This is a genomic window from Mycoplasma enhydrae (genome assembly GCF_017116825.1).
In the GTDB taxonomy this organism is placed as follows: Bacteria; Bacillota_I; Bacilli_A; order Mycoplasmatales; family Metamycoplasmataceae; genus Metamycoplasma; species Metamycoplasma enhydrae.
Window position 1 is genome coordinate 1 of record NZ_JAFIRD010000001.1, and the last position, 57,671, is coordinate 57,671.

The following is a 57,671-nucleotide window of genomic DNA, read 5'->3' on the forward strand; positions in this document are numbered from 1 at the left end:
CTGGCTGTTGCTCCTACAATAATAGCTGTTTTCTTTTTCTTAATTGAGTTATTCATAAAACCTCTTTTTTGTTGTGTTTAAAATAATGCCTAATTATACCCAATTTCATATATATATATATATATATTGGTGTTTTTAGAGGTTTTTTGGTGATTTTAGGGCACTTTTGGGGAATTTTATCCCAAAAACTTTGAATTTTAAACAAACGTATTAAATATATTTATATTTAAAATTTTGGCCTTAAATAGCCAAAAAGGTAATAAAAATACGTTACTTTATGTAACGTTTATACTGTTTATCTAACGTAATTATATAATTTTTGAAATCATATATATTAGTGCTGTTTCAGCTCTTAAAATTGTTCTAGTTAATCCTACTATCGCCACTTTTTTGGTGTTAGTTAGTGCAATTTCATCTTTCGCAAATCCACCTTCAGGGCCTACTATTAATAAAATATCTCCTGTTGGTTTAATTAAACCATTTTTGGTTTCGTTTTCATAGGCCAAAATTTTATTTTCAATTGAATAATTTAGCACTTGTTCAAAACTAAGTGTATTTTCAAGAGTTGGAATTATATTTCTAAAAGATTGTTGAGCTGCTTCTTTGATTATTTTGCCAAAGCGAGTGATTTTATTTTCGACATTAATATTAGATTTATCACAATATTTTGAAACAAAAGGAATAATCTTAGTAGCTCCTAATTCAACAGCTTTTTGTATAGCAATTTCAAAGTGATTTTGCTTAATCAAAGGTATAGCTACAACTAAGTCAAAATCTAGCTCATTATTAATTTCTAATTTTTGATTAATTATTGCTTTATTAGGTGTTTCATAATTACATAAATAAAATTCCTTATTATAATTAACTAAGAATTTTTCATTCTTAATTCTAATTACTTTTAAGTGTTTTTGTTGTTCTAAATCCAGTTCAAAATAATTATCTTTTTTAGTGTGGCAAAAAAATTTATACATAATAAGCAATTATATTGTTTTATAACTAAAATTGAAAAAAAAGAGGAATAACCCTCTTTTTGAATCTAATGATAATTTTCAAAAGAAACTAAAACTTCTTACATCGCCTTATTTTCTATCTGTTTTGAAAATTAAATCATTATCATCTGAATTGTATTCATTTTCTTTTAAATAAGAATTTGAATTTCTTGAAGCTGAAAGAGTTAAAAACTCTTGAGTCGCCTCAGTGTTATTTGTTTCAATATTATCCATATTGAAATCAGTTTTTGGTTGTTTTTTTATACCTGTAGCTATTACAGATACATAAACTTCACCTAATTTTTCTGAATCTTCATTTGGTATATCAGTAACTCCAAAAATTACATTGACATCATTACCTGCTAGTTCATTAAATTCACTAACAGCTTTATTAAAGTCATTTAAAGTGGTTTTGGCTGAAGCTGAAAAATACAGTATTGCATTTGAAGCGCCTACAATGTTTGATTCCATTATTGGACTGCTAATTGCACTTTTAAGTGCTTTAGAAGCAGCATTTTCACCATTAGCACTTCCGATTCCAACTAGTGTTTCACCACAGTTTTTGATCACTGTTTCTAAATCAGCTAGATCTAAATTAATTCTTCCGGGAATAGCAATTATATCCACAATTGTTCTAATAAATTGTTTTACAACATTATCAGAAACTTTAAAAGCATCATTAATTGAAGAATCACCATATGCTTCCAATAATTTATCATTAGATAAAATTATGTATGAATCCACATGTTTTTTAAGTTCTTCAATACCTTCTAGGGCAATTTTTTTTCGTTTATTTCCCTCAAATGAAAAAGGAGTAGTCACAATAGCAATTACTAATGCATTTTTTTCTTTGGCAGCTTTAGCTATAACTGGAGAAGCTCCGGTTCCGGTTCCTCCACCCATACCTGCTGTTATAACAACTAAATTAGCTCCATCTAATTTTTCCTTAATTTCTTGTAAAGAGTGTTCAGCTGCTTTTTTTCCAACTTCTGGATTAGCACCTGCACCTATTCCTCTTTTATCACCAAGAGCTAAAGTAAATGATGGATCAAATTTGTCTAGTATTTGTTTGTCAGTGTTAGCGACAATAAATTCTAGACCATCAATATTTTTTTCTAAAAGTGTTTTTATACTATTGTTTCCACCGCCACCAACACCTATTACTTTGATATTGGCAACTGAATTATAATTATCGTTGTGTGACATATATATTCTCCTAATTTAAATAACAAAAATTAATTCTTTAATTATAAGTTAATTAAGGGTTTATTTTTTGTAATTAAAAGAATAATTACTAAATTGTTCGGTGTCTACTACGAATAATTCGGAGGTGATAGTCATTTCTTTAATTGTGTTAGTGTATTGATTATCAATTAGATTTAGTAATCCCAACATTTCATAGCTAATGAAACTTTTTTTAGCTTCAATTAGCTTTCCATAAAACATTTTTAAATCTTCATCATTTAGCAAGACTTTTTTAAACATATTAAATTCTTGCGAAATGTTTAATTGAATATTATCTTTATTAATATTAAGTTTATTTGCATTTTCAATAATTACATTTGAAATTAAACTTAAATAATCTTTAACTATACTTTCAATTTCAAGCTCGTTGTCTGCATGCAGATTGTTTGCTCACAAATTAAGTTTAATTTTAGCTTCAGATTCGCTTAAATTTAGTTTATTTTGTAAATTATTGATTAAATAATTTAATCCAAAATCTAATTTAAGTTCTAAGAAATTAACATAATTTTTTGAGATTTCTATTTTTAAGTGTTGGTTAGTTAATTTTAAAAAGGTAGCTACTCCATTTTTAAAATTATTACCATTAGAAATATTTTCTAAAAAATCATTGTCGTACATTCTTATAACGTTAAGATTGTTTTGTTTCATGAGGCTAAAAATCATTTTAGCTTCTTTTCAGTTTAATAAACTTAAACTAATTAATTTACGGTCATCAATTTTTGAAAAAATTTCATAACCGAATAGATAATAGCCATTTTCTTTTTCTAAATAATAAAGTTTTTTGGCTAAGTCTTCATTTGATAATTTATTTATAACATCATTTTCTTTCGAAATAATTTTTTTAGATATTTGATAGTTAATAGAATTTTTAATTACTATTACTACATTAGTTATTTTTGCTTTGATTAGTTCTTGAATTTCATTTTTAGTTCGATAAATAAAGTTATTTAAATAAGAAGGGTTAGAATACAAATTTATTGCAGAATATTGATAGATAGGTAAATATCCAAGGTTAGTTTGTTTAACCACCTCTACAGATATATATTCACTATCAAATTTATATGCTACAATAATTTGTTCTTTCATGCCTAACCTATCTTTGTAATAACTCTTAATTTTGCACTATGTGCTCTTTTGTTGATTTCCAATTCTTTTTTTGAAGGAAAAATGATTTTTTGTTTTCATTTTTTTTCAATTTGAATAGGAATTTTGTTTAAAGCAGGATCGTGATAGCTTAAATTTTGAAAAAATTTCTTAACTCTCACGTCTTCTTTACTATGGAAACTTATAATTGCGATTTTTCCATTTAAATTAATCAAATCACTTAGTTGATTTAATAGTTCATCGAGTGCACCTAATTCATCATTAACTGCAATTCTTATGGCTTGGAATATGGCTTTTGAAGGGTTTTTTTGTCTGACTATTTTGGCAGGTAATGCACTTTTAATAATTTCATTTAATTCAAATGAAGTAGAAATTGGACGATTCTTTATTATTGATTTCGCAACTAGTTTGGCTAGTTTTACATCACCATATTCATAAAGAATACGACTTAATTCTTCTTCACTAAATTCATTAATTATTGTGTGAGCACTAATTTTAGCCTCTTGGTCCATTCTCATATCCAGTTTTGTGTTCTGAGAGTATGAAAAGCCTCGTTCAATATCATCTAATTGAGGACTTGAAACTCCTAAATCAGCTAATATTCCATCAACACTTGTAATTCCTAGTTCACCTAGTTTTGATTTTAAGTATCTAAAATCGCTTTTAACTATGCGATATAAATTACTAATTTCTTTAAGCTTTGGTTCAGATTCAATAATTGCTTGATTATCTTTATCAAAACATATTAATAACCCTGAGTTGTTAGCTTTTATTTTTTTTAGTATTTCAATACTATGACCTGCTCTACCCAAAGTTAAATCTACATAAATTCCACCTGGTTTTACATCAAGAGATTCAATAACCTCATTCAATAAAACCGGAATATGCGTTTTTATAATTTAACTCCTTGTTCAAATAATTTTTGAGCTAGATCGTCAATGTTGGTTTCATCTTCAAAATACTTTTCTTTTGCTTCATAAACTTCTTTAGCAAATATTTCACAGGTGTTACCTGTACCTATGAAGATTACATCTTTTTTGATAGCGGCTTTTGAAGCTAAATGTTTTGAAATGGTTATACGATTTGATTTATCTGGACTAACCATTTCTGTATTAGCGAATATAAATCTACTTAATTCTCTTAAGTCTTTATTAAGTGAATTGTTATCTTCTAACTTAGATTTTAGTTTTTCGAATTCAGTTTTGTCTCTTAAAACAAGCTGTTTATCAAAACCAATGGTAACAAAAAAGTCTTTGCCTAGTTCTGCCAAAATCTTTGGTGGAACGACAATTCGGTTTTTGTCATCTAAGCTTCTTTCGTACTTGCCATACATTTCCACTTCCTCCCACTATCACCCATATTTTAGCATTTTTTATTTTGGTTGTTTGAAAATTTATTATTTTTTTTCGATTTTTTATTTTTATTTAATTTAAAGAGTGATTTTTTGGCGTTTTTGCAAATTAGGGATTAAAAAATTAACATTTCAAATTCAATTTTGTTAAAATAATATTTATGCTGGTTTAGCTCAGTTGGCAGAGCAATTGATTCGTAATCAGTGGGTCAGGGGTTCGATCCCTCTAACCAGCACCATAAGCTGATAAATAACGACTTTTTTAGGCATTTATTTATATTTTTAAAAATCTTAATTTTTTCATTAATAAAAAGTTTTTTTAGATTATAATAATTAAGCATTTCAAACAATAAATGCCGACTTAGCTCAGCGGTAGAGCAGCTGGCTGTTAACCAGTTGGTCGTTGGTTCAATCCCAATAGTCGGCGCCAGTTTGGCCCTATGGTGAAGTGGTTAACACATATGGTTTTCATCCATACATGCGTGGGTTCGAGTCCCGCTAGGGTCACCATTTTGGAGAATTAGCTCAGTTGGGAGAGCATTGCCCTTACAAGGCAAGGGTCGTGGGTTCGAGCCCCTCATTCTCCACCATTTGTTAAATACGCCTAATGCCTAAAGTGGCATTTTTTTATTATTTTTTTAGTCAATTTTAAAATAAAAAAAGGAGACAAAAATGTCTCCACAAATAAATGATATGGTACGCGAGGAGGGACTTGAACCCTCACGCCGTAAAGCATTAGTGCCTAAAACTAACGTGTCTGCCAATTTCACCACTCGCGCATAATAATGGTGCCGTTTATAGGACTTGAACCTACGACCTACTGATTACAAGTCAGTTGCTCTGCCAACTGAGCTAAAACGGCTTGTGCACTATAATGCTTTATTATTATATATGAAAAAAAATATTTATTTTTAAAAAAATTAGCGCCTAAATTAATGCAAATTTTAGTTTAATTTATTAATAAATTATTATATTAATATTGGTATAATAAACCGTAACCAAAAGCCAAAGGAGAATTAAAAGTGTTTTATAAAATAAATAAACCTCGTGGAATATCAAGTTTTTTAGCAATTAAAAAATTTGCTAAAGAAAATAATATTAAAAAAATTGGGCACAGCGGTACTTTAGATCCTTTGGCTGAAGGTTTATTAATTGTGGCTAGTGATGATGATACTAAAGTTTTAAGTCATTTAATCGCTGATACAAAAGTATATTATGTTGAAGCTTCTTTACATTACATTTCAGCTAGTTATGATGAAGGTCAAGAAGTTTTTTATTTAGATAATAAACCAAAAATTAAAAAGCAAGAACTTTTAGAAGTTTTAAATAAAATAAAAAATACTAAATCGCAAATACCACCTGCTTTTTCAGCTAAGAAAATAAATGGCAAACGAAGTTATGAATTAGCAAGAGAAAATATATTTAAAGATCTTTTACCTTGTCAAATTGAAATATATAGTTTAGATTTAATTGATTTTGATTATGAAAATCAAAAATTTATAATTGAAACAAAAGTTTCTAAAGGAACATATATTAGAAGTTTAGTTCACGATATTGGTCTAGTTTTAAATACTGATGCAATAGTTAATGTCTTAAAAAGAAAAGCAATAGGAAATATAAAACTAGACTTCCAAAATTTTTATGAGCCAATCGCAAATTTAGAAGACCTTTTTAGTGTAAAATTATATACGCTTAATAAAGATGAAATTGAACATATTAAAAACAAGCAATTGTTTTTGAATAGATTAATTGATGTAAATGATTGATGCATGTTTACATATAATAATGAAATTATAGGTTGAGGTAAAATAAAAAACGGTGAAATAGTCTTTGATAAGATTATTGGTAACCGTGTATTTTCTAACCCCAATACCCTAAAAGGAGTAAGTAATGAATAATAAATATAAAATGGTAGTATTTGATATCGATGGTACGTTGTTACCTTTTGGAATTGATGAACTTAGCCCTAGAATGAAAGAAATGTTTAGAAAATTAAAAGATGCTGGATATATTACAGTGCTTTGTTCTGGAAGAGATATTTTTACAGTTGGAAAACAAATTGATAATCCATATGTAGATTATTTTGTAGGAGCTAATGGAACTTTTATTCTTGATTTAAAAACTAAGGAATATATTTTTGAAGAAACAATAGAATATTCTGATTTCACTAAATTTAGAAATTTTGCAGAAGAAAATAAATTACCTTTTTCTTTTGTTGGTGATAAATGAGGTTATTATAATGATCTATTTAATATTAACCATTGATTTTACTTACCTTATAAAGAAAAATTTATTTCTGAAAAAGAATTTGAATCTAAAAATGATAAGAATTATTTAATTACTGTAAGTACTAATGAACCAGAAAAATTATCAAAAAAATTGAATCAGTTTTTTGAAAAAAATAACATGAATATGTGAGTTCTAGCCATTTGAAGTGGAGGTGTGTTTTTATCTTCAAAGGGTATTACTAAAGCAACCGGTTTAAGCATTTTAGGTCAACTTCTAGGAATTAAAATGGATGAAATGGTAGCATTCGGAGATTCTGAAAATGATATTGAGATGCTACAACACGTAGGTTTAGGTGTAGCTATGGGTAATGGTGGCGATAGTACTAAAAATGTGGCTAATGAAATTTGTTTACCAGTAACAGAAGATGGACCTTATTTCAAATTAAGAGAGAAAAAATTTTACGACTAGGTCGTATTTTTTTATTTAATTAAAGTAAAATTATTTAATATGACAGTTTTTGATTGAAATTTTAAAGATGTTTTCGATATAAAAGAAAACATCATCATGATTCTAGGTTCATTTGAAACTTTACATTTAGGTCATTATGAACTAATAAAAGCAGCAAAAGCTAAAAAAGAAATTTTGGCAGATGCTAAAATTGGCATAATGCTTTTTAGTGCACCTTATAAAAATAATAAACAGCTTCAAAAAAAAGCATTTCAAACTAAAGTCAGATTATTTAGTTTATATAATCTTGGCATTGATTATGTTTTTTTAGTTCAAAGTACACAAGATAATTTAAATACTAGTCATAAAGACTTTATTAATAATTTAAAACAAAATAAAGTTATTGAAGTAATTTGTGGACCTGATTTTAGATTTGGTTTTAGAAAACTAGGAGATATCAATTACTTAAAAAAACACTTTGAGCTCAATTTAATAAATGAAAGAAAAGTACAAAAGAAAAAAATATCTTCTTCATTAATTAATGAATTAATTGAAGAAGGTAATATTAGTGCTGCTAATAGTTTATTAATAGATAAATATGCATTTGTTTGTAGTATGGAAAATTTCAAATATGAATATCCAAAACAACTAAATAAATTAAAGTGCGGAATATATATTGTTAATGTAGTTATTAATGATATTGAATATCATGGCTTAACTAAAATTTCACTTGAAACTACCGAAGAAGACCAAAAAAATAATGAATTATACTTTTTTGATCTTAGTGTAATTCCTTCTAAATATCAAGATATTTATATTGAATTTGAATTACCAATTCGTTTTATTGGCACTAATCATGAAAATAACATTAATGAAAATGATATTGATACAGCTAGACAATGATTTTTAAATAAATAAGCATCCAATTTTTAAAAAAGGATGCTTTTATTTTAATTTTTTGGCTAGTTCTATAAATTCCAGAGCATTTAAAGAGGTTTTACCAACTAAATAACCTGATAAACCTAAAACCCTTTCCAGGTCGTTAACACTATTTAAATTAACTGATCCACCATATAAAATTGGAATATTTTTTGGCACAATAGTATGAATAAAATCAATAACTTTTTGAATATGACTAATTTCAGGAATAATTCCATTACCAATACAATAAACTGGTTCATATGAAATTATGATATTTTTATAATCTTTTATTTCCGCTAAGGCTTCAGTGATTTGTGTTTTTATTACTGATAGTGTTTGATTATTATCAAATTCTTCTTTAGATTCGCCCACACATAAAATCGGGCGCACATTCATGTCTAGTAGGTGTTTAATTTTTTTGTTAATAAAAGTATTAGTTTCATTAAACATTTGTCTTCTTTCTGAATGACCTATGATAACAAAATCGATATTCGCTTCTTTAGCTAATTTTAAAGACACTTCTCCTGTATATGCACCTGTTAGTTCGTAAAATATATTTTGTAATCCAAATAAATATGAACGTTCAGGGTTTTGATAAGCTAAATAAGCGCTATCAAAAGAAGGAGTAATTCCTATTTTTATGTTACTTAATTCTTTCTTTGATTGGTTTAATAGATACTCTAAAGCATCAATGTAAGCTTCAGTGTCTAAAAACGTTTTATTCATTTTAAAATTTCCAATTAAATATTTCATAAAACACTCCTTAATTATATTTATCCTAAATGAATGGCTAATAATCCTGAAATTAAAATAACACTTGAAATTAATATTAACAAATATGAAGATAAATTAGTAGTTTCTTCCAAGTTTTTTTTCAATAGTTTCTTAGTTTTTTCATTATTATATGCTTGTCTTTCTTTATTTAAAACACGATCCTTTTCATGTTGAGTCATATAAGGTGTATATTTCTTTTTAGCTCGTGAAGAAATTTTGGCATTGTGTACATAAGTTGAAAATGTTTTTATTATTCCTTTTCCTAAACCTTTTCTAAAAGCTATAACCATTAAAGAAACTGCTAAAACTAAAACTGTGCCCACAGTAATTCCATTAGACCAATTCATTTTTTTTAGAGTTTCTTTACCAAAAAAGCCGATTAATAAAATAAAAAGCAACATGATAAATAAAGATACAAAAAAATAAATAATTGTTGTTTTTGTTCAACTATTGTTTCAATATGCTCTAGCTTTTGATGTTGCAAAATTCTTATTCATTTTTTTATACTTTCTATAATATAAAAGAATTATACTTTAATCAATTTGTTTATTTAGGATTAAATTTAAAACTAGACAAAAAAATACTAGCCATTTATTATTGATTGACTAGTATTCTTAATTAATTAAATATAGCTTGTTATTTTTTTGTATATTTATTGTCAGTTCACAATTTAACTTGCGCTTCTGTACCATAAATATAATGATTATCGTCAATTTTAAATGTTTCGGGCACATTTGGGAATTGTTGTTCATAAATATAATCAAGAGCAAAAGAAACATTTTGAAATTTTTCATTTGCATTTGAAATTTTTGGTATAGCTTTGAATAAATTAATAGTATAAGGGTGTAAAGGTTTTGAATAAATGGCTTCTGTGTTACCACTTTCAACAATTTTTCCTAAGTGCATTATTTGAACATTGTCTGCCACATATTCAATCATACTTAAATCATGAGCTATAAAAATTAAACCAATATTTTTCTTAACACATAATTCTTTTAGTAAATTAACAACTTGCGCTTGAATTGAAATATCAAGAGAAGCAATCGGCTCATCGGCTACAATTACTTTAGGTTCGGTAATTAAAGCACGAGCAATAACAATTCTTTGCAATTGTCCACCACTAAATTCGTGTGGATAACGGTATGCAAATTGTTTTAAAAGCCCAACGTCTTCTAATGAACGATAAATAATAGTTTTATATAAAAGTTCTGAAATTAAGTATTTAGCAATAAAAAATGATATTTTATAATCAAATATGTTAAATCTTTTAACTCATTTAGAGCTAATGTCATTGTCAGGATGATTTTGTTTAGTTAAGTTTAGTTCAACTCATTTATTATCTATTCCTAATAATATATAAATGTTTTTAATATCGCGGTTTAAATATTTCTTTTCAATATGGAATGATTTTAAGGTATCTTCTTTTAAAGAAACATCAGAGTGATACATTTTTAAAGTTGTATCTAAATCTTTTTTAATTTGAGCAATTTTGGCTTCTAGTTTCTTTATAGCTTTTTTATCTGTTTTTGAAATGGTTTGAAGTTGAATTTTTAGTGTATCAATCTTGGCATTATAATGTTTTTTAACAAATTCAAAGAACTCTAATTTGAATTTTTCATACATTTCGTTGCAATAATCTTGCAGTGCAACTAAATTATTATATTCATCTTTTTGTTCTTTAATTTGGTTATATAACTCTTCGATTGTTTGTTTATAACTTACTAAAAAGTCTGCTCTACCTTTTTCATATATTTTTTTAGCTTTTTCTAAGTCTTTTTGAGCTTCTTGTAATTGTTCTTGTGAGTATTCTGGACTATCTTTAATTGCTAATTTAGCATTTACTTTTTGAATTTTGTCATTTATATCTGCAAATTTTTTAGCTCATTCTTGAGTGTTTTTATCTGATATTTTTTTATAAGAATCAAACTTAAAATTAAATTCTTTTTCTAGCATTTGAACAATATCTAATTTTGAAGTCTTAGTATATTCAATTTTGATTAGTTTATTTTCATAAAAATCTTTAACATAATCTTCTAATTCTCTAACTAGTTTTTTAATATCTTCAAAATCTAGCAGTTTTAAAGATTTTTGCAATTCTTTTAAAATTTCAATACGCTTTTTAAATAAGTATTCATTTTTTAGGTTATATAAATAGAACTCTAAATTGGTAGACATTAGTTTTGCTATATTAACAAGTGTTTTTTCATGTTTATTTTCAACACGATAGTTATAAAAAGTATTTTTTGATTCTCTTAATTTATCTTTATATGAATGTTCAAGTTCTTTTTTAGTTTTAAGAAGTTCATGTTTTTGTTTTAATAAATCAAATCTATTTTTTGAAATAGTATTTAGTATTTTAATTAACGCGTATTTTTTCTTAGCTTTATCATAATCTAATTCTTCTTTACTTAAGTCTTGATTACGATACTTTGCTTGCATTTGGTAATAGTATTCAATCAATGTTGAAGAGTTCGAATACATATTATTAATAATAGCGCTTTCCATTTGTTGTTTTTCTTCTAAATAAGCATAAAATGATGAAAAATTATCTTCGATACTTATTTCTTCTTCAAATCCAAAGTCCTTAAAAATATTTTGTCATTTTGAAAAGAAAGGTCTAGCTAATTTATTAATTTCTTTGTAATTTTGTAATTCAAGTTTCATTGCTTGAATTTGGAAAGTATACTTAAAATTCTTTTTTACATCCAACCAGTCAGCAAAAATATCATCAATTCTACTTTTCATAATGCCATTAACTAATAAAGGCTCTTTTAGAATGGTATAAATATTTTGTTGACTATTTAATGAAGCATGTGGATCTTGGAAAATCATTTGCACATTTTTACGTAAATATTTTTTTAGAGAATAACTAATATTTTTTCCTGAAATTATTTTATCTTCTAATCTAACAAAGCCGTTATATTCATCATATAACCTTAATATTGTTCGACCTACTGTGGTTTTTCCCGAACCTGATTCGCCAATTAAACCAACAATTTCGCCTTCGTGAACATCAAAAGATACACCATCAACTGCTTTGTTGATGACACCTTGATTAACGAAGTATTTTTTTAAATTATCAATTGATAATATTACTTTACGGTCATTATTGTTTTTCATTGTTAAATGCTTTCTTAAATAAATCTAAACGTTTTTTTAGGTCATTAGATAATTCAATTTTAGGAGCTTCTGGACTTAAAAGTCAAGTAGCTGCTGAATGTGTTTCAGTAATTGGTATTAATGGTGGTTCTTTAATGTAATCAATTTCTAAGGCATAATCATTACGTGGAGCAAAAGGATCACCGACTGGTAAATTGGCCATATCAGGAGGAGTACCTTTGATATTAAATAATTTTTCATCTTTTGATTCAGGTATAGCTGAAATCAGTGCTCATGTATAAGGGTGTGCAGGATTTGTAAAAATTTCTTGCTTAGTTCCTTTTTCAACTATTCTTCCAGCATACATAACATAAATGTAATCGCAGAATTTAGCAATAACTGATATATTATGGCTGATTAGAATAATTGAAATACCCATTTCTTGTCTAATGTTTTCAAATAAAGCTAAAACACTAGCTTGAACAGTAGGATCTAAAGCAGTAGTAGGCTCATCCGCTATTATCAAATCAGGTTTTAGTGCAACTACCATTGTAATTACAATTCTTTGTTTCATTCCACCTGATAAGGTATGAGGATAAGCACTAAAAATCTTTTCAACATCTCTTAGACCAAAAGTTTTAAGTAATCCTAATAAATATTCTTTCTTTTGAGTATAAGTTGCATCAAGTCAATCTGCATTGTTGTTTAGTGCATCTAATAGTTGTTTACCAATTGTTCTAGTTGGATTAAGTGAAGTTAAGGGGTCTTGAGGAATATATCCTATTTTTTGACCTCTAACTAGTTGTCAATATTTTTCTTTTTTTAGAATTCCACTTAATTCTAAGTTTCCTATTTGGATCTTATCGGCACTTACCAAACCATTTTCATTAACGTTAATTAAAGTTTTTGAAGTAACTGATTTTCCAGAACCAGATTCACCTACTAAACCAACTATTTGACCTCTATTTACATCAAGATCAACACCTCTAACAATATGAATGGTTTTTTTTCTGCCAACAGGGAAACTCACATGTAAGTTTCTTACTTCTAAAAGTTTATTAGTTTCTAGAGTATCAGAAGCTTTAATTTTTTCAAATAATTTTGAGCTTTTATTAAAGAATTTTTCTTTTTTTGTAACTTGATTAGCTTTTGAGGCTTTGGTTGTTGTCTTATTATTGCTTTTTTTATTGTTATTAATTATTTTTTTTGGCTTTTGGTTTGTTTCATTGGTAGTTTTCATGATTATTTTCTCTTTCCTTTAGACATAACTCTTGGATCAAGAGCATCATGAATTCCAAGTGCCATAAAGTTTAATGATAATGATAATAACAATAGTATTAGTGTTGGTAATAAGATAATTCAAATGTTTGCGCCAGCTTCGGATGCATTTTCAATTAATATTTGACCTAAGTTAGTTTCACTTGGATCTTTAAAAAATCCTAAAAATGCTAATGAAGCTACTCATAAAATAACTGCAGGAACGTTTTTAACAAATGCATTTGCAATTTTTCCGATTATTGCTGGTAAAGCGTGAACAAATATTTGTCTTGCATTCGAAGCACCAATAGCTTTGGCTGCAATAATGTATTCTTCATTTTTAACTGTAATTACATACATTCTTGTTATTCCAACAAACACAGGTCATCCAGCAATTGACATAGCTAAAATTAATGAAACTTGTTTTGTACCAAATAAAGCTACAAATATTAAAATTCAAATAATAGTTGGAGGTGAATTAAATATATCAATAATTCTCATTATTATGGTATCAATCATTCTTCCAGCATAGAAACCTAAGATGGCTCCTAATGTAATACCGAATGCAGCTTGAATGATGGTTGTAATAATTGCTATTTCAATACCTCTTCAAGTAGCATATCAAGTAGTTATTCAAATATCATATCCTGCTGATGTAGTTCCTAAATAAGTTTTTAAAACAGGAATACTAGCGTTTATTTTGCTAAATTCAACTGCTGCATCTTTACCTTCATTAACAGCTTTGACTAGTTCTTGATTTAAGATTGCTGCTCTAAATAAATGATAGGCATCATAAGTTAAAATTTGATTGATATCACCGTTTGGAAGAGAAATATATTCTAGTTTAGTTGAATTAAGAAAGAAAGCAAACCACTCATTTCATTGCGCTTGTTGGCTAGCTGGAAGTGCTGCTATATTACTCTTGAGGTTATTTCAAAATTTAAAGACCTCATCAGTATTATCAACAGTTTTAGAAATTATTGGCTTATATATTGGAGGTAATGATTTAATAAATGAATAGTCATTAATTAATCTATTAGGTTGATAAGCAGCAATGCCTCTTGCCGGAATTATCAAAGAAGATAAAATAATGAAGCTAAAAACTATTAATGAAATTATAACAACAGGATTAGAAAAGAACCTTTTTGTTATTTCAACTAGCATTTTTTTAGGTCTGCCAGCTATAGAGGAATTTTGAATTCTATTTTCTTCTGATACAAAAGAAAATTTCTTAGATAGTTCAGAACTAATTTTATACTTTTTGTTAAAGTCTTTAATCTGGGTTTCGACATTATTTTCCATAAAGTTCTAACCTACCTTTCTATATTTTGACTTTCGTTGGCCATTTTAACTTGAGCTTGTTGAGCAAATAAATCTTTTTCTAGTTTTTTTCTTTCTAGATATGCCTTAAAGAATAATCAATAATTTCTTTTGCTTTTAGCAGCATATGTAATTTTAGGGTCCAGAACAGCAAACATAACATCGACGATAATTTCAGCTAATAATGCTAATCCTGTAAAGAATATAGTTGAAAACATGATTATATTGATTTCACCAGTAGGGAATGATCTGGCAATAACTTGACTAGTTCCAGGAACATCTCAGTATTTTTCAATAATAATTGAGCCAGATAATAACCCTAAAAATGAACCAAATAATAAACTAAATAAAGGAATGGAGATATTTCTTAGTACATATTTAAAAAATATTTGTGTTGGTTTTAGCCCTTTTGTTTTAGCAATTAAAACATAATTAGAAGTTAGAACAGTAATAACTTGGTTTCTTGTATAACTCACATATACTGCCATTGAAGTTAAAGTAATTATTGTTATTGGTGGAAGATATGAAAGAAATAGTTCACCAAATGATGGATTAAGTTCTTCTCTAGGTACTGTAATACTTATACCTAATTGTAATGAAATAGTAATTAAAATTGGTGCCAAAATAAATGATGGAACGGCAACAAAGATTAATACAAACAAATTAGCTCCTGAATCAAATAATTTTCCGCGTTTGTAACCTGCAAATATACCTATCGTGATACCAAAAATAGCACTAATTATAAATGCCGGAAATGTAATTCTAATTGAATATTTTAGTGGTGAAAAAAACAGTTTTTGAATTGTTGTAAATTCAGATGGGTTAGGATTATTGCTTGGATTAATTACATAACCAAAATCCCCTTTAAATGCATTACCTATATATTTAAAATATCTAACAATAATAGGAATGTTATTACCATTTGCATCTACAAGGCCGTGTTTTTGACCAAGTTCAATTGTAATTTCTTGCAAAGTCTTAGTGTTTTTAGGATCAGCAAATCTTTTTTCTGCTAAATCCTTGACCGGCGAAGTCCCAAAAACACTCACTAAAATATAAACAACTAAGGTGATAATAAATAACGCAAGAATAGCAAAAGCTATTCTCTGTAATATATATTTAAACATTTATAAACCTAAAATTTTATTTGACTTTTCAGTCTAAGTAAACTGATACACCTAGTGATAATGAATCAGGAACAACAAAATGTTTTTGAACTAAAATTCTTCCAAATTCTTCTTTAGATTTGAAAATTCCATGAGTAAAGTTAATGTTGAAATATGAAGTTAACTCTGTCATTAATTCCACGATTTCTTCATTTGTTTTAGAAGAAATGTAATTTAATCAGAATCTTGATGATCATTCTCATGCATCTGTAGCATGTTTTCCTGGTGCTGGTGTATATCTTTTAGCTTTATTGTTAGCATCTCTTTCTAATCTATATACATTATTTGAATCTTTTTTAAATTCATAGTATGCTACATTTGGTAGACTTTGGCCTTTAAATCTATTTTCAATTAAATGAATATCTTCAAAAGGAACTGAAGTAACTCATTCATTTCCAGGTTGTTTTTCATAAGTTAGAATGTCTTTTGATAGTTGATATAACTTTGGATAAAAAGTTTGAATTTTTTTGTTTTTATCCCCTGCATCATTTTTAGCTATTCATGTTAATGTAGGAATAAAGTTTGCTTGTCATGATAAACCATCATATCCTGAACCAACTGAATCATAGTCATATGCTCAACTTATGAAATTAGCTCCATTGGCTCCTTCTGCTCTATATTGATTAAATTCAGTTTTAGCACTATCTGTAACTGCCACTAATTTAAAATCTAATCTTGGATTTAGTTCTTTGAATGTTTTTAATAATTGTTCAAAAGCATTTTTTTGTTGTGCTGTAATGTTTATATATGGGTAAAAGTAATTGAATTCAAAGTTTTTATCTTTTAATGTAGGATTATTTTTATCAAATTCATCAATTAATTTTTGAAGTTCTTCTTTAATTTGATTAAATCCAGCTGATTTTAATTTCTCTGTAACATCAGAAAAATCTTTAACGTATTCAGCATTTTCAGTAGGTTCTAGTGAGTCACCATATTTACCAAAATCGACTTTTTTAGTTCCATCGGCTTGAATTGCGAATAATGAATTAATTTTGTTTTCAGCATTAGCAGGAGTTTTAAGGTTTGAAGTTTTTTGGTTTGAACCTCCAATTGATGAACCATCAGCAACTTTAGCTATTCATGATTTAGCTTGACCGCTATTTGCTTCTGAAGCTAATTGATCTCAGTTTATAGCTGCATTGTATAATGTTCTAAAAACTAATCCAGTACCTGAAATATATGTTTCAGGATCATTTGTACCAGCTTTTAGTTCATCTAAGGTTCCACCATACATTAATTTTGCAAACGCATCATTAAAACCGTATTGACTAAGGTTTTTACTCAAAGGTGCAACAAATGGCTGTGATAACATTGAATAGTATGGTATTGATCTATTTAAAGGTTTGATGTATCTTAAACCATATTTTTCACTAGCTTTTTGCATTTCGTCTTTTTGGTTTTCTTTTAATTGACTAAATGCAATGTTTGATAAACTTTTTTGTTTATATTTATTAAATATTCTTTGAGCAAAAGTGTCTGCATCAACAGGTGTTGGTTGATATATGAAAACAATTTCTTCAATAGTATTATCATCTTTTACTCAAGCTTCATCTCAATAATGTTTGTTCTTCTTGAATTTTTGTTCTTGACCTGATTGAGGAGTTAAATAATATGGACCTACATATAATAAATCTTTTTGGCTTATAGCATATCAATATGCACCTGATTTATAAGCTAGTGAACTCTTATCTAATTTTTTAACTTCTTTTTCAAATTCCTTGGTTTTATCATCACTAATGCCTAAGTAGTTATATACCTTAAATTTAGCATCTTCATTCATTTCATCTAGGTATTGTGAAGGTGCTGGCATTAATTCATAAGTTTTTATTATTATTTCATTAAATAATTCAAGGAATTTTGCTTTTTGGGTTGGCAGTTTTTCAAATGTAACTGCTTTAGTTTCTGAATTAGCTAATTTTTGAAGAAACTTATCTTCTTCAAGAAATTTAGAAGAATCTATACCAAATAATGGATACAAGTAATCATTATCATATGAATCTTGACTAGTAAAATAATTTTCTGTGTCTTTAGATACAGATTTAGCAGCTAAATCATCTAATTCTTTACTTCCGCCATATTGTTGTCTATGTATATCTTTTATTAAATAAGTTCTTAATCATGAATAATAAAAATCTTTTGCTTGAACTTCATATTTTGTTGCTTTTCCGTTTGAATCAACTCACTTTACACCCTTACGGATAACGAATTGAACTTTAACAGCACTATTCATTTTTTCATCAAAATTAGCACTATTAATTGACCTTTGATTGTCAGATCTTAAGTCAACCGAAGGACTTGAATAGTATTTTTTACCTTCAATAGTAACATCACCTTCTGGTTTAATGTCTGCTTCATCATTGTCAAAAACATGAATGTTACCATGTTCATCTGTTACATGAATTTCTGAAGCTAATTCTAATTTATTTTTTTGTCATGTTGGCTCCAAAATCAACCTCTGGCTTTTTTGATTTCCACTAGAATCATTAGTTAAGATACCAACAATTTTAGGTTCATTTAAAGTTGCCTTTCTTATTAAACCAACTGATGTTTGATGTCTTGTTGAGGTTTCTAGGTAACTACCAAATGATCTAGAAGCATCATAAAAAAATGGTTTATTTTCTATTTTAGAGTTATATTCATAAACATATCTTCTTTTATTAAAATCACTACATGAAGCTGCTGCTAAAGGAACAGTTGTTCCGAGAAGTGTAGCAAGTGAAACTAATCACAATTTTTTATTTTTTTTCATTTCTATCTCCATAACTTTCATAATTTCTATTTGTTAAAAATGTCTTTGAAATTATGAAATAATTATAAATTATTTTTGACTTTTTATTGCTAATTTAAAGCCATATTTAAATAATTTTTTAACCTTTTTTAGTTTGTAATTTAAATGTTTTTTGAATGGTAAATCATCTTAAAAGGAAATTTAGCTTGAAGAGTTTTAGATCTTATTTGTTCAATATAACAAAATTGAACTATGTACCTCTAAGCCATAATTCTTGGTTGATTTATATTTTTTAAAATACATTTAGTAAACTTTTAATATTTATTACTATAATTTTTAATTAAAAATATTTAAATAACTATAAATTCCACCAAGAATCTTGTTCTTATAAATTGCATTAATGTCTGCATTTATAATAATATTCTTGTCAAAATTCATAATTTCCATGTCAAAAAACACAGCATTGTCTGATGCTGAGAACATAATTGAATTTAGGTTAGTTTTCAAATGTTCTTGTTTCATGTTTTTCCTTTTAATGCATATATGTTAACATTTTTTATTAAAAAGTGCAAGAAAAAATCGAAAAAAATCACCTAATAACAATTTTCTAGTTGTTTTAAGGACCTTATAAATGCCTAAAACATTTTTGAGTATGGGCTAATTATTAACGCAAAACATTTATAAATTTTAAATTTTTACATTATTGTCTATAAATAATTGGCATGTAAAAAATTTATGCTATAATAGTATTAATTCAACAAGCTCTGATTGTTGGATTAACTTAGTTAATGTCTTATCCGAGCATAAAAGCTTATTTCACTGAATAATTAAAACAGGGTCTGCGGAGCCTGATTTTTGCTATTTTATGGTAAAATTTTAACTATGAATTCAAGAACAAAAAAAATAATTTTTAACGAGCATAAAGACAATATTAAATGAGAAATATATTTTATGTCTTTAGCTAAACTAAGTGCCTTAAGGTCAAAAGATCCTACTACTAAAGTAGGTGCATGTATTGTGAGCCCTCATAATTATGTAATATCACTGGGATATAATGGTATGCCAACAAGTTTTAATAGTCAAACAATTAATAATGATGAAATGTTCCCATGAAATAGACCTAGTGAATCACAAGATGTGCTAAATTCTAAATATACGTATGTCGTACATGCTGAAGCTAATGCCATTATTAATGCTAATTTAACTAATTCAAAAATTGAACCAGGATCTTCAATTTTTGTAACTCATTCGCCTTGCTATCATTGTGCTAAACTAATTGTACAATCAAAGATTTCGAAAGTTTATTATGCAGTAGCATACAAAGAACAATCTGATGATTTTAAAGCGTCTGAAAAAATATTTGAAACGTTTGGTATTCAATGCATTAAGATTGAAAAAGATTTTGATTTAGATTTTAAGTTATCTAATGAGCAATAATAACTTAATTCTTTATTAATTCAAGCATCTGATTAGATGCTTTTTTTATAAATAAAAATCGCTTAAACTTTAATGTTTAAACGATAAGAGATTATTTATTGGTTATTAGTTATTTTATTAAAAATTAAATGTCTATTTTGATAAATATAAGCATAATCTTCAACCTTAAATATTTGGCCATTGATAGCTACATTTTCATAATTAAATATTAAAAAATAGTAAAATTCATCTTCAAAAGTTTTAGGGTTTTTTAATAACTTGCTTTTTCAGTCCTTATAAGTATATCTTCATTTTCAGTTTCTGTTTTTTTGATTTGGTGTCTCTGAAATTAAACTTATATTTAAATCAATTGTAGCCTTAAGAGAATGAAATAGATCTTCATTTTCGCTTGAACTAATGTTTTCAAAAACACTTTCTTTTAAAGTTTTATTTTTTTGGCTTCAAATTTGGAATTCTTTATTTATTTTAGTTATATTAGCCAATAATATAGCACAAATTACTAGCATACCAATCGATAAACCAGATGCCATAAACGGTAGATAAAAAATTGTGTTTCATGAGTGATTAATTATTAAATTAATTATATATACCAAACTAAAGCTTAATGATAACATGATTAACACTGCAGAAACTAATAAAAAACTTAAAACAAATATAAATAGTTTATTAATCTTATTTTTAAAAGTTTTAAAGAATGAATGCTGCACAACTATATTTTTATTTATAAAAATTTTTGAAGCCCCTTGTTTAATTAGAATTCCTTTATATTCATTAAAAAATACAAGCATAAAAATTAGCACAAAACAAATAAATAATATAATGCTTAGTATTGAAAATCTGTTTGATAAAAATTTAGCTATTTTTATATCAATCATGAATTACCCTCCTTTAGAAAATAAATTTTAGTTGCCTTTTATAATCTAATTTTACAATAAAGTTTTTTATTTGTTGACTTTATATTTTTTGCAAATAAAAAATCTCTACTGTGAGATTCTTAAGTAATATATCAAGTGCAAAACAAAATATACTTATACTTTTTTTGTTAAATAACACAAAATTAGGAAGTTTTTTGCTTTTATTATTCTTTTAGTAGTTTCAAAAATTCTCTTCGATTTTGAAACAAAAAAGCATAATCTTCAACCTTAAATATTTGGTTATTAATAGCTACATTTTCATAATTAAATATTAAAAAATAATAGAGATAATCATCAAAATTTCCTTCTTTAAGCTTTAAGAGCGCTCTTTTAATTTTTTTAAATTTTAGCTTAAATGTAGCATCATATTGATTATATATTTTTGTAATAAAAGACATTTTTAAATTTTTGGAATCATTAAATAAATTTAAAAGTTCTTTATTATTATCACTAGTATCTAAATGTTCAAATAATTTATTACCGGTTTGTTCATTTTTAGATTTTCAAATATTTATTTCTTTATGAATTATTTTAATTTTGAATAAAACCATTAAACAAGTTGAAAAAATAGCAATTCCAAAGGAAAAAGAAGCAATAGCTCATATAGCTCAAAATGAATTAATACCATCAAATAAAAAACTCAATATTGTAACCAAAGAAATAATTGAAATGGTAATTAAGAAAATTGAAATTGTTGAAAAAGTTATTATAAATATATAGATTTTTCTTGCTTCTTTAAAAAAAGTATTAAAAAAGTTTTGATTTACTTTAATTTTGTTTTTCAAAAATATTGATGATACATCTTTTTTTATCATAATTGTTCTTACTTTAAATGAAATGTAGAAAATGAAAGTACAAAAAAATAATAAAATTATTACTGTGTGAATTGCTAAAAAAGCAATATTCAAATTTTTAGTTAAGTTGAGTGTCATTATTTAAAATTTCCTTTATAAAACTTAAAAAGTACACACTGTCAAATCTTGTTGAATTTATATAAATTTCTTCATAATTAAACAATAAAAAATATAGCAATTTATTTATATCTATAGCGCCATTATGAAAAAAATTCTTCTTTTGTTTTGTATATTTTTTAGTAAAAAAGTGCTTTTCAGTATTTTTAAATTTTGCTATTTTAATTGTTATATCTTCATTTAAAATTAAGCTTTTAAACTGATTAAAATTTTCAGGTAAATTTATTTCAAAATTAGTATTTTTTATTTTATTATTTTCCTTTTTTCAATCTTTTAGTACTTTAGAAATCCTATGTATCTTAATAACATTTATTATTAATATTCATAATGGTTCAATTAATAATAAATAATACAAAAATACATAAATTAAATCTTGTGAATTAATTTTTTCTATATTGGATAAATGAATGGTCAATAAAGCTATGGGTAGACTTATACAAAACAAAATTATTATTGATATTTCAATATATAAAAATCAATAAGATTTCTTAATAAGTGAATCAAAGATATTAAAAACCTTATCAGGTAATTTAATAAAGTCGTTCAAAATATATTTTTTTGATTTAATCTTAAAATTCTCAATAAAAGCAGTTTTTTTATTAATAGAAATTAAAAAATAAAGTGTTATCGAATGATAGAAAATGAGCAATACAAAAGTTGTTATTAATGTAATTATAAATGTTGACATTTAAATTTCCTTCTTAGTCTTAATATATTTATCATTTTACATGATTAAAGATAAAAAAATACGAAATCCAATTTTGGATTTCATTTTAAAATTTATTATGTTGTATATTTTCCAAAAATAAATGTTGCTAAAACACAAATTGTTATTATTTTTAGGTTTTATAAATACTTTATATATTTAGATTTTTGTTTTGATTAGCAATAAAAATTTTTTTATTAAAACAAATAGCGATTGGAACATAAATAACCATGATTGTTATGAAATAAATAAAAACACAATAAAGCTTCAATGTATTCAATCTGAAATAATATTAAAAACAGAAGATACAAAAATTGAAATTAGAGCTAAATTTAAGACAACAAATAAAGAAATAAAATTGGTCTTATTAACTTTTGAATCTTCATTAATTAAATTTAGTTTATTAATGAAAAATAATGAAAATAAACTTTTAATAAAACTGTTTTTGTTCTTGATAAGAATGGCTATTTTTGCTATTTGCAACATTAAGAATGATAAATAAATTAAAGAAAATGAAATAAGATAAATTTGTTTTCAATTAATACGTTCTTTCATTAATTTTGGCAACAAGGTTGACTTTTCAAGTTCACTATTGTATTTATTTACTCAAGTAATATAAACTAGAATAAAAAACAATGATAAAACAAATACAACATCCAATAATAAATTAAAACTGAAAAAAATTTTTCTATATTTTTTAATATCCATATTTTAAACCTCATTAATAACTAAATTTTATAACCTTTTTTTAGTTTAATGATTTTTTAAAAAAAACAAATAAAAAAATCCATTTAAGGATTTAAGTTTTTTGCGGCTCATCGCTTAATTTGTTCTCTGAAAACTGAATATCGATAAATAATTTAGATTACTTCTATAGAATCACTATTAAACCAATCAATTTATTAGTACTGGTCAGCTGAATACATTGCTGTACTTACACCTCCAGCCTATCAACCTCATAGTCTATAAGGAATTTAATAGGGAATACTCATCTTTGAGGGGGCTTCCCGCTTAGATGCTTTCAGCGGTTATCCCTACCGTACTTGGCTACCCAGCTATGCTTCTGGCGAAACAACTGGCACACCATCGGTACGTCCACTCCGGTCCTCTCGTACTAAGAGTAGCTCTCATCAATATTCCAACGCCCACATCAGATAGGAACCAAACTGTCTCACGACGTTTTGAACCCAGCTCGCGTACCGCTTTAATGGGCGAACAGCCCAACCCTTGGAACCGACTCCAGCTCCAGGATGCGATGAGCCGACATCGAGGTGCCAAACCTTCCCGTCGATGTGATCTCTTGGGAAAGATAAGCCTGTTATCCCCGGGGTAGCTTTTATCCGTTGAGCGACGGCCTTTCCACGAAGAACCGCCGGATCACTAAGTCCTGCTTTCGCACCTGCTCGACTTGTAGGTCTCACAGTCAATCACACTTCTACCTTTATGCTCTTTGATACGGTTTCTGACCGTATTGAGTGTAACTTTGAACGCCTCCGTTACCCTTTAGGAGGCGACCGCCCCAGTCAAACTACCCACCACACACTGTCCTCTTGCCAGATCATGGCAATAAGTTAGAAGTTCAACGTAACAAGGGTGGTATTTCAACGCTGACTCCACTTGGACTAGCGTCCAAGCATCATAGTCTCCCACCTATCCTACACAAGTTAAATCAAACTTCAATATGAAGTTATAGTAAAGCTCCACGGGGTCTTTTCGTCTAGATGCGGGTCTCCGGCGTCTTCGCCGGAACCATAATTTCACCGAGTCTAATGTCGAGACAGTTAAGAGATAATTACTCCTTTCGTGCAGGTCAGTATTTAGCCGACAAGGAATTTCGCTACCTTAGGACCGTTATAGTTACGGCCGCCGTTCACCCGGGCTTCACATCAATGCTTCGCATAAAGCTAACACCTTTGCTTAACCTTCGGGCACTGGGCAGGAGTCACCCCATATACATCGTCTTACGACTTAGCATAGAGCTGTGTTTTTGATAAACAGTTCCCCCTTACTATTCACTGCGGCCCACTTTTTAGGGTGGGCATCCCTTCTTGCGAACTTACGGGATGATTTTGCAGAGTTCCTTGACATTAGTTTTCTCGCTCGCCTTAGAATACTCATCTTGGGGACGTGTGTTCGTTCTCGGTACGGGTCTCTATGAATTTAGCGCTAGAAGCTTTTTTAAGAAGTATGAAATCATACAATTCGCTACTTGGTTGCCCTTTCACTATGCATCGTAGCTCCCAGTTAAGTTATGCGGATTTGCCTACATAACCCAGTTACTACTTACCCCACAATCCAATAAGTGGTAGTATTATCCTCCCCCGTCACTCCATCACATTCATAAAGGTAGTACAGGAATATTAACCTGTTGTCCATCGGCTACGCCTTTCGGCCTCGTCTTAGGGCCCGACTAACCCTGGGTGGACGAACCTTGCCCAGGAAACCTTCCCCAATAGGCGTCAGAGATTCTCACTCTGAATCGTTACTCATACCGGCATTCTCACTTGTAAGCGCTCCACCAGTCTTCACAGTCTGGCTTCAATGCCCTTACAACGCTCTCCTAACGCACTTTCATGCCCGTAGCTTCGGTATTGTGTTTTAGTCCCGTTAAATTATCGGCACAGAGTCTCTCGACTAGTGAGCTATTACGCACTCTTTAAACGATGGCTGCTTCTAAGCCAACATCCTAGCTGTTTAAGAAACTCCACAACCTTTCTCACTTAACACAATTTTGGGACCTTAGCTGACGATCTGGGTTGTTCCCCTCGCGTGCATCGACGTTATCACCGATGTACCGACTGCATAGTAATTCATGATAGTATTCGGAGTTTGATTATAGTCAGTACGGCTAGGCGCCGCCATTCCATATTCAGTGCTCTACCCCCATCACTTAACACTACACGCTAGCCCTAAAGCTATTTCGGAGAGAACCAGCTATCTCCAAGTTCGATTGGAATTTCACCCCTACCCACAAGTCATCCGGGCACTTTTTAGCGTACTACGGTTCGGTCCTCCACTTAGTGTTACCTAAGTTTCAACCTGCTCATGGGTAGATCACCTGGTTTCGGGTCTATATCAACATACTAAAGCGCCCTATTAAGACTCGATTTCTCTACGGCTTCGCTTTAATCCACTTAACCTTGCATGTTGACATAACTCGCCGGTCCATTCTGCAAGATGTACGCCATCACCCATTAACGGGCTTTGACTAACTGTAAGTAATTGGTTTCAGAATCTATTTCACTCCCCTCCCGGGGTTCTTTTCACCTTTCCCTCACGGTACTAGTTCGCTATCGGTGTCTGGTTAGTATTTAGCCTTACCGGGTGGTCCCGGCGGATTCAAACAGGGTTTCACGTGCCCCGCCCTACTCAGGATACTACAACGAGATTTACACATTTCGCACGCTTTGTCTTTTTATTATAGATGTTTATTCTATAGGTTGATCTAAACTTTGAAATATTAATAATTTTAATTTTTCAATGTCGATATTCAGTTTTCAAAGAACAAGAGAGATAAATCTCTCAAAACTGGATACGAATAATTTTTCCATAACAATGTACTCCGTAGAAAGGAGGTGATCCATCCCCACGTTCTCGTAGGGATACCTTGTTACGACTTCACCCCAGTCACCAGTCCTACCTTAGGCGGTCGCCTCCGAGGTTAGCAAACCGACTTTGGGTATTACCAGCTCCCATGGTGTGACGGGCGGTGTGTACAAGACCCGAGAACGTATTCACCGCAGCATAGCTGATCTGCGATTACTAGCGATTCCGACTTCATGGAGTCGAATTGCAGACTCCAATCCGAACTGAGATCGGCTTTTTGAGATTTGCTCCATGTCGCCATATTGCTTCTCTTTGTACCGACCATTGTAGCACGTGTGTTGCCCCACTCGTAAGAGGCATGATGATTTGACGTCATCCCCACCTTCCTCCCAGTTACCCAGGCAGTATCTCTAGAGTCCTCGACTTGACTCGTTAGTAACTAAAGATAGGGGTTGCGCTCGTTGCAGGACTTGACCAAACATCTCACGACACGAGCTGACGACAACCATGCACCATCTGTCACTCCGTTAACCTCCACTATATCTCTATAGCTTTGCGAAGGATGTCAAGAGTGGGTAAGGTTCTCCGCGTATCTTCAAATTAAACCACATGCTCCACCGCTTGTGCGGGTCCCCGTCAATTCCTTTAAGTTTCACTCTTGCGAGCATACTACTCAGGCGGATCATTTAATGCGTTAGCTGCGTCAGTGAATCCTCCACCGACTAATGATCATCGTTTACAGCGTGGACTACCAGGGTATCTAATCCTGTTTGCTCCCCACGCTTTCGTCCCTCAGCGTCAGTATAGACCCAGTAAGCTGCCTTCGCCTTTGGTGTTCTTCCATATATCTACGCATTTCACCGCTTCACATGGAATTCCGCTTACCTCTATCTAACTCTAGTTTATCAGTATCCAAAGCGAGCCGGGGTTGAGCCCCGGGATTTGACTCCAGACTTAATAAACAGCCTACGAACGCTTTACGCCCAATAATTCCGGATAACGCTTGCGACCTATGTATTACCGCGGCTGCTGGCACATAGTTAGCCATCGCTTTCTGACAGGGTACCGTCAGCCTGGAAGCATTTCCTCAACCAGGTGTTCTTTCCCTATAACAGCACTTTACAATCCGAAGACCTTCATCGTGCACGCTGTGTCGCTCCATCAAGCTTTCGCTCATTGTGGAAGATTCCCTACTGCTGCCTCCCGTAGGAGTTTGGGCCGTATCTCAGTCCCAATGTGGCCGTTCAGTCTCTCGACCCGGCTAAACATCATAGTCTTGGTAAGCCATTACCCTACCAACTAACTAATGTTCCGCACCCTCATCCTTTAGCGGAGCTTTGGAGCTCCTTTCACAACGGAACCATGCGGTTCCATGCGTATCCGGCATTAGCCAATGTTTCCATTAGGTATTCCAATCTAAAGGGTAGATTAAGCACGTGTTACTCACCCATTCGCCGCTAGATTTCAAAAGAAACCTCGCTCGACATGCATGTATTAGGCACACAGCCAGCGTTCATCCTGAGCCAGGATCAAACTCTTAAAATTTGATTTTGGTTATTATGTTTTTGTTTTGTTTTTTTGTTATTTAAATAAATTAAATTGACGTTATGGTATTCGTATCCAGTTTTCAAAGAACTATCTCAAGTGGCCCTAAAATGAGAGCGCACTTTTAGAAGTATATACTAATTTTTAAAAAATTTACAAAATTATAAAAAATTTTAAAATATAAAAATGTCGCCGATTATTAGCGACATTTAGCGATATTTAAATTAGTATATAGATTCAATTCTAACTTTGTATTTTTTAGGTCCTTCTACTTCTACAGTTTCATTAACTTTACGATTTAAAATTGCTTTAGCTAAAGGAGAAGTATTTGAGATATTTCCAATAAAAGGATCAGCATCTAAAGCTCCTACAATTTTAATATCTAGAACTTTTTTAGTACTTAGGTTAAACAATTTTACTGATGAACCTAAAGCAACATGATTCTTTTTAGAATTTTCTTCAATAACTTCAGCATTTTCAATAATATGTTGAATTTTTAAAATTTCAGCTTCGATAGCAGCTTGCTTATCACGTGCTGCATCATATTCAGCGTTTTCTGATAAGTCACCTTGGTTTCTAGCTTCTTTAAGTTCCTCTATTACTAAAGGTCTTGCTTCTTCTTGTAAATAAACTAAACGTTTTTTGTACTCTTCAAGACTTTCTTTCGTTAAATATATCTTATCATCCATAAATTATTCTCCTTTTTCGACACGATCCTTGATATTACCTTTGGCTAAAAGTATAACACTTTTATTTTTAAACTTAAGTGTTTCATATCTTAAATTTAATTCTTTAAATAATGGATAATGGTTTTTGGCTTGCTTGTAGTTGGAAATTGAAAAAATTATCATTCCTTTATCATTTAAATATTGAAGATTTTGATTTAGATTGCTTTCTAAATTGGAATTACCATCATCAAAAAACAACATAAAATCTACATTGTTTTTTAGTTTTGTAGTGACTTGCAGCTTATCTAAAGATATTTCAGGATAGTTGTTAGCAATATTGGCTCTTATTTCTTGGTTAATGTCACCTTTATATAAAACATTAGTATCGTTTGATAAATTAGCTATTGAAAGGGCAATATAATCATCATTATCTTGTATAAAAATATTTTGATACTTATTTATATATATAGTATTAATTAAAAAGCACACTAAAAAATCATTTGCAAAATCCTTATATAGAGGTTTAATACCATTTAAAACTATGCCATAATTGGGATTATTAGCTTTTAGTTTAGCTATTTCAGTTTCTTCTGAAGGCGACAAGTATTTTTTAGCTACTTTTTTGCGATATCATAAGCTTAAAATTAAAACAATAATCGCAATTAATAAAACTACTACTATGGATATTACTAATCCAAGTCTTGTTTCGGGTGATATTTTTGAGCCTGAACCTTTTATTAAGGAATAATTAATTTGATTAGTCTTCATTATATTCTTCTTCAGCATCAGTCATTAGCTTATCCATAATGCTATTTCCATTTTGGTCAACTAATATGTTTTCTTCAAAAAAATCAGCAAGCAAATTTAGAATTATATCCATTTCACCTGCATCTTCTAGTTCTTCTAATCTACCATTAATTTCTTTAGTAAATATAAATGCTTCTCCATCAGTTAAAATAATATATTTTTCACCATTTTCCATTACATCAAAAACAACATGTAATTTAGTGTTGTCTTCTAAAATAACTTCTCTTTCAACTGAAAAAATATTAATTTTATTAAGGGTTTTTGATTTCTTTGTGTCTTTTTCCATAACTAATTCCTTTTTAAAAAATCTTCTAGTATTAATTGTGCTGATAATGAATCTTTTTTTGTTTTTCTTTTTTTGCCATCATATCCAGCTTCAAATAATATATTTTCAGCCATAATTGTGGTTTCTCGTTCATCTTGTAAATAAATTGGAATATTAAAGTGTGCTTTTAAGCGTTCATAGAATTTTAAAACCATTTTAGTACGAGGGCTAGGCTTAAGGTCCATTTTTAAAGGATAGCCCAATATTATGCCATCAATTTGATTACTAAATTCACTTTCATTTAAATAATAATCAATTCTTTTAATTACTTCTATAAAGTGTCATTCTTCGAATCTTAATACTTCTAGACCACTAGCGATGATATTATTTGGATCGCTAATGGCAAACCCACACGTTTTTGAACCTAAATCAAGTGCTAATTTACGCATTAATTAAACTCTTAATTTTTTCTAGTATTTCGGTTTCATTTAAGTTTGTTTCAAATGAACCTTGGCTTATAATCTTATTACCACCACCTTTAGCACTAAAATTTTGAGCTAAAGACTTGAATATGGTAGCTGAATCAAATGTTTTTGAAGCTATCATTAAAAAGCATTTGTTATCTTTTAGTGATAATGAAATAACTAAAGCTTGAGGGTTTGATTCTCGCAGTTGAATTGTTGCATTTTTTAAGATTGAATTATCAGATTCAATAACAAAATAAACTACTTTATTATTAAGTTTTATTGGTTCATATTTTGTTAAATCAATACTTTGGTTTTGTTTAGCTTTCAAGAATTTTTTATAATCTTCTCTAATATTTTGTTCTATTTCATCATATTTTGCTAATAAAGCTTGTTTTTCTAAAGCTGAATTAGGAATACTTAAATCATATTTAAATTGATATGAAGCATCAAATTGTTTATTGTTTTTTATTAATGATGCTAATAGTTCTTGTTTTTCAATTATTTCTTTTGCTAAATATTCATTAACTAACTTATTTGATGTAACAACTCTAAGACGATATATTCCAGTTCCTTTTGAATCAACAGAAATAATTTTAAAATCTTCAATTACACTTGAGTTTTCAACGTGTGTTCCTCCACAAAGATCTTTAGTTATACCTTCAAATTCAACAACTCTAACTTTATTGGCATCGTGATACTCTGATTCTTCAATTGTCATATATGCGCCCATTTCTTGGGCTTTTTGAATTGAAGTGACAATATATGTTCTTTTTGAAGCCATAGCAATATAATCTCGCATAATTTTTTCAATTTGTTTGATTTCTTGCTTAGTAGGACGATGGTCTAAACCAAAGTCAAAAGTAAAATGCTCAGGGTGAATATTTGAACCAAGTTGTTCAATTATATCGTTAGAATATGTTTTTCTTAAGGCATGAAACATCATGTGAGTTGAACTGTGATTACGAGCAAAATTAATTCTTTTATCATAATCAACATAACATTCAACAGGATCTTTTTTATTAATTAAACCTTTAATTACATGCACATGGTTTCAAAATTTATCTTTAAATATATCTAAGACTTCTAATTTATTATTATTTTGAATAATATATCCATAATCATGGTTTTGACCACCACTTGTAGCATAAAAAGGTGTTTTATCTAAAATCACATAAGAAATAGATTGTTCATTATTAGTGGCATCTATTTCTTTTTCTTCATCCAATAAATATAAAATTTTTGATTTGGTTTCTAAATGTTCATATCCAACAAATTCTGAAATGTAAGATGGTATTAATGATAATGAATTAATTACTTTTTGCATACCAGCTTCAATATTACCTTTTGAGCGTTTTTGGTGTTCTTTTTGGAATTCATAAAATTCTTCAAGATTAATAGCTATACCTTTTTCTCTTAGGATTTCTTCTGTTAGTTCAATTGGAAAACCGTAAGTGTCAAACATTTTAAAGGCAGTTTTAGCATCAATGTAACCATTTTTTTCTAGTTCTTTTTCTAAAAGCTTTTCGCCTTCTTTAATTGTTCTGGCAAACAATTCTTCTTCTTCTTTAATAATTGCAGCTACATAATCAACATCAATATCATAAATTAAAGAATCTTTAACTATGCCTGTCAGTTTATATAAAAATGATTTTTGTTTGATACCAAGTGATAAACCAGCGCGATATGAACGTCTAATTAGTCTTCTAATTATGTATCCACGACCGACATTAGAAGGATTAACTCCATCACTAATGGCATTAACACTAGCTCTAATGTGGTCAGCGATTATTTTGAATAAAGTATTAATTTTAGTTTGATTTGGTTCTTTTGTAAAATAGTTATTAATGTCATAATGATAATCAGTGATTTTTTGAACTTCTTTAATAATAGGTAAAAATAAATCAGTATCAAAATTAGTAGGAGCATCTTGCATAATAGAAGTTATTCGCTCTAGACCTGCGCCAGTATCGATATTTTTTGTGGCTAATTCTGTGTAATTGTTTTCACCATCATTATTAAACTGTGAAAAAACTATATTTCAAATTTCAACATATCGATCATTTTCAATATCATTAATTAATAACTCAATTCCTCTTGAATCATATTTAGGACCTCGGTCATAAAAAATTTCTGTATCAGGCCCACAAGGTCCTTGACCAACATCTCAAAAGTTAGTCTCTTTAGTTCCTTTAATTAGATGACCTGGTTCAATTCCTAATTCAATTCAATAATTATAGGTTTCTAAGTCTTTTTCGTAATAGGTAATATATATTTTTGATTTTTGTAATTTTAGGATGTCAAAAATAAATTCATAACCAAAGGCAATGGCTTCTTTTTTAAAATAATCTCCAATTGAAAAATTACCTAGCATTTCAAAAAATGTGTGGTGTCTAGCGGTAATTCCTACATTTTCAATATCATTTGTTCTTATTGATTTTTGAGAATTGGTTAGCCTTTTAGCAAGTGGAATTTTTTTACCACTAAAATAGTCCTTAAGGGTTGCTACCCCTGAATTAATTCATAATAAAGAGGGATCATTTTGAGGAATTAGTGATTTTGATTCAAGCACCAAATGATTTTTTGAAGCAAAAAAATTAATTCACATTTCTCTTATTTGTTTAGATGAAATCATGTTAAATATCTCCTATAAATAGTTTTTTTGTTTGCCTTTGTAAAATATTTTATCAATTATTGCTCCACCAACCACTTTATTACCATCATAAATAACAACTTCTTGGCCAGGAGTTACAGCTTCAGTTTCATCATAAAAAACCTCTAATTGTTTATTGGCATCTATTTTAATTTGACACTTAATATCTTCTTGCCGATATCTAAACTTAGCACTTAAATTGTTTTTGTTATATTTTTTAGCAATTTGATTAAAGTTTAAAGCAATAATGTGATCAGATAATAAATATTCTTTGTGATCATCATTAGTCACATAAATAATTTTATTTTTGACATCATGACCTACAACAAAATAAGGTTTTGCAAAACCGCCTAAATTTAGACCCTTACGTTGGCCTATTGTATAATACATCGCTCCATTATGTTTGCCAACAATTTTGTTAGTGTGTATATCAATTATATTTCCTGGCTGAGCCGGAATATAATTTTCTAGAAATTTAGCAAATTGTCTTTCACCCACAAAACATATTCCTGTTGAATCTTTTTTTGAAGCGGTAACTAAATTTAAATCTTTAGCAATTTGTCTAACTTCTTGTTTTGAGATATTAGCCAAAGGAAAAATAACTTTGGCTAATTGTTCATTAGTTAGTTGTGCTAAAAAATATGATTGGTCCTTAGATTTATCTTTGCCACGATATAATTCATCACCTTTTGTTGCAGCATAATGGCCCATAGCGATGTAATCCGCTTTTAGATTATCAAACGCATAATCAGCAAAAGCTTTGAATTTAATATATTTGTTGCAAAAAATATCAGGATTAGGAGTTCTACCTAGTTTATATTCATTAATTAAATAACTAAAAACATTATCTCAATATTCTTTAATAAAATCTACTCTTTTTAGTTCAATTTTTAAAGCTTTAGCTACAGCTTGTGCGTCTTGATAATCTTGCTCTTGAGGACAAATAGTTTGATTAATATTTTCATTACCCAAAAAGTCGTTGTTTAAAAATGAATCTCAATTGCGCATAAACAATCCAATTACCTCATATCCTTGTTTTAAAAGCAAATGGGCACAAACGCTTGAATCAACTCCTCCACTCAACCCTAAAACGACTCTTTTTTTCATTAAACACCTCACAAACAACACTTAATTATAATATTTTTATTTTAAGTTTATTTATTATTCTTTAGTTAATTATGTTTATAAAAAACAAAAAAGCAAGTCAATTTTAAAACTTGCTTAATTATTTAAAATTATATGTTAACTGGTACACCTTTTATGTAAATGGTTATTCCGATTTTTTCAGTAAATATATTTTCTATATAATGTCAGTTATTAATGTTTTTAAGAGTTTGTTCTAATCTTCTTTCAATTTCAGCACTATATTGCTTTTTGCCATTTTCATCAGCCTTGTTATATGTTTCTTTAATTTGGGCAATTCTTGGTTTTAGTTCATCATCGATATATTTAGAAAAGTCAGCATCTCCAAATGGATTATTAAATGATTCTAGATATTTTTCATATAATTCATTTAAAATATTTTGTTCATGGTAATTATAACCAAAAGCTGAAATAATTCGAGCTGTATTTCTTAGTTGTCATCATTTTAAAATATTTTTCAAACTTGCTATTTTTAAAGTTTTTTCAGTAGTAAATTCTTCACCAAAATTGTAATTATTTTGAGTTTTACCACTTATAGTTTTAAATTTAAAATCTTTGAAAACTAAATTTATATCATCATTTGTTGTCACAATTGAAAATTCAGCAAATTTTATTCTAGCTTCTAGAATATTTACTATTTTATCATTTGAATGTTGTGATGGATAGAATCATTTTATTGGTCAAGCTATGTGATTATCATTAGGGAATCATTTATTTTTTAATGTTGGTATGCTTTTATCAAAATATGCCTTTAAAGTAATAATATCAACTTTTTTAGCAGTTACTACATGCTGAGTAAATTCATTCATTAAATTAGTTATGTGACCTGGATTAAAAAATATTTTATGTGATCTAACTTGGAATAATCCTGTCATTTTTTTTGCGTTAAATTCAATTTTATATTTACCTTCAGCAAATAATGTTGCTACAATTTCTCCCTCACTATCATTAGGTGATATGTCTATAGTTTGAATTGTGTAACCCGCTGGAACATTTTTTAATGTCAGTTCATTTTTAGCAATTTTTGAAGCATATTTTTTTTCTTTGTTTTCAACTTCAACCTCAATAGAAGAAAGTGAATTAATTAAATCATGCATTTCTGTCAATTGGTCTTGTAATGATTCAATGTCATTATTCATTTGTTCTATATCTGAAACGTCATAACCCTCTTTTTGGGCTTCTTGTTGCAATTTTGCTGTTTTAATTACTAAATTGTTCAGTTCGGTAAGATGTGCGAAAATTTTACTTGAAAGATAATTTGAATCAACTTTGTTTTCTTTGGCATTTTTTATAGTTTCTTTAACTTCATTTAATTTATCCTCAATTTCTTTTTTGCCTTTTGCAATTCTTTCTTTCTTCTCAGCAATTTTTTTGGCATTATTTTCTATTAATTCTTTTAGTGCCTTAACGTTTGCATCTTCATCGATAAGTTTATTAATTTCAGTATTAGTGTCTTTATTTGTTTTTAGATTATTAACTAACTCATCTCATGCGTCTTTTAATTTTGTTAAATCTGCATTTTTTTTCTCAATTTGAGCAATAGTATCGGTATCTTGCGCTTCTTTGCCTACCATGCCATCTTTTATTTTGTTACTTTCAGAAGTGATTTTAGATTTAATTTCAGCAATTTTGTTTTTTAAAGCTTCTGTTAATAGTTTTAGTTTTTCTTCTACTTGTTCAGTAATTGTTTCAACTGATTTTTTACCTTCACTATAATCTGAAACAGTTAAAGTACCAATAAGTGTAAGTACATTAGCCGAGGTTTTATCAAATTTTTTCAATTCTGCAATAGCTGTTTCTAGTTCTTGAATTTTTTTGTTAACCAAAACAACATCAGAATCACTGATAGCCTTGTTTGCAGGTGTTGAAAATTCACTTACTTTTTTATCTAATTCAGTTTTTAGATCTTCATTAGCTTTTTGTAATTCAGTATATTTTGTAGTTGTATTTGCAATTGCTTGATCTAGTTCAGTCAATTTTGCTTGAATTTGCGGTGCATTATTTTTTGGTTCTGCTTTAAGATCGCCAGATAATTTATTTGCAGATGTAATTACAGTGTTTAATAAATCTAATTTTGTTTTAGAAGTATCATATTTACCTTTAGGTGTTGTTGCTTCTGCTAGCGCATCTTTAAGTTCTTGAATTTTTTGATTAATTTGACTTATTATTTGATCTGCATATTTTTTATCTTCAATTTCTTTGATTTTTTTATCAATTGCTTTTTGTTTTTCGTCAGCTGTTTTATTTTTCTTTTTTAATTCCTCAATTAAATCAACATGTTTTTTATCTCTAGCTTCTTGTTCAACTTTTTTACCTTCATCAAGAGCTTTCTTAAGTTCTTCTTTAGCTTCTTTTAGTGTATTAGTATCTTCTGTTTTTAAAGCATCATCAGCTTTATCAATGGCTTTTTTAAGTTTTTCTTCAGCTGCTTTGATTTTATCTTTAAGTTCTTTAAGTTTTTCTTCAGCTGTTTTTGATTTATCTAAAGTTTCTTGAGCTTCTTTGATTTTTTTATCTAAAGCATCATTTTCATCTTTAAGAGATTTATCATCTTTATTTTTATTATGTAAATCTTTAGCTTTATCAATTTCTTTTTTAAGGTCATCTTGAGATTTTTTGATTTTTGCATTATCTCCTGATTTAAGAGATTCCTCTACAGCTTTTTTCTTGTCATTTAATTTTTTAATTTGATCTTCAATTTCTTTTTTCTTTTGTTTATTTTGCTCTTCTTTTTTAGTTTCTAAATCTTTAATTGATTTCTTTTGTTGTTTTTTAGCATCTTCTAAAGCTTTTTTAAACGCATTATATTCTACAAGGTAATCTTCTTTTAATACATCATCTTTTACTTTTGCATCTAATTTATCAGCTTTGGTGATAACTTCATTAAGAGCATTAAGTGCTTCTTCTAATTTTTGTACAGTGATTTGAGCTCCAGCATCACTTGTTTTAATTAATAAATCATCTCTGGTTTCTTTTAATTCTTTTTTAATTGCTTCAACTTTAAGTTTATCAGCAGCTAATTTTTCTTTAGCTGTCTTTAGAGTTTCTTTAGCTTTTAGAATTTCTGAACTTAGAGTATTTTTTAAAATATTTAACTTATTATTTGTTAATTCTAATTCTAAAGCATCAGCAGCAGTAATACTATTTTGTAAGTTATTAATTGCTTGTTCTTGTTTAGTTAGTGATTGATCTTTCTTTGTTTCGGTTGATTTTAGTTCTAAATCTTCAATTATTTCTTTATTTTTCTTTGTAAGTCTTTCAATTGCTTGTTTTCTAAGTTCAAGTTTATCATGATGATCAGTTAATTTATCTAAAGCAGCATCAATTGTTGCCTTAACAGCAGGAAGTGATAGTTCCTGTGCTCTTTTTGAGTTTTCTTTTCCAAATTTATTTAAAACTACATATTCTTTTAATGCTTCTTCGATTTTTTCAATAGTTTCTAAATCGGTAGTTCTAGCAATAAATTCATCAACTTTTTGTTTAAAGTTTGTAGAAAATTCAGTTAGTTTTTCTTTTTCTTTAGCTTCATCTTTAAGAACATTTAATTTTTCTTTAAGTGAATTAATAGCTGCATTAGCTCTTTTAATAGCTTCATTTACTAGTTTTGCAGTAGCTTCATCACTTAAAAGTTTTAATTTAGATTCTAATGTAGTGCCTTTAACAACTAATTGTTCAAGAGCATTAATATAATTTTCAATTTCTACTTTAGTAATAGCATTTTTAGATTCTTCAATCTTTTTATCTATTTCTTTAATTAATGCTTCAGCTTCTTTTTTAAGGTCAGATTTTTGTTTTTCTTTTTCTTCATGTTTTGTTTTAGCTTGTTTTAGAGCTGCTTTGGCTTTTTCTAATGCTGCATTTAAAACTTTCTTATCATTTCCTAATTGTTCAACTTTGGCATTATTGTTTTTAATGTTTGCAATGTTTTTGTCGATTACTAAAACGGTTTTATCTCCAACTTTAATTCATTTTTCTAAACTTGCAATTTCGTCTTTTAATTCTTTAAGAGTTAAATTTGGTTCAACTACTTTTGCTGAACCTGCGTTTAATGTTTTAATTAGTTTTTCAATAAATGCTCTCAGTTTCATGTAATCCAAGTCTTTGTTAGCATCTAATTTATCTAAATCTTCTATTTCTTTATCTGTAATCTTATCGGGGTTAGGATCTTTTCAGTCCTTAACAGCTTTGTTATTTAAGTAAATTATAATTCCAGCTGTAGCAGCTGAAACTATTGCTGCAGTGGCAATTACACCAATAACAATGGCAGCTGTTTTCTTTTTTGAATTTTTCATAAATTTCTCCATATCTGTAATTTATAAATGTATATTATAGCGCTTTTCATATATATATATATATAATGGGCATTTTGGGAGATTTTTTGGAATTTTATAGCCCTTTTTGGGGATTTTTGAATAAAAAAATAGGCTAAAAGCCTATATGTGTTAGGTGTTTTGTAATTGGTTAGTCAACAAATGAAGTGTCAAATTGACCGGAAACACCATTAATATTAGATGTAGTAATTCAAGCAGTTTTATCTACTTTTTTAACTTGTTCAATGATTAAATCTTTTTCTAAAAATAATGCAACAGTTTCTAACTTACCAAATTCATCATGACTAAATCCACCTACTCCACGGAAAATGTTAAAAGGGTGTACATAGCCAATTTTTTTAAATTGCTCTGCAATTAATTCTGGACGCTTTGTATATATTTCAATTTTGATTTTTTTGTATTTAGGATAGAACCTATTAACTAGAGTTGAAAATACTAATAGATATGCAATTGTGCCCATTATTCTTGTTAAAAATAAATCTGATTGTCAAACGTGACCTATAATGTTGCCACTAAATTCTAATGAACCAATTATGATTGTTGAAGCGGAAGAAAAACAAATAGCCACCATTAAAAATACATTACCAACAGGTTTTTTAGAACGATAAGCAATGTAGTTTGATATAACTGAAGTTCCACCTATTGATCCTCTTTGTCTTCAAGCTACTATTGAAGCAAATCCTTCAGACACTCCACCAATAATAGCATAAACTAAAACTGGTCAAGTACTTCCATCATTTACGCCATGAATATTAGTACCATTTAGAACTTGAGGCATAACATTAAGCGCATCATATGGAATAACACTAAAAGCATGACCCGAGCCTAAATGGTTAATATTGGATTTAATTATTTTAAAATCTGACAAGAAAAATTGATTACTAAAATATTCTGCTAATTTAACATCTTCTATGCTTGTTAAAGCATGATATTGGTTATTCATTATTCTTTCAGTGCCTTTTAAAATTGATTGTCAATTACTTGAAGCAAATAATTTTGAAATATTTCGCGAATCTATACCAAATGGATCTCAATAATAACCACTCGTAGCGGTGGGATTATATAAAGTAATTCGCTGATTTATAAAGTTTACAATTGGATTTGAACCACGACCAGTGTATTCAATAAATAATAATTGAACAATAATTTGAAATAACATCCAATAGTAAGTTAAAACCATAAACATTCGCGGATTCATGCGTCAAAAAACAAACATCAAAGGTAAATTAACTAGAACATAAAATAGCCCATAATATTGAGCAGTTGAAGGCAAAGTAAAAGTAATGATTTGTGCTAATGATGATGTACCTGAAGCTATTGTTGCAGCTTTTTTTAAGAATACAGTAAGCGCAATGTTATACAAAAAAGCACTGACAAACATTCATAGAATTTTTTTGGGATATTTTTTTCATACATTAAATAAATTAACTTTTAATGGATTTAAAATTTTTTCTTTTTCATCACGCAAAGCTTTAGCATTAGCTCGTTTTTTTATTTTTTGATTTAATTTAATTTGCTGTTGATTCATATAAAAATGTTAGTCCTCCTTTTGCTTTGGTGTATTTGTTATAGATGATCTAAAATCTTGTGGTCTGTGTTCATAAACAAATCGATTAATTTCACGATAAAAAACTAATTGAACAACTCCAGTGGCTCCATGACGGTTTTTTCCCACAATAATATTTGCAACTGAAGCTTCCTGTTTAATTTCAGACTTTTGACCGTTTTCTGTTTTAGATTCATTATTAATATTTTGTCTGTTTTTATAAACTTCTGGACGATGCAAAAATATAACACGGTCGGCATCTTGCTCAATTCCACCTGATTCACGCAAGTCAGACATAATAGGAGTTTTATCTTCTCTTTTTTCTAAATTACGACTTAGTTGACTTAAAGCAATAATTGGACAATTAATATCTCTTGCTAATTGCTTAAGTGAACGTGAAATAGTTGCTATTTCAAGTTGACGACTTTCTTGCTGTTTGTTTGATGAAGAACCACTTATTAGTTGTAAATAGTCTATTACTATTAAATCAACTTGGTTATTGTTAGCAAATCTCTTGCAAGATGTAATAATATCCGAAATGGTTGAAGTTGAACGCTCATTTAGAAATACTTTTCATGATCTCATTAATTCAACAGTTTGCATTAAAGCTCTTTGTTCTTCAATGTTTATGTTCTTTGATTTAAGTTGCCTAATTGGTACAAACGATTCTGTTGCCATCATTCTTTGTACCAATTGTGCATTGGACATTTCTAAACTAAAAAATAAAACAGTTTTGTTGTTTCTGGCTATATTATTAACAATATTTAAAGCAAATGCAGTTTTACCCATTGCTGGACGAGCACCAATAATAATTAAATCTCCCTTATTAATACCTAATAAAAGATCGTCCAATTCCGGAAAACCTAAAGAAAGACCAACACCTATTTCATCATTATTATCATGTTTTAAAATTCGGTTAAGAATTGATTGTGCAGTATCATAAACTTTATCATAACTTGAATGAATTTCAGAGATATCAATGTTTAAAAGATTTACTTGCAACTTAGAAATTAAATCTGATATATCAAATTTTTTATTTTCAATTGTATCTTTAGATGAAATTAATAAATCATATAATCTATCGGTCTTGTATTGTTTGATGATGTTTTCAGTATATTTTTTAAGCTCAGAAATAAACCCTGGGTTTTTGGTTAAATAGGGAATATATTCAACTGCTCTCATCCCAAAAGCACTAATATCATCAGTTAACTTATTTTTATCTAAATAATTTCATAAGTTAGTTAAATCAAAATTAATAGAACTATTGATAACTGAACTAATAGCACTATATAGTATTTGATTAGATTTAAAATGAAACATTTCAGGACGTATTTGTTCTGAAATACTTAAATATGCCTCTTGTGTCGGATCTGTAAGCAATAAACCCAACAAAGCTACTTCGTTATTAGCAATTCTAATTTCATTGTCATTTAAATTAGACGTATTTGTTACTTTTTGCTTCAGATTTGACATAAGAATTCCTTTCTTTTTTTAATTTTTATTTATCTTCAAAAATTTCGATTAATAAAATTGCTGTAACTTCTGGATGTAGTTTTACATTTATATAATGTTTTCCAAAAGTGTTATATGTATCTTTTGATAAAGCATAGGGACTAATTTTTATATTGTTTTTAGCTAGTTCTTTTTCGATTGCTTTATTTGTTATTGAGCCATGAACAATATTGCCATTTGATTTTAAAAAGAAATTAAGTGTTAGTTTTTCAATTTCAGCTTTAATTTCATTTGCCTTAGATATTTCTTGGGCATGGTCAATGGCTATATTGTTTTTAACTCTTTGTAAATTTGCTAATGTTTGTTTGTTTAAAGGTTGAGCAAAGCCTTTTTTAATTAAAAAGTTTTTAGCAAAACCATCATTAACTTCGATTATTTCATTTACTTTGTATTTTTCATATTGTTTAATCATTATAACTTTCATTTTTCACACTCACTATCGCTTGTTTTATATTGTCAACAAATAATTCCATATCTTCATCTGTTTCTGCTGCTGCTGAGCCAAAGTGCCCACCGCCATTAACTATTTCAGCTATAACTTGAACGTTTGTTTTAATACCACGTGCTGACATTTTACATCTATTAGAATCTAGTTTCCCAACTACAAATGCTGCTTTTCGGTCACTAACTCTAAGGATTTCATCAGCTGCCATGGAAATTATGTCTGAAGAGACAGTTATATTATCATTATATGCTAAAAAATAACCTGGTTTAACTTCAGCTAAATTAGCCAATAATTTTTTAATTTTTTCATGAATTTCATCATTCATTTTTAAAGATTCTACTGAAATAGAAATTTTTGCACCTCAAGACTGTAATAGAGATGCTGCTAAAAATGTTTTAGATGAAGTTTGTTTTTGAAAGTTATTTGTATCTAAATAAATTCCATTTAATAAATGCTGTGCAGCTTTTTCATCAATTTTATCTTTATTGTTCGATAGTGCTACTATTTCAGTAACAATTTCAGAAGCACTAGATGATGAAGAGTCAATATATAAATTTTCTCTAAAAGCATATTCGGGATTTAAACCAATTCGGTGATGGTCTATAACAATAATATTTTCTTTTTCAATTTTGCTAAAAGCTTGGATATTTTCAATTCTAGTCTCATCAGATGTATCACAAATAACTACTAATGTATTTTTATCATTTAGAGAAGTGGCATCTTCTGGACTTATAAATACTTGTTTTTCATTACCACTCAGGCGATTATATACTCGTCTAGTGGTTTCATCAAATGTTTTATTTTGAATATATGCTTGTTTTTTAAAACCTTTTGCTAGGCAATAAATTCCTCAAGCAGAACCAAGGGCATCTAAGTCAGCGAATTTATGCCCATAGACAATAACTTTATTAATTTCTTCTGATTTTAGTTTGTTCATCAAAATATTAGTAATGTAAGCAACATTAGTACGTGACATGTTAATATCAATTTCAGATGTCGAACCATAAAATCTAGGTTTTTCATTTTTGGTTAACACAGTAATTTGATTACCACCACGTGTCTTAGATTGTAATAATGCATCTTTTGACAGTTTATCTAAAGTTTCAAATTTAAAAATTCCATAAGCAAAACCACCAGATAAAGTTAAATTTAGATTTTTATGAATTTTTTTGTTACTTAGCTCTAAAAAATCTTGAAACCCGTTTTTTTCAAATAAACTTAGCGTTTCACTAGTAGTTAAAACAAAAAATCTACCATTATCATATTGATGATATATAATGTCATACTTTTTGGCAATATCATCAAATCAAACTCCAAGTTTAGAGTATATTTTATACATTTCCTCTTGTGACAAAATAACTTGATACAAGCTGATATTATCAATGTGTAGTTCTCCAAAAACTACTCTTTGGCTCATGTAGTTGCTTAATAGATTTTCTTGAACAGTTATATCTTTAATGCTAATAACATTTTTTTCAAAGCTAACATGAACGTCATATTGATATTCATCTTTTTTGTGTTTAAAATTTCTTTGAATTGAATCAATTTCATTAACACCAAAAACACTCTTAATATTTTTGCCAATGATTTTTTTGCCAAATCTTTTTAGCACAAAATCAGTAGCCCAAACTATTCTTCCATTGTTTAAAAATATAATTGTGCCTATTCCATATTGACTTACTTCATTTTGAATATATTGATTTAATGTTTTATTTGATAATGACATATCTTTTAAATATCGTTTGATGATAAAAATCAAATATGCACCAAGCGCAATAATCAACACTGAGTATATAACTATAATAGCAATTTTGGCATTTTCTGGAAACCTAAAAATACCAATAAAAAAAATTATTGTTGGTAATACAAATAGTAATAAAACTTTTAAAATTAAAAGTATAACTTCTCTTTTTTCATTTTTCATAATTAAAATTATACAAAAATTGTTTAAAAAAAGGTCTTTTAGGGCTAAAAACATATTTTAAACAATATTAATATTGTTGAAGATAAAAAATAAAACTATAAGCTGATTTTTAACTTATAGTTCATAAAATTTAATAATTTCTGTAATGCCTATATTTTTTTGTGATGAAATCATAAAAATATTGATGTCATCTTTAAAAGTTAAAGCCTGAGATTTTACACGATGTTTTTGAGATTGATTAGCTTTGTCTATTTTGGTAATAAAAATATCAAAGTGCAAATTTAGTGAATTAATATATTCAATCATTTCAAGATCTATGGGTGTAAAGCCAACTTTAGCATCAATTAAGAAACAAATTTTTTTAGTTGTATTAGAGTTTCTAAAATAGTAATCAATAATGCCGGCAATTTTAACTTGGTCTTTTTTTGACACACTTGCATAACCATAACCAGGCAAATCAACTATTATTTTGTTATTATCACTTAAAAAATAATTAATTAATCTTGTTCTTCCAGGAGTAGATGAGGTTTTGGCTATTTTTGAATTAGCTAAGGCATTAATTAATGAAGATTTACCTACATTTGATCTACCTCAAAAAACAATTTCTTGTTTATGGTTTTCTAGTCAGTTTTCTTGCGAAGTAGAACTTTTTAAAAATTTTCACATATTATTTCCTTACTTTCTCATAAGCCAAACGAGCTATCATCATTGCATTATCTGTAGTATATTCCATTTCAGGTAAGTAAACATTTTTATGCAATTCTAAAATCATATTTCTTATTGCTTTATTAGCGCTAACTCCACCAACTAAAGAAATGCATTTAGGTTTATATATTTCAATTGCTTGACTAAATTGTTTTTTTAGATACATCACTATTGTATTTTGAAATTCTGTAGCAATTTTATTTATATTTATTTTTTGTTTTTTGTTAACCAAATTATTTATGTAATTTATAACAGCTGTTTTAATACCACTAAATGAAAAGTTTAGTTTTTTTTCAGTTTGAGGAATACTAAAATGATCTAGATAAACATCTTTGCTTTCAAGCCATATTTTATCAATTAAAGGACCCCCGGGAAAACCTAAATTTAGTTTTCTAGCAACCTTATCATAGACTTCACCAACTGCATCATCTTGAGTTTCCCCAATAATTTCAAATTCATTTTGACTTTTATAAAACATAATTTGCGAATGACCACCAGAAACAAGTAAACTTAAGGCCGGGAATTCTAGTTCTTTTTTTATAAAAGCCGAATAGAAATGTCCTTCTAAATGGTTTAGACCTAAGATAGGAACTTTGTATATTCTCGATAAACTTTGAGCAACAATATAACCAATTTGCAGCGAACCAATTAAGCCAGGTTCTTTAGTATAAGCTATGTAATCAATTTTAGAACATATATTAGCATTAGATTTAAATAAATCATCTAAAATTAAAGCAATATTTTTAACATGTAATCTACTTGCTATTTCAGGAATTGTGCCCCCATATTGCTTATGAATATCTGTTTGTGAAATTGTTTTCATTCATATAGGTTGATTATCTTTCAAAATTGCAAGTGAAGTATCATCATGAGAAGTTTCAATAGCTAAAATTATCATTATTGCCCTCCAATTTGTGGATCACTAGCATAAACTAACTCAGCTTCCAATAAATCTTTTGGTTCTTTAAAAGATTCTAAATAAGGTTTGGGGTTTTTAATGAATTTTCTATAATCAAAAACATCAATTTTGCTAGAAATGTCAACTATATCAATATTGATATTTTTATTTTTCTTAGATACCTTATAAGCTTTATATTTATTCGCTTTAATGAAAACCTCTTTTTTATTATTTTGAATAAAAAACAGTTCATAAGTCGGAATTAATTTTAAGCTTATATCATTATTAGCAATTAATGGTTGAATTTGAGTATTGGTGCGACCATAACTAAAGCCAAGTCTTGCTCCTGTGAAACTACCTGGACCAATAGTGGTATAAATTTCATCCATCATATTTATGTCTAAATTATTTTTAGCTAAAGTATCATCAATTACTTCAAAAAACTTATCAGTTTTTTTTATCAATGATTTGATGATTTTATAATCAATAACTTGATTATTTTCTACAATAGCTACAAAGAAATCTTCAAGACTTGTTTCAATAAATAAACCTTTTTTAACAGTGCTTTCTATTATTTCAAAAACATGATAAACTTCATTATTTTTTTGTTCTAGTGTTACATTAACCTTAATATAATTTTTAAAATTATGCTTAATGTTTTCATATCATTCAACAACTACTAATTTATTATCAAAATACTCTTCAAATGCAAAAAGATCTCCCTTTAATTTGTAAGCATCTATATGAACAATTTTGTCATAAATCAAAATTGTATTAAATGTTGGAGATACAACTTGCTTAGTTTCATTTAATTTTTTGGCAATTTGAGAAGTTAGTGTGGTTTTCCCTGCACCTAATTCTCCACTTAATAAAAGGGCTTCTAAATTACGAAAAGATAAAATATATTCAACCAATTGGTCTAGTGGTTGATTTTCTTTAAAATATAATTTTTTTAACATGTTATCCTTTCTTGATTTTTAAAAAACAAAAGCATAAAAAATAACTAAGAAATAAATTTCTTAAGCTATTTTAGCTTTTTCAGTTTTATATTTTTCCAATAAATCATTTAGTTCTTTGGTGTATTGTTTTGTTATAGTGTCATTATATTCATGTGAAAGCATTTTTGAAGTCTTTTTTTCAAATTCTTTATAATCATGAACTAGTTTCTTTTTAAGTTCTGAATATTTATTATCTTTAAGTCCAACAGCAGCAAATTCTTTAACCTCATTGAATTTCTTTTCCACACTCTTACTATTTTCATTATATTTATTCACTGTTTCGGTGTTTTTGGTAGTGATGGTTTTTAGATTTTGTTTGAACTCGTCATATATTTTTTGAATTTCTTGTTTGGTAATACCTTCTTTTTTTAGACTATCTTCTGCTTTTTTGATTTCTAAATTATATTTATCTCTAAAATCATCAGCAAAAACAAAAGTGTCAGCTTTTTGTTTAGCTGCTTTTATTTCAGTTTCTAATTTTGTTTTCGGGTTAGAACATGATAGTGCAATTAATGGTAAGGTTAATGTTGAAATCGAACTTAAACCAATAATCAATTTAGTAGTTTTTTTCATTTTAATATCTCCCTTTCTTTAAAGTCTTATTAAGTTTAAAATTAAAAAAGTTAATGATATTATATATCATTTTTAGCTTATTTTGGATTAAAAAAAAATATGCTTAGCTGCATATCTCTAATTCTTCATAACCAAATTCTGTGGGTGTCTTACGCCCAAAAAGTTCAATATTAACAAAAGCACGGCATGTAATATCATTATTTTTTACAATTTCGCCTTCAACACCTTTATATTGACCTGAAATGATTTTTACAATTACACCCTCTTTGAAAGGAGTTTCAATATCACCAGCTTCAAATTTTTCAATTAAAGCTCTTTCTTTTTCAACCATTTTTTGGAAGGTTTTTTCACTAATAGGAGTTGGCTTAGCTCCTTTTCCAGAAGAACCTATCAATCCTGTAACAAACTGTGTATTACGCACTAAGTATCAAGATTCATCTGTCATTTCCATTTTAATAAAAATGTAACCTTTGTAAATATTTAAATATTTAACTGTGTATTCTTCTCCACGTGTTTTTTTCTCTAATTCTTTTGCAGATAAGTGTGGCATTTTAAAAATTCTAATCTCTTCAAAAGATTCTGTTTTGTTTTGTGAAGAAATTTTATTTTTAAGTGCTTCAATAACTTTTTCTTCTTTTCCAGAAACAGTTGAGACCATGTATCATTTATAACTTACGCTCATATTATTACTCCTATGATTTTATTCCAACAACATTTCATAAACTGCTAAATGCTAAGCTAACTAAAAAGCAGAATATAGCCATAACAACTAAGAATGCAATAGTAATACCAAACCATTTTCATGATTTTGAATGTTTAGGTCAAACAACACGCTTAATTTCTCTAAAAAAGTTTCTAAAAGTAAAAAGCCTACCTTCTTTTGAAGCCATTTGCCTTGCTTGTTTTTCTTGACGTTTCAACATTTTTTGTTGTTGTTTTTCTTTTTTAATTTCTTCTTTTGATTTAAAGTCTTTTTGCTCTTCCATTATTTTTCCTCTTTATGCAAAGTTTGAACATTGCAATGCTTGCAAAACTTTTTAATTTCCAGCCTTATTTCATTACTTTTATTAATTGAATAGTTCTTTCGCAAACACTCTTGGCAGGCTAATGTTATTTTCTTCTGCTTTTTCATATTTTTAAATTATATATTTTTTTGCCTTAAAAGAACTAATTAATTATAATTTAATAATTATGATTGGATGAAAAACAATAATTGCAATAGTAGGGGGCAGTGTATTACTGCTGCTTTTTACTATTATTGTTTTTAATTTATATATTAAAAAAATAGCCCCAAAAGTGTTTTTAAAAAAATTGACCAATCAATCACTAAAAATTGAAAAAATATTTACTAAACTTGAACAATACAATAATCAGTTTTATGAAGTTTCAAAAAAAGAAAAAAAATATAAAAAATTAGAAATGCAAATGGCTGAATTAATTGTTGAAATAACTTCATATAAAGATTTATTTTATAAATATTTTGACCAGTTTAAATATGAAATAGCTAATAGTCCCAAAAATTCAATAAAGTTGAAAGAATATAATAAACTGTATGAAATTTTTAATAATGCTAAAGAACAAAAAACTAAAATAGTTAAAATCTTTAATAAAAATAATAAATGAGCTCAACTTGAAAGTGCAAATATAACTAATGTAATAAACTTTGCACTAAAAATCAAAAGTGCTTTTAGCATGATGAATAATTATCTTGACAATAATGAAATTAAAGATTTTAAATACTTAAAATCAAGAAAAATAAATATTCAAAGAAAAATAACTAAAGTTATTAATTGATTCGATGAAGATAAATACTTAAATATTTCTTCAAAAGAAATAAAAAAGAATAAAAGAAATGCAATTAATCTAATTCGAGAATATACCATTATGATTACTAGAGGACTCAAATACTATAACTTTATTAATCAAGAAATTGAAGATAAGATTTATTACATTGCTACAACATATGAAAAAAATAAACAAAAAATTAGATTTTTATATACTCAAAAATGAATTAAGGGTTTTTGCTCGGAAATCAAAAATAAAATTAAAATTCTTAAAAATCAGATTGCTAATGCAAATGTTTTTAGTTGAAAAAATATTTTTGAAAAAGATTTAATAAATCTAAGCACTAGAATAGAAGAAGTACTAATAAATATTTCTAAAGAAGTTATTGCATATCAAACAATAGATAATCTGCGAAAATCAATAATTGATCTAGTGGACATTATGATTCAAAACCATGCTGAATTACTAAAAGTTAAGGGTAATGATTTATACAAAGAAGAATTTGATAAATTTAGTAAAAGCGATTTACCATTTTTTAATTTTTTAAGAGCTAAAAATTGAGAAGAAGAAAGCAAAATTTCATTTGCTATTAAATTAGGAGAACTTAATTTTTTATTAAAGAAAATGTACAACTTAATTTTTTTACAAGAAAATTTGCTTAACAAACAAAAAATTAGTTTAGATGAACTAATAACTAACATAAAAAAAGAAAATACTAATATTTACAAAGATCATGATTTTGATTTTCCAATCACTAATGATATTCATGTTCTTCAAAAGGCATATCAAAAACAATTGAAAAATGCTAAGCCTTTAACTAAAAAAAGTGCTCAAACCCTAAAACTATATAATGAAACAATAAAATGAATGATCATTATTTTGAATGCTGAAATAAAAGTTGCAAAAGAGATGTTAGAAAAATATCAATATATCATTAAGGATAAACAACTTGATGGCGATGAATATTTGGTGTTAAATAATCTTTTTTATAGCCACAAATATAAAGAAGTTATCATCAAAATAATTGAATTAAAAAAGAAGGAATAATATGGAAAAAACCAAAATACTAATTAGATATGGGGAATTAAGCCTAAAGGGAGAGAATAAAAAAGATTTTATTAACCAATTAAAAAGAAATCTGGAAAACCACATTCCAAAAGAAGAAATTAAAATGGAATTTGATCGTGCTTTTGTTAATTATTCTGAGCACAATCTAGAAGCTTTAAAATATATTTTTGGTATTTCTTCATATTCAATTGTTTATGAAACTTCTAACGAACTAAAAGATATAGAAAAAGTAGTTCTTCAAATTATAGAAAATGAAGAATTTAGTTCTTTTGCTATTAAAGCACGAAGACACAATAAAAACTATCCTATGAGCTCAGCACAACTAAATATGCACTTTGGTGCCATAGTGCTAAAAGCTACTCAAAATAAAGTAGTAAATTTATCTAATCCTGATTTGAGTATTTATATTGAAATACGAGATAAATCTAGTTATATTTTTAGTGAATACATTTATGGACTTGGTGGAATGCCAGTAAACTCTTCTGGTAGATGCTTGCATTTAATTAGTGGCGGAATTGATAGTCCTGTAGCAGCTAATTTATTGCAAAAAAGAGGTTTAAAAATCGCATATTTAAATTTTATTACTCCACCTCATACAGATAATAAAACAACACAGAAAATTGAAGATATTATTAAAGTATTAAATAAATATCAAGGCTCATCAACTTTATTTCAAATTAATTACACCAAAGTAATGAATTACATTGGTCTTGTTTCAAATCAAAAATATAAGATAACTTTAATGCGTCGAAGTTTTTATCGTATTGCTCAAAAGATAGCTAAAAAATATCATATTGCCGCTATTTCTAACGGAGAAAATTTAGCCCAAGTAGCTTCTCAAACACTAGAGTCAATTTATACCATTTCAGAAGTATGTGATTTACCTATTTTTAGACCATTAATTTCTTTTGATAAAAGCGAAACAATTAAAATTGCTGAAAGCATAGGTACAATGAATATATCTACACAAAAAGCTTGCGAAACTTGTGAATTATTTGCTCCAAGATTTCCTGTAACTAAACCTACTAGACAAGAAGCTCAAAAATTAGAAGAAGAATTGCAAGAACTTCAAAAACTAGAAGATGAAGCAATAGATAACGTTGTAATAAAGAAGTTTGATTTAAGTCAATAATTTAAGCAGTTTTATATACTGCTTTTTTTAATCAAATTAAAATCAATACTTTTTTTCAATTTTATTTTTCTTGCTTAATATGTTTATTAAAATGTATATAATTAAACAATATGAGTACAACAAATTATGAAGCAAAGGATTTAAAAGTTTTAAAAGGACTTGATGCAGTTATTAAAAGACCCGGTATGTATATTGGTTCAACCGATTCTAATGGTCTACATCATTTAATATGGGAAATAGTTGATAATGCTATTGATGAAGCGCTAGCTGGTTATGCCAATAGCATTAAAGTAATTCTTAAAAAAGATGGATCAGTTATAGTTGAAGATAATGGTCGTGGTGTTCCCGTTACTAAGCATGCATCTGGAAAGAGTGGTGTTGAATTAGTATTTACTGAGTTACATGCTGGTGGAAAATTTGGTGATGGAGCTTATAAAACAAGTGGTGGACTACATGGTGTAGGTTCAGCAGTAGTTAATGCTCTAAGTTCTAAATTAGAAGTTAGTGTTTATCGTGATAGAAAAGAATATTTTACAGCGTTCGAACAAGATAATATTACTAGTCATACCAAACAAATAGGCGGCACAATTAAACAAGGCACTAGAGTTCATTTTTGACCTAACTATGAAATATTTAAAAAAGCTAAATTCTCTTCTGAAACTGTTAAAGAAAAATTAAGAGAAGCAAGTTTTTTAATTTCAAATTTAAAAATAAATTACATTAATGAAATAACTGATGAAAACATAATTTTTCAAACAAATGAAGGTATCAAAGAATATATAAACTTTGTAGGTGAAGGAAGGAACTTTATTAGTTCTACTTTTTATGCATCAGGATTAGCTAAAAATGGCATTCACATTGAAATATCTTTAGCTTATACAGATAGTTACACTGAAACTATATACAGTTTTGTTAATAATGTTAAAACAAGAGATGGTGGAACTCATGAAACTGCTTTTAAAACTGCTTTAACTAAAACTATTAATGAATGATGATCAAAAAACAATTCAGCCAAAAATAAAGTAAATTTTGACGGACTTGATGTGCGTGAAGGTATTATTGCTGTGGTTTCACTCAAGGTTCCGGAAAATATTTTAGAATTTGTTGGGCAAACTAAGGATAAACTAGGCACTTCAGAAGCTAGAGAATCAGTAGAAGATTTCTTTTCTGAAGAATTTATGTTTTATTTAAATGAAAACAAAGTTGCAGCAGATAAAATAATTGAAAAAATTAAAAAAACATATGAAGGCAGAATGGCAGCTAGAAATGCCAGAAACGAAGCTAGAAAAGTTAAAAATAAATTAGATAATAAAAAAATTCTTTCAGGTAAGTTGACACCTGCTCAATCTAAAAATCCCAAAGTAAAAGAATTATTTTTAGTTGAAGGTGATTCAGCTGGTGGTTCTGCTAAAATGGGTCGTGATCGAGTAACTCAAGCTATTTTGCCGCTTCGTGGTGTGGTTATGAACACAGATAGAGCTAAATTAATTGATATACTAGCAAATGAAGAACTATCAACAATTATTAATACAATAGGTGCTGGAATTGGTGAAGATTTTAATGTAAAAAATTCACAGTATGGAAAAATAATTATTATGACTGATGCTGACGTCGATGGCGCACATATTCAAATGTTATTATTAACTTTCTTTTGAAGATACATGCGTAATTTAATTGAAGCTGGAATGGTATATATCGCTTTACCACCTCTATATAAAGTAACTATTAAAAGTTCAAATAATAAATATTTTTATGCTTGAGATGAAGAAGGACTTAGAGAAATTACTTCAAAATACTCAAACTATGAAATTCAAAGATATAAAGGTCTTGGAGAAATGAATGCAGACCAACTTTGAGAAACTACAATGAATCCTGAAACTAGGTCTATTGTTAGAGTAAATATTGATCAACAAAGTTTAACAGAAAGAAATGTAACCACTTTTATGAGTGACAATTCTGAAGCTAGAAAAGTATGAATTAATAGTAACATTGATTTTTCAAGCATTGATGAGTTTGATATAAGCAAAAATAAGTAGGATATAATGGATAAAAAAAATAAGAAAAATATTGATGAAGTCATTGAAAATATAATTGATAAGAACATGGTTGAAATAATGAGCGATAGTTTTGCTCGTTTTTCAAAGTATGTAATTCAACAACGTGCAATTCCGGATGCACGCGATGGGCTTAAACCTGTTCAAAGAAGAATTTTATTTTCGATGTGAAATTTAAAATTACGAAATAAAGATCCATTTAAAAAATCAGCTCGTATAGTTGGGGATGTTTTAGGTAAGTATCACCCACATGGTGACAGTTCAGTTTATGAAGCCATGGTAAGAATGGCACAAGAATGAAAAAGTAATTATCCATTAGTTCAAATGCATGGTAATAAGGGTTCTATTGATGATGACCCAGCAGCTGCGATGCGTTATACTGAATCAAGATTAGAAAAAATAACTGAATTAATGCTAAAGGATTTGGAACGTAAAGTAGTGACTATGGTTCCAAACTTTGATGATTCGGAATATGAACCTGTTGTTTTACCTAGTTTATTTCCTAATTTATTAGTAAATGGAGCGCTAGGAATAGCTTCTGGTTTTGCTACACAAATTCCACCACATAATTTAGCAGAATTGTTAGATGCCACAATTGCCTTAATTAAAAAACCTAATCTAAAGGTTGAAGAATTAATGAAACATGTTAAGGGACCTGATTTTCCTACTGGGGGAATTATTAATGGTACCAAAGGAATTAGCCAAGCATTTCAAACCGGAAAAGGAAAAATTGTTTTATCTTCAAAATATAGTTTTGTTTATGATAAAAAAGAAAACATTATTGGAATTGAAATATTAGAAATTCCATATGGAGTAATTAAATCAAGATTAGTTTTTGAAATTGATTCAATTGTCGCATCTAAAACAATTTCTGGAATTAAAGAAGTTAGAGACCAATCTGATAGAAATGGTTTATCAATCTATATCGAACTAGAAGAAAATTCTAATCCAGAAGCAATTGTTACATATTTAATGAATAAAACCAAACTAAGAATTAATTATGATTACAACATGCTTGCCATATACAAAAATGCTCCTTGTTTGCTTTCACTTGACCAAGCTTTATTTGCTTACTTAGAGCACTTAAGATTAGTTAATACTAATGGAATAACATATGATTTACACAAATATAAACTTAGACATGAAATTGTCGAAGGTTTTATTAGAGTAGCAGATATATCAGATGAAGTAATTAAAATCATTAAGGCAAGTGATAATTCTAAAAAAGGTGTTATTCTTGCATTAATGAATGCATTTGGTTTTAGTGAAATTCAAGCCACTGCTATTGCTGAATTAAGATTATATAAACTATCTAGAATGGACCAAATTCAATTCCAAGAAGAAAAAAAATTATTGGAAGAGCAAATTGCTAGATGCCAATTATTACTAAATGATAGTTTCGAATTTGATAAGTTTTTAATTGAACAATTAAAGGAAATTAAAAAAGAATATAGTCAACCTCGTAAAACACAAATTACTGAACAAGTAGCTAACAAAGAAGTTGACCATAAACTGCTAACTAAAAATGAAGATTTCTATTTCTTTATTTCAGAACAAGGTTATTTTAAAAAGATTAGCACTAAAATTTTTAGTTCAAACGAACTTAGTTCTTATAAACTAAAAGATGGTGATGCAATTAAATATTATGACAAAATTAATTCACTATCAAAAGTTATTCTTTTTACCAATAAAGGTAACTTTATTGTTCTCGAAGCTCATACTTTTAAAGATAATTCATGAAAAGAATTAGGAATACATATTTCTTCATTAGTATCATTAGATATTAATGAAAGAATAATAAGAGTGATGGAAGTAACTTCTTATAACTCTTATATAAGCATTATTTTATTATCTAAATATGGTTATGCCAAAAAAGTTAAAATTAGTGATTTCGATTCAAAAATTTTTAATAAGAAGAGAACTTGCATGAACTTTAAAAATAATGACGATGAGCTAATTGATGCACAAATAGGTAATGGTGAAAAAGATTTATTTATTCTTTTAAATAATGGTTTTTATTTCTTAATAAATGAATCTGTTTTTAGCACAGACTTAGCTTTAAGAGCACAAGGGATTAAATTATTATTAAAATTACAAACTAAAAATAATACTTTCGTTTCAGCATTTTGTACTTGTTCCAAAATTAATAATGTAACTATGTTAACCGAAGGTGGACTAGCTAAACAATGAAGCTTAAGAGAAATAGAATACACTAATAGAACAAATAGAGGTTCAAGATTATTTAATTTATTAAAAAACAATAATTCTATTCCTAAATCACTAGAAGTAAACACGAGCGAACTTGAATTTTTATATACTAACAACAATAATGAAATTAGTCATTTTGATTTGGACAAAATTCACAAAGACCGAAGCAAAATTGATAAATTAGTTAATTTAAATTATGATTTTGTTAATAGTGGAAATTTAATTCAACACATAAAAATTAAAGAATTACATGATGTCGAAGATGAAGAAAAAGAAAAATTAAAAGATATATATTTACAAAGACAAAATTCAAATGACGATATTGAATTAACTACTGAAACAACACTACTTAAAAGATATTATTACAATTCAGATTACAGCGATTCTGAAGAAGAAATTGCCAAAAACGAAACTAAAAATGAACAAATAGATTTATTTGAAGCTAGCAATGAATTTGAAATTGTCGATCCTGAATTTAAGAAGAAAACTCAAGAATTAAGTTTGGAAGAAAAACTAGCAGCACTTGAAGAAATTAATATTGAATACATTGAACAAAAAGTAAAGAAAATCAAGAAAAAATAGTTTATAATTATTTTTCAATGTTCAACTAAATTAGACCTACTAAAAAATGAAAGGATAGATCATGAGAAAAGATGTTAGATTAGCTAACAAAGTTAGAGCTGAAAAAAGAGCTCACAAATTAGCAAAAGAAAAAGCTCGCGACTTAAGAAGAGCAGCTAAAAAAGCTGAAGTTGAAAAATAATTACCATTTTATATTTATTAATTGCGTATAAGTGAAAACTTATACGTTTTTATTCTTTATAATTATGTATGTAAATTATTAGTAGTATAAAAAAGGGAAATAGTAATGAAAATAAAATCTAAACTAAAAACATTAATGATGGTTCCAAGTCTTGCGCTTTTACCTATTGTATCTTTAATATCAGCTAGATGCGACAATACAGATACTAAAAAGGATGATTATTTAGCAATAAAAACATTAATATTTAAAAAATTAAATGAGCTAAGTCCAAGCAATAAAAAGAAATTAATTGAAGAAATTAATGCTCTAGCAGCCAAAGAAGAAGAAATTGATTACATTGAATTATCGAAGCAAGCTCAAATTATTCTAGAAAAACTAGATAAATTATCAGTAAAGGGAATTAGATATGATGCTTCAAATCAATTTTATGCTGAATTAGATGGCTTAAGCGGTCAACAACTTAGAAATAAATTATTTGAATTGCAACTTAAACATAGAAATAAAACTGGAAACTATTCTGCATTACACCGGACTTACGAGGATGCTTTCGTTGATAAATACTATGAAAATGATGGTACTGTCTTGGATATATACACAGAAATACCCAATGGTAAAGATAAATTTGTTTTCAGATTTAATGAATATCAAGATATAGGCAACAAAGAAGGAACAGGAATGAATAGAGAACACATCATTCCTCAATCTTGATTTAAAAAGTCTAGTCCAATGAGAGAAGATGCACACCATGTTTGACCTACTGATAAATACGTAAATGCACGTCATGGTAATTCACCATATGGAACAGTAATTCAATCAATTCAATATCAATCAAGTAATGGTACAAAAATAGGAACTAGCCAAGAAGATAATGACACAGTTACAGAAGTAATAGATGAATTTAAAGGTGATGTTGCTAGAGCATTACTATATTTTGTTTTAACTTATCATGATAGAAATATAATGGCTAATGAACCTTCTCGAAGAGTTTTTATTCAAAAAAATAATATTAATTGAATTAAGGACAATTATTTAAAAACATACTTAAAATGAAATGAAAATGACTATATCTCTCAATTTGATATTGACAGAAACAATGGTATATTTAAACATCAAGGAAACCGAAATCCTTTTAGTGACTATCCTGAATTAATAAAAGTATATTTCTTAAACGATGATGAATATGTTTTTAAAAACAAAGGTGTTGCGATAGGAATAAATTAAACAATTAAATAATGAAATATAGAATTGAAAAAATTTTGTGCTCAGCTTTAAGCATTACAAGACAAGAAGCTAAAAAACTTCTTAGGTCAGATAGAATAAAAGTTAATGGCGCAATAATTAATAAAACTTGCAATGTTGACGCTACAGATGATTTAATTATGATAGATGATGAAATAATAACTTTTAAGCAAAATTATTATTATATGTTTAATAAACCTAGTGGATGTATAACTGCTAATTATGACCGACATCAAGAAACTATTTTTGATTTATTAGAATTAGATAAAAATAAGTTTTTTGCAATAGGTCGATTAGATAAAGATACTGAAGGGTTATTAATTATAAGTAATGATGGAAAATTAGGACATAAAATTTCAAGCCCTAAATCTAAAATTCCTAAAAAATATTTTTTTGTTACAAAAGAAGATATGAATGATTTATTAGATAATAAACATTCAAAACCGATTACTATATCTAATGGTTATGTTGTAAATGAATATCATCTAGAATTAATAGATAAGAATTCCGGTTATTTAACAATTTACGAAGGTAAGTTTCACCAAGTTAAAGAAATGTTAGCTTTTTTAGGTTATACAATAAGCTATCTTAAAAGAATTTCAATTGGTTCATTAGAATTGGACGACAGTCTTGAATTAGGTCATATTAAAGAACTAAGCGAAGAAGAAATAGAAATGGTATTTAAATAATAAAAATGTAATGAGATTATAGATCTAAAATAATTGATCTGAATTCATTACA

The 57,671-nt window shown here is 28.0% G+C and carries 45 protein-coding genes, 6 tRNA genes and 1 other annotated feature; of the genes, 14 read left to right on the top strand and 37 right to left on the bottom strand.

What is annotated here, in order from left to right:
• Positions 1–308 precede the first annotated feature (308 nt).
• From JXZ91_RS00005 to JXZ91_RS00025, 5 genes are all read right to left on the bottom strand, one after another.
• Positions 309–971 carry a 16S rRNA (uracil(1498)-N(3))-methyltransferase gene (locus JXZ91_RS00005; RefSeq protein WP_205850977.1) on the bottom strand — a complete coding sequence of 221 codons (663 nt, stop codon included), beginning with the start codon at positions 969–971 and terminating at the stop codon, positions 309–311.
• 108 nt (positions 972–1,079) lie between these two features.
• Positions 1,080–2,195, bottom strand: a complete 1,116-nt coding sequence (gene ftsZ, locus JXZ91_RS00010) for a cell division protein FtsZ (protein WP_205850978.1) — start codon at positions 2,193–2,195, stop codon at positions 1,080–1,082.
• A gap of 60 nt (positions 2,196–2,255) precedes the next feature.
• A complete protein-coding gene (locus tag JXZ91_RS00015) occupies positions 2,256–3,320 on the bottom strand; it encodes a hypothetical protein (RefSeq protein ID WP_205850979.1) in 1,065 nt (354 codons plus the stop codon).
• A gap of 2 nt (positions 3,321–3,322) precedes the next feature.
• Entirely contained in the window at positions 3,323–4,237 is a 915-nt protein-coding gene (gene rsmH / locus JXZ91_RS00020; protein ID WP_205851164.1) for a 16S rRNA (cytosine(1402)-N(4))-methyltransferase RsmH, read from the bottom strand.
• Complete coding sequence (locus JXZ91_RS00025) at positions 4,231–4,671, bottom strand: division/cell wall cluster transcriptional repressor MraZ (RefSeq protein WP_205850980.1); 441 nt, start codon at positions 4,669–4,671, stop codon at positions 4,231–4,233. Before JXZ91_RS00025 ends, rsmH begins: the two co-directional genes overlap by 7 nt.
• A gap of 181 nt (positions 4,672–4,852) precedes the next feature.
• Here JXZ91_RS00025 and JXZ91_RS00030 point away from each other — a divergent pair.
• The 4 genes from JXZ91_RS00030 (at position 4,853) to JXZ91_RS00045 (ending at position 5,279) form a co-directional block, all read left to right on the top strand.
• Positions 4,853–4,928 (top strand) — tRNA-Thr (locus JXZ91_RS00030).
• A 116-nt stretch (positions 4,929–5,044) separates the two neighbouring features.
• Positions 5,045–5,119: transfer RNA gene (locus JXZ91_RS00035), tRNA-Asn, on the top strand.
• Positions 5,120–5,123: 4 nt separating this feature from the next.
• Positions 5,124–5,199, top strand: a tRNA-Glu gene (locus tag JXZ91_RS00040).
• A gap of 4 nt (positions 5,200–5,203) precedes the next feature.
• Positions 5,204–5,279, top strand: a tRNA-Val gene (locus JXZ91_RS00045).
• A gap of 104 nt (positions 5,280–5,383) precedes the next feature.
• Here JXZ91_RS00045 and JXZ91_RS00050 read toward each other — a convergent pair.
• Positions 5,384–5,468 (bottom strand) — tRNA-Leu (locus tag JXZ91_RS00050).
• Between the two features lie 7 nt (positions 5,469–5,475).
• Positions 5,476–5,551: transfer RNA gene (locus tag JXZ91_RS00055), tRNA-Thr, on the bottom strand.
• Positions 5,552–5,711: 160 nt separating this feature from the next.
• Here JXZ91_RS00055 and JXZ91_RS00060 point away from each other — a divergent pair.
• From JXZ91_RS00060 to JXZ91_RS00070, 3 genes are read left to right on the top strand one after another with little or no spacing between them, the layout of a single operon-like run.
• Complete coding sequence (locus JXZ91_RS00060) at positions 5,712–6,587, top strand: tRNA pseudouridine(55) synthase (protein ID WP_205850981.1); 876 nt, start codon at positions 5,712–5,714, stop codon at positions 6,585–6,587.
• Entirely contained in the window at positions 6,580–7,386 is an 807-nt protein-coding gene (locus tag JXZ91_RS00065; RefSeq protein ID WP_205850982.1) for a YcsE-related riboflavin metabolism phosphatase, read from the top strand. The genes JXZ91_RS00060 and JXZ91_RS00065 overlap by 8 nt, the downstream gene beginning before the upstream one ends.
• A 39-nt stretch (positions 7,387–7,425) precedes the next feature.
• Positions 7,426–8,283 carry an FAD synthase gene (locus tag JXZ91_RS00070; RefSeq protein WP_205850983.1) on the top strand — a complete coding sequence of 286 codons (858 nt, stop codon included), beginning with the start codon at positions 7,426–7,428 and terminating at the stop codon, positions 8,281–8,283.
• Between the two features lie 27 nt (positions 8,284–8,310).
• Here the strand turns inward: JXZ91_RS00070 and JXZ91_RS00075 are convergent, their stop codons facing one another.
• The 8 genes from JXZ91_RS00075 to JXZ91_RS00110 all read right to left on the bottom strand — a co-directional run bounded on the left by JXZ91_RS00075 (position 8,311) and on the right by JXZ91_RS00110 (position 19,152).
• A complete protein-coding gene (locus JXZ91_RS00075) occupies positions 8,311–9,039 on the bottom strand; it encodes a triose-phosphate isomerase (RefSeq protein WP_205850984.1) in 729 nt (242 codons plus the stop codon).
• A 20-nt stretch (positions 9,040–9,059) separates the two neighbouring features.
• Positions 9,060–9,557: a hypothetical protein gene (locus JXZ91_RS00080; protein ID WP_205850985.1), complete on the bottom strand. Its 498-nt coding sequence runs from the start codon at positions 9,555–9,557 to the stop codon at positions 9,060–9,062.
• 139 nt (positions 9,558–9,696) lie between these two features.
• Positions 9,697–12,180, bottom strand: coding sequence for an ATP-binding cassette domain-containing protein (locus JXZ91_RS03510; protein WP_205850986.1), 2,484 nt, complete (start codon positions 12,178–12,180; stop codon positions 9,697–9,699).
• Positions 12,167–13,399: an ABC transporter ATP-binding protein gene (locus JXZ91_RS00090; RefSeq protein WP_241006039.1), complete on the bottom strand. Its 1,233-nt coding sequence runs from the start codon at positions 13,397–13,399 to the stop codon at positions 12,167–12,169. Before JXZ91_RS00090 ends, JXZ91_RS03510 begins: the two co-directional genes overlap by 14 nt.
• 2 nt (positions 13,400–13,401) lie before the next feature.
• Entirely contained in the window at positions 13,402–14,718 is a 1,317-nt protein-coding gene (locus JXZ91_RS03515; protein WP_205850987.1) for an ABC transporter permease, read from the bottom strand.
• 11 nt (positions 14,719–14,729) lie between these two features.
• A complete protein-coding gene (locus JXZ91_RS00100; RefSeq protein ID WP_205850988.1) occupies positions 14,730–15,863 on the bottom strand; it encodes an ABC transporter permease in 1,134 nt (377 codons plus the stop codon).
• Positions 15,864–15,879: 16 nt separating this feature from the next.
• The gene (locus JXZ91_RS00105) at positions 15,880–18,651 is read right to left on the bottom strand and encodes an OppA family ABC transporter substrate-binding lipoprotein (RefSeq protein ID WP_205850989.1); all 2,772 of its coding nucleotides are present in this window, start codon (positions 18,649–18,651) and stop codon (positions 15,880–15,882) included.
• Between the two features lie 315 nt (positions 18,652–18,966).
• Positions 18,967–19,152, bottom strand: a complete 186-nt coding sequence (locus tag JXZ91_RS00110) for a hypothetical protein (RefSeq protein ID WP_205850990.1) — start codon at positions 19,150–19,152, stop codon at positions 18,967–18,969.
• A gap of 360 nt (positions 19,153–19,512) precedes the next feature.
• Between JXZ91_RS00110 and JXZ91_RS00115 the strand changes: the two genes are divergently transcribed.
• On the top strand, positions 19,513–20,067 hold the full coding sequence (locus JXZ91_RS00115; RefSeq protein ID WP_263752758.1) for a deoxycytidylate deaminase: 555 nt from the start codon (positions 19,513–19,515) through the stop codon (positions 20,065–20,067).
• A gap of 95 nt (positions 20,068–20,162) precedes the next feature.
• On the opposite strand, the gene JXZ91_RS00120 is transcribed toward JXZ91_RS00115, so the two are convergent.
• The 22 genes from JXZ91_RS00120 to rpmG form a co-directional block, all read right to left on the bottom strand.
• The gene (locus JXZ91_RS00120; RefSeq protein WP_205850991.1) at positions 20,163–20,942 is read right to left on the bottom strand and encodes an MAG0920 family protein; all 780 of its coding nucleotides are present in this window, start codon (positions 20,940–20,942) and stop codon (positions 20,163–20,165) included.
• 203 nt (positions 20,943–21,145) lie between these two features.
• On the bottom strand, positions 21,146–21,913 hold the full coding sequence (locus JXZ91_RS00125; protein WP_205850992.1) for an MAG0920 family protein: 768 nt from the start codon (positions 21,911–21,913) through the stop codon (positions 21,146–21,148).
• Positions 21,894–22,640: a hypothetical protein gene (locus tag JXZ91_RS00130; protein WP_205850993.1), complete on the bottom strand. Its 747-nt coding sequence runs from the start codon at positions 22,638–22,640 to the stop codon at positions 21,894–21,896. Before JXZ91_RS00130 ends, JXZ91_RS00125 begins: the two co-directional genes overlap by 20 nt.
• Before the next feature lie 255 nt (positions 22,641–22,895).
• Positions 22,896–23,366 carry a hypothetical protein gene (locus JXZ91_RS00135; RefSeq protein ID WP_205850994.1) on the bottom strand — a complete coding sequence of 157 codons (471 nt, stop codon included), beginning with the start codon at positions 23,364–23,366 and terminating at the stop codon, positions 22,896–22,898.
• A gap of 178 nt (positions 23,367–23,544) precedes the next feature.
• Positions 23,545–27,749, bottom strand: a sequence feature (most likely nonfunctional fraction of RNA operon).
• 224 nt (positions 27,750–27,973) lie between these two features.
• Entirely contained in the window at positions 27,974–28,438 is a 465-nt protein-coding gene (greA, locus tag JXZ91_RS00140) for a transcription elongation factor GreA (protein ID WP_205850995.1), read from the bottom strand.
• A 3-nt stretch (positions 28,439–28,441) separates the two neighbouring features.
• Positions 28,442–29,185 (bottom strand): BC85_0335 family putative methyltransferase, encoded by a 744-nt coding sequence (locus tag JXZ91_RS00145; RefSeq protein WP_205850996.1) that lies wholly within the window; start codon positions 29,183–29,185, stop codon positions 28,442–28,444.
• Positions 29,175–29,510: a hypothetical protein gene (locus tag JXZ91_RS00150; RefSeq protein WP_205850997.1), complete on the bottom strand. Its 336-nt coding sequence runs from the start codon at positions 29,508–29,510 to the stop codon at positions 29,175–29,177. Before JXZ91_RS00150 ends, JXZ91_RS00145 begins: the two co-directional genes overlap by 11 nt.
• A 2-nt stretch (positions 29,511–29,512) precedes the next feature.
• Complete coding sequence (gene ruvX, locus JXZ91_RS00155) at positions 29,513–29,938, bottom strand: Holliday junction resolvase RuvX (RefSeq protein ID WP_205850998.1); 426 nt, start codon at positions 29,936–29,938, stop codon at positions 29,513–29,515.
• The gene (gene alaS, locus JXZ91_RS00160; protein WP_205850999.1) at positions 29,931–32,588 is read right to left on the bottom strand and encodes an alanine--tRNA ligase; all 2,658 of its coding nucleotides are present in this window, start codon (positions 32,586–32,588) and stop codon (positions 29,931–29,933) included. The genes ruvX and alaS overlap by 8 nt, the downstream gene beginning before the upstream one ends.
• 12 nt (positions 32,589–32,600) lie before the next feature.
• Positions 32,601–33,713, bottom strand: coding sequence for a tRNA 2-thiouridine(34) synthase MnmA (gene mnmA / locus JXZ91_RS00165; protein ID WP_205851000.1), 1,113 nt, complete (start codon positions 33,711–33,713; stop codon positions 32,601–32,603).
• A gap of 128 nt (positions 33,714–33,841) precedes the next feature.
• A complete protein-coding gene (locus tag JXZ91_RS00170; RefSeq protein WP_205851001.1) occupies positions 33,842–38,041 on the bottom strand; it encodes a hypothetical protein in 4,200 nt (1,399 codons plus the stop codon).
• 169 nt (positions 38,042–38,210) lie between these two features.
• Positions 38,211–39,608: a YitT family protein gene (locus JXZ91_RS00175; RefSeq protein WP_205851002.1), complete on the bottom strand. Its 1,398-nt coding sequence runs from the start codon at positions 39,606–39,608 to the stop codon at positions 38,211–38,213.
• 9 nt (positions 39,609–39,617) lie between these two features.
• Positions 39,618–41,099 (bottom strand): replicative DNA helicase, encoded by a 1,482-nt coding sequence (gene dnaB, locus JXZ91_RS00180; RefSeq protein ID WP_205851003.1) that lies wholly within the window; start codon positions 41,097–41,099, stop codon positions 39,618–39,620.
• Between the two features lie 25 nt (positions 41,100–41,124).
• A complete protein-coding gene (gene rplI, locus JXZ91_RS00185) occupies positions 41,125–41,550 on the bottom strand; it encodes a 50S ribosomal protein L9 (RefSeq protein WP_241006041.1) in 426 nt (141 codons plus the stop codon).
• Positions 41,543–43,507, bottom strand: coding sequence for a GGDEF domain-containing protein (locus JXZ91_RS03520; RefSeq protein WP_205851005.1), 1,965 nt, complete (start codon positions 43,505–43,507; stop codon positions 41,543–41,545). The genes rplI and JXZ91_RS03520 overlap by 8 nt, the downstream gene beginning before the upstream one ends.
• A gap of 114 nt (positions 43,508–43,621) precedes the next feature.
• Entirely contained in the window at positions 43,622–44,173 is a 552-nt protein-coding gene (gene yihA / locus JXZ91_RS00195; RefSeq protein ID WP_205851006.1) for a ribosome biogenesis GTP-binding protein YihA/YsxC, read from the bottom strand.
• A 1-nt stretch (position 44,174) separates the two neighbouring features.
• The gene (tsaD, locus tag JXZ91_RS00200; protein ID WP_205851007.1) at positions 44,175–45,110 is read right to left on the bottom strand and encodes a tRNA (adenosine(37)-N6)-threonylcarbamoyltransferase complex transferase subunit TsaD; all 936 of its coding nucleotides are present in this window, start codon (positions 45,108–45,110) and stop codon (positions 44,175–44,177) included.
• Positions 45,110–46,069, bottom strand: a complete 960-nt coding sequence (locus JXZ91_RS03525; RefSeq protein ID WP_205851008.1) for a tRNA (adenosine(37)-N6)-threonylcarbamoyltransferase complex ATPase subunit type 1 TsaE — start codon at positions 46,067–46,069, stop codon at positions 45,110–45,112. Before JXZ91_RS03525 ends, tsaD begins: the two co-directional genes overlap by 1 nt.
• Before the next feature lie 60 nt (positions 46,070–46,129).
• Positions 46,130–46,681: a variable surface lipoprotein gene (locus JXZ91_RS00210; RefSeq protein ID WP_205851009.1), complete on the bottom strand. Its 552-nt coding sequence runs from the start codon at positions 46,679–46,681 to the stop codon at positions 46,130–46,132.
• Positions 46,682–46,784: 103 nt separating this feature from the next.
• Entirely contained in the window at positions 46,785–47,363 is a 579-nt protein-coding gene (gene nusG, locus JXZ91_RS00215) for a transcription termination/antitermination protein NusG (protein ID WP_205851010.1), read from the bottom strand.
• Between the two features lie 10 nt (positions 47,364–47,373).
• Positions 47,374–47,667 carry a preprotein translocase subunit SecE gene (gene secE / locus JXZ91_RS00220; RefSeq protein WP_241006043.1) on the bottom strand — a complete coding sequence of 98 codons (294 nt, stop codon included), beginning with the start codon at positions 47,665–47,667 and terminating at the stop codon, positions 47,374–47,376.
• Positions 47,667–47,813: a 50S ribosomal protein L33 gene (gene rpmG, locus JXZ91_RS00225; RefSeq protein ID WP_205851011.1), complete on the bottom strand. Its 147-nt coding sequence runs from the start codon at positions 47,811–47,813 to the stop codon at positions 47,667–47,669. Before rpmG ends, secE begins: the two co-directional genes overlap by 1 nt.
• Before the next feature lie 179 nt (positions 47,814–47,992).
• Between rpmG and JXZ91_RS00230 the strand changes: the two genes are divergently transcribed.
• The 6 genes from JXZ91_RS00230 to JXZ91_RS00255 all read left to right on the top strand — a co-directional run bounded on the left by JXZ91_RS00230 (position 47,993) and on the right by JXZ91_RS00255 (position 57,619).
• On the top strand, positions 47,993–49,513 hold the full coding sequence (locus JXZ91_RS00230; RefSeq protein ID WP_205851012.1) for a hypothetical protein: 1,521 nt from the start codon (positions 47,993–47,995) through the stop codon (positions 49,511–49,513).
• Between the two features lies 1 nt (position 49,514).
• Positions 49,515–50,666, top strand: coding sequence for a tRNA uracil 4-sulfurtransferase ThiI (thiI, locus tag JXZ91_RS00235; protein WP_205851013.1), 1,152 nt, complete (start codon positions 49,515–49,517; stop codon positions 50,664–50,666).
• A gap of 110 nt (positions 50,667–50,776) precedes the next feature.
• Positions 50,777–52,702 carry a DNA gyrase/topoisomerase IV subunit B gene (locus JXZ91_RS00240; protein WP_205851014.1) on the top strand — a complete coding sequence of 642 codons (1,926 nt, stop codon included), beginning with the start codon at positions 50,777–50,779 and terminating at the stop codon, positions 52,700–52,702.
• 6 nt (positions 52,703–52,708) lie between these two features.
• The gene (locus tag JXZ91_RS00245) at positions 52,709–55,510 is read left to right on the top strand and encodes a DNA topoisomerase (ATP-hydrolyzing) (protein ID WP_205851015.1); all 2,802 of its coding nucleotides are present in this window, start codon (positions 52,709–52,711) and stop codon (positions 55,508–55,510) included.
• A 286-nt stretch (positions 55,511–55,796) separates the two neighbouring features.
• Positions 55,797–56,912: an endonuclease gene (locus JXZ91_RS00250; protein ID WP_263752480.1), complete on the top strand. Its 1,116-nt coding sequence runs from the start codon at positions 55,797–55,799 to the stop codon at positions 56,910–56,912.
• Between the two features lie 11 nt (positions 56,913–56,923).
• Positions 56,924–57,619 carry a pseudouridine synthase gene (locus JXZ91_RS00255; protein WP_205851016.1) on the top strand — a complete coding sequence of 232 codons (696 nt, stop codon included), beginning with the start codon at positions 56,924–56,926 and terminating at the stop codon, positions 57,617–57,619.
• Positions 57,620–57,671 lie beyond the last annotated feature (52 nt).